We start from the raw sequence: 57671 nt of genomic DNA, 5'->3' as shown, positions 1-57671 counted from the left end.
TCCGGTGGCTCCTGGCCGGGCCACGGCACGGGCCCGCACGAGGCGGCGTCCGTCCCGTCGCCCCGCTCCGACGCGGTGATGCTCGCCAGCACCTGGGTGTAGAGGTGGTCCCGCCCAGGCATCGCGCGGTGGGCCTGCTCCGCTGCCGGGAAGTCGCCCTGGAGGAGGGACAGCGCCCAGCGGTGGTGGCCGGTGAAGTACTGGTAGTAATTGTCGTGCGGCCCGCTGAGGGCCAGCGTCCGGGCGAGCAGGGCCTCGGCCTCGGCGAAGCGGCCCATGAAGGCGTGTACGACGCTGCGGTCGATGACCGAGATCATGCTGGTACGCGGCAGCCCGCACGCGTCCGCGCCGGCCACCATGGCGTAGAACTGCCGCAGGAAACCCGGGTCGTCCAGTTCGAGCAGGGCGACCCAGCGCATGGACGCCGCCAGGTGCTCCATCCACACATCGGCCCGGCGGCGTGACACCTCCATCAACTCGCCGGCCACGCCGACCCGCTGCGCCGCCGTCCGCGGCTCCCAGACCGCGTGCAGCCGGGCCCACAGCCCCAGGTGCAGGGCGTCGTCGTCACCGGCGGCGCGGGCGGTCGCCACGACCCGCCGGGCCACCTCCTCCACCGGGCCCGTCTCGGGAGCGCCGGGCTCGTCGTCCACGGGGCGAGGTCCCGGCACCAGCACGCGGTGTGCCTCACGCAGCGCCCGGGACCTGAGCCCGGTCCCGTCGCCCCGGCCGTCCGCGCTGTGCAGCGTGAGCGCCACGCGGCCCATGAGCGCGGCGTCGCCCGTACCGGACGCCAGCGTGGCGGCGTCCTCGTACACCAGCCAGGAGCGTTCGTGTTCGCCGAGGAGCTGGAGTTCGGCGCCGAGATCGAGGGCGAGCAGCACCTGGCGGTACGGATCGCCGGTCCCGAGACGCTCCAGCGCGTGCCGGTAGTGCCCTACGGCCTCTTCGCCGGCCAGTCTGCCCACCGCGTGCCGGGCCGCGGCCACCAGAATCTCCACCGCCTCGCCGGCATCGAGGTCGGCCCCGGCGAAGTAGGCGTGCCGAGCGAGGTCGGTCGGCCGCGCCCGGTCCCCGGTGGCGGTCGTGTCGCGCAGGGCACGTACGGCTGCGGCGTGCAGGTGGCGGCGCCGGTCCTCGGTCAGCCCGTCGTACAGGGACTCCCGTACGAGGTCGTGGGTGAAGACGTACGCGTCGGCCGCCGACGGCACCGGGAGCCCGGCCGCGGCCGTCGGCGGCACCGGCAACTCGGCCGCGTCCGGTGCGGGCCGCAGCAAGCCGGCCGCGGCCGCCTCCGCGAGCAGTTCGGCGGCGGGCGTTTCCGGTGTTCCGGCCGTACGGGCCAGTGTCCCGCGTGTGAAGCGGTGGCCCAGCACGGCGGCGGCGCCGAGCAGCCGTACGGCGGGCTCGCCGAGCAGCGACAGCCGCCGGTGCACCACCGCGCGGACTCCGGGAGCGACGGCGGTCACGGACTGCCCGGCGGACCACAGGCGGGCCGTCTCCTCCACGAAGTAAGGATTGCCGCCGGTGCGTTCGCACACATCGGCGGCCGTGGCCGCGTCCGGCCGGGTGCCGACCGTACGGGCCATCAGCTCCCCGACCTGCGGCGGTGCCAGGCCCGTCAGCGCGACGGCAGTGGCCTTCGCCGCCAGTCGCGGCAGCAACGGCCGCAGGGGGTGGCCGGGCCGCTGCACCTCCACGTCCCGGTACGTGCCGATCACCAGCAGCCGCTCGAACCAGGCGTGCTGCGCCGTGAACTCCAGCAGACTCAGCGACGCCGCGTCCGCCCGGTGCAGGTCCTCCAGCACCACGGTCACCGGGCGATGGCGTGACATGACGGTCAGCAGCGTGGTCACCGCGTCGAACAGCTCGAAGCGCACCGCCTCCCCGGCGCCCGCGCCCTCGCCCAGCAGAACGGACAACGCCCCTCCGGCGGCCGTCGCCGCCTCCGTCCACTCCCCGGCGGTCGCGCCGCGCCGCAGGCTCCGTACGGCCTGCGTCCACGGCCAGAAACCGGGCGTGCCGTCGGCGTCCCAGCAGGTGCCGTGCACCACCAGCATGTCGCCGAGTTCCCGCGCCTCGTCGACCGCGCTGCGTACCAGGGACGTCTTACCGATCCCGGCCTCGCCCGTGACCAGCACCAGCCCGCCGTGACTGGCGCGGGCCCGCTCCAGACGGGACCGCAGCGTCCGTACGCTGTGCTCCCGCCCGATCAGCGCGGTCTCCATGCGTCCGTCCTTCCGGGCGTGGGGCGTGTAAGGCGTGGGGTTCGCGGCGTGGCGCGTGAGGCGTGGGCGGCACGTCGACGCGTGCGCTGTCGCTGCCTTGATAGCCGCAGGCCGGGGGAGCGCGGGGCGTTACGCGGGGAAGTCACCTTCCCGAGTGCACGGGGCGGGGGCTCTTGGAGTTCGAGGCCGGCGAGAGCGGGCCGGCGCAGGCGGACCAGGGGGCGAGTGTTCCGTTGTCCGAGGTCGGTGAGGTGAGGGTGCCGTTGCCCGAGGTCGGTGAGGCGAGTGCCTCATGTGCCCTCGCCTCGGCGGGCAGTCAGCGCAGCGGCAGGCTCTGGGGGCGGGCACCGGGCTGGTCTGCGGAGCGCCGTACAGGAACGTTTCGAGCGGGGAGTTGGTCACCACCAGTTGGCCCCGGCTCACGGGGAGGCCGACGAGCAGGCGCGTTCAGGCGGCAGTCCGGAGATCCGGCCGCAGGAGCTGTCGGATCTCGCGTACGGCTGTGCGGCCGGCGCGGTTGGCGCCGATGGTGCTGGCGGAGGGGCCGTAGCCGATGAGGTGGACGCGGGGGTCGCGGACGGCGCGGGTGCCGTCCAGGCGGATGCCGCCGCCGGGTTCGCGCAGTTTGAGCGGCGCCAGGTGGTCGATGGCGGCGCGGAAGCCGGTGGCGTACAGGATGGTGTCCGCCTCGACGGTGCTGCCGTCGGACCAGGTCGCGCCGGTCTCGGTGAGGCGGTCGAACAGCGGCAGCCGCTCCAGCACCCCGCGTGCGCGTGCCTGCCGCATCGCCTCGGTCATCGGCAGCCCCGTCACGGACACCACGCTCTGCGGCGGCAGCCCCGCCCGAACCCGTTCCTCGACCCGTGCGACGGCCGCCCGTCCCTGCTGTTCGTCGAACGGGCCCTCGCGGAAGAGCGGCGGGCGGCGGGTCACCCAGGTGGTCGCGGCAGCGGTCCCGGCGATCTCCATGAGCTGCTGGACGGCCGAGGTGCCGCCACCGACGACGATCACGCGCTGTCCCGCGAAGTCCTGCGGCCCGCGGTAGGCGGAGCTGTGCAGCTGTCGGCCGCGGAACACTTCCTGACCCGGGAAGCGCGGCCAGAAGGGCCGGTCCCAGGTGCCGGTCGCGTTGATCAGGGCCCGGGTGGCGTACGTACCCTCCGAGGTCTCCACCAGGAGCCGCTCGTCCGCGCCGGCGCGCACCGCCCGGACGTCCACCGGCCGGTGCACCCGCAGCCCGAAGGTGCGCTCGTACGTGTCGAAGTACGCGCCGATCACCTCGGAGGACGGCCGGTCAGGGTCGGCACCGGTCAGCTCCATACCGGGCAGCGCGTGCATGCCGTGGACCGTGCCGTACGTCAGGGTGGGCCAGCGGAACTGCCACGCGCCGCCCGGCCGCGGCGCGTGGTCCAGCACGACGAAGTCCCGGTCCGGCTCGTACCCCACCCGTCGCAGGTGGAAGGCGGCGGCCAGGCCCGCCTGCCCGGCACCGGCCACCACGACCTCGGTCTCGCGCACCCCGCTGTAGTTCATGTTTCTACCAACCTGGGAGGGGGCGGAAAACTTCCGCGTCCCGGGCGGTTCTCCCGTCCCGCCTCGTCCTGCCCCGTCCCGCCTCGTCCTGCCCCGCCTCGCCCCGTACGGGCCTCTCAGCGGCCCCCCGCGACGAGCAGCGGCGCCCCGCCAGGCGCGGAGGCCGGACGGCGTCCGTCGGCCGCCGGGGTGCCGGTCAGCGGAGCGGGCCCGACGGGCAGCAGTCCTCGCGCGGCCAGCTCGGGCCGTACGCCCTCGCCGAACCAGTACGCCTCCTCCAGATGCGGATAGCCGGACAGCACGAAGTGCTCGATGCCGAGGGAGTGGTACTCCTCGATGCGGTCGGCCACCTCCGTATGGCTGCCGACCAGCGCCGTTCCCGCCCCGCCGCGTACGAGCCCGACCCCGGCCCAGAGATTCGGCGCGATCTCCAGCTGGTCGCGGGAGCCGCCGTGCAGGGCCAGCATCCGCTGCTGGCCCACCGACTCGCTCCTGCCCAGCGCCTGCTGCGCGGCGGCCACGGTGTCCGCGTCCAGATCGCCCAGCAGCCGGTCCGCCGTGATCCACGCTTCCTTCGCCGAGTCGCGCGAGATGGTGTGCAGCCGGATGCCGAACCGGACCGTACGGCCTTCCCGCGCGGCGAGTCCCGCAATCCAGTCGATCTTCTGCTTGACCTGCTCGGGCGGCTCGCCCCAGGTGAGGTACACATCGACGTTACGGGCGGCGACCGGCCCGGCGGCCGCCGACGAACCGCCGAAGAAGATCTCCGGCAGCGGATCCGGCGGCAGGGCGGTCAGCCCGCCCTCCACCTGGTAGTGCTCCCCGTGGAAGTCGAACGGGACGCCGCCCCACACACCCCGTACGACCTGCAGGAACTCGTCCGTACGGGCATAGCGCCGGTCATGGTCCAGCGCGTCACCGAACCGCCGCTGCTCGGTGGAATCCCCGCCCGTGACCACGTTCAGCAGCAGCCGGCCGCCGGAGATCCGCTGGTACGTGGCGGCCATCTGCGCCGCCAGCACCGGCGAGATCACCCCGGGCCGGAAGGCCACCAGGAACTTCAGCCGGTCGGTGACCTGGGTGAGCGCCGTCGTGGTCAGCCAGGCGTCCTCGCACCACGTCCCGGTCGGCGTGAGGACCGCCTCGAAGCCCAGCTGCTCGGCGGCCTTGGCGATCTGCGCCAGATAGTCGATGTCGGGCGCCCGCACACCGCTGACCGGGGTGATGCGGTCGCGTCGTACACCGCCGTCGGTGTACGCGTGCCGGTCGACGAGGGTGCGTCCGTCGCCGCCGGTCGGCAGGAACCAGTGAAGATGCACGGTCACGGTGTTCAGCCGGCCTTTCCTTGGGGGCTGTGGGGGCTGTGGGAGCTGTGGGAGCTGTGGGAGCTACGGGAGCTTTCGGGGCCGTACGTACGTGGCGCCGCGTCGGGGCCGTACGTATGCGGCGCCGTGCTCGAAGGCGGCAGGTTGCCGTTGAAGCGGGTGTCGACGAAGGAAGAGAAGTCGAACCGGCCGGGGATCAGCTTGAGCGCCGCGAACGTGTCGGCGATCCGCTGCTCGGAAGCGACGGCCGGCCGGTCCAGGGCCACCGTCACGGCCGTACCCCGCGTACGTGTGACCGCCGCCAGTGCCACGTCCCGTGGCAGGCCGGTCTCCTCGGCCCACCCCCGTGCGAAGGCGTCCGGATGCCGGTGCACCCAGTCCTGCGCGCGCCGCAGCCGGCCGACGTAGTCCTTGAGTGCCGCCGACTTCTTCCCGTCCTCCAGGGCGGCAGGCGCGGCGACCTGGAAGCTGAGGCCGTTGACGACACCCTCGCCGGTGGTCAGGACCCGGGCATCCGTCCGGTGGAGCGCCTGCGAGGTGTACGGATCCCACACCGCCCAGGCGTCCACCCTGCCCCGGGTGAACGCGGCCAGCGCGTCGGCCGGCTGGAGATAGGTCAGCGTCACGTCCTTCGGTGACAGGCCGGCCTTCCGCAGCGAGGCCACGAGCTGGTAGTGCGCGGAACTGCCCTGCGCCACCGCGACCGACTTCCCCTTCAACTGCGCCGGCCGCGTGATCGGCGAGTCCTTCTTCACGAGGACCGTCTCACCCGCGGACGAGCCGTGCGTCGCCGCGACCACCTTGAACTTCGAGTTCGCCGCCGCGGCGAAGACGGGCGGTGTGTTGCCGACCCCGCCGATGTCCACGGCCCCGGCGTTGACCGCTTCCAGCAGCGGCGGCCCGGAAGTGAAGGTCGACCACTGGATCCGGTAGGGGAGGCCCTTCAGCTCCCCGGCTGCCCGCAGCACCGCCTCCGATCCGCCCTTCTGGTCACCGACGTTGAGCGTCACCGCCCCCTTGCCGTCCGTCCCGCCACGCTTCCCGCCGCCGCTCCCCGAACCGTCGGCACGGGACGCCCCACCGCACGCGGCGAGCGACAGGAGGAGAGGGAGCAGGAGGGCGGGGAACAGCAGGGCGGGGGACAGCAGGGCGGTCGGGGAGCGGCGCCGTGGACTGGGCGGAAGCGACCGGTGACGCGAATCCATGCGGGGTCCGTTTCGTAGCTTCTTGATGTGTGTGGGGTGTGTGGGGTGGGGGGTGTGCGCGCTGTATGGGGTGCGCGCGGTATGTGCGGTGTTCACGGTATGTACGGTGCGTGCGGGATCAGGGTGCATGGAGGGGCTCAGCTCTCCGCCACCTCCGGCCCCTCCACCCCCAACCGGTCCAGCAACCGGCCCCGCAGGGCGGCGAACCGGGGGTCGGTGACCTCGCGCGGGCGCGGCAGGCCGACCTCGCTCTCGTACGCGATCACACCGCCGTCCATCACCAGGACGCGGTCGGCGAGCAGCAGCGCCTCCTCCACGTCATGGGTGACGAGCAGCACCGCGCAGCCACGCTCCTGCCACAGTTCGGCCACCAGCTTCTGCGCCTTGCTGCGCGTCAGCGCGTCCAGCGCGCCGAACGGCTCGTCCAGCAGCAGCAGATCGGGTTCGCGTACCAGCGCGCGGGCCAGTGACGCCCGCTGCGCCTCGCCGCCGGACAGCGTCTTGGGCCAGGCGTCGGCCCGGTGCCCGAGGCCGACTTCCTCCAAGGCCCGTTTAGCCGTCGCGCGTTCAGGACTGCCCGGCAGCCCGAGCAACACATTGCGCCACACCCGCTTCCACGGCATCAACCGAGGCGCCTGGAAGGCGACGGCCTTGCGCCGCGGCACCAGCACCTGCCCCTCGATCTCCCGGTCCAGCCCGGCGAGCACCCGCAACAACGTCGACTTGCCGCAGCCACTGCGCCCGAGCAACGCCACGAACTCGCCCGGCGCCACATCCAGCCGCAGCCCGTCGATGACGGCCCGCCCCCCGAAGGCACGTCCGAGCCCCCGCACCCGTACGGCAGAGCCCCTTCCACCCCGGTCGACCCCGTCTCCCCTTCCGTCCCTTCCGACCCGCTCCACTGTCTCTTCCATCACTGCCCGGTGAACGTCGGTCGCCACTGCAGCAACACCCTCTCCAATGTGCGGACGATGAAATCGGCGAGCAGTCCGAGGACCGCGTACACCACCAGGCAGACCACGATCACGTCGGTACGGAAGAACTCCCGGGCCTGGTTCATCAGGAAGCCCAGCCCGTCGTCGGCGTTGACCTGCTCGCCGAACACGAGCGCCAGCCAGGCGGTGGCCAGCGAATAGCGCAGCCCCGTCATGGCACCGGGCAACGCCCCAGGCAGTACGACGTGCCGGACCAGCCCCCGGCGACCGAGCCCCAGCGAAGTGCCGGCCTCCACCAACTGTGCGTCCACGCCGCGAATTCCGGCGTACACATTCAGATACAGATGAAAGGCCACACCGAGCGAAATCAGCGCGACTTTCGGTGCCTCACCGATGCCCAGCCAGATGATGAACAGCGGAATGACACCCACCCACGGAACGGACCGCAGCATCTGCACCACAGGATCGACGAGGTCCTCACCCACCCGGGACAGCCCGGACGCCAGCGCCAGCACCACCCCGGCGACCGCGCCCACCGCCAGCCCGGCGGCGACCCGTTGCAGCGACACGAACATCGCCGAGGGCAGCGTGCCGTCGCTCACCAGCGTCCCCGCCGTACGGGCGATGGTCCCCGGCGAGGCGAGGATGTCACTCTCCAGTACCCCGCTCGCACTCAGCACCTGCCACAACACGAGCAGCAACACCGGCACGACGGCTCGCCGCAGCCACCGCGGCACACTCCGGCGACGCGCCGACACGGGTACGACGGGAACCAGCTCCGGCCCGGTACGAGACGTCCCGATCGCATCCCGCCCCGCTCCCGACGGCGGTGCACCGGACCGCACAGGGGCGGCCGCCACCTGCTCAACACTCATGAAAGCTCCAAAGTCAGTCGGAAGACGGCGTACCGCCCCCTAGAACCCGGCAACGGGCGAGGACAACCGCGCGCTGGGGAGGAGAACAGGCCGGAAACACACTCGACCCGGCGGCCAAGGGCACGCCGACCCCAGCACGAGAGAACCGAGCACGAGAGAACCGAGCACGAAGGAACCGAGTACGAAAGAACCCAGCTCAAAAGAACCCCGGCACGAGAGGCACAGAAAAAGACGTCGAACTCGACACAAGGTCAGCGACGCGAAACCCTCAGCCGGACAGGTACCCCGATCCCGGCCGTACCGGCAACCTCAGCACCCGCGCCCGCGGCGACACGCGGAGGACGCCACCCGCAGCAGGTCGATGTGACCGCGCGTGGTGAGCCGGGCTGACGTAGACATGTCGCCGAACGTAGCGGCGCGGCTGAAGACCGGTCAAACACCGTCTCGCCTGCCGGACCATTGTTGCGCGGGCATTGCGCGCGAGACGGATGAGCCGTACGGGTACGGCTGCGGTCCCGCCCGCCGGCGCGTCGGGCTCAGCGGGCGGCGTCTGAGAGGATCGGGACATGGCTGCTAGTTTCACGACGCGCGAGATCGACGTCAGGACCGGCTCACAGGAAGTGGTCTACGACCTGACCCGTGAGTGCACGTCCTTCCTGCGAGAGGTCGCCCACGGCCAGGACGGACTCCTCAATGTGTTCGCGCCCCACGCAACCATGGGCGTGGCCTTGATCGAAACCGGAGCCGGCAGCGACGACGACCTGCTGGCCGCTCTCCAGGATCTCCTCCCGCCCGACAACCGCTGGCGGCACCAACACGGATCCCCCGGCCACGGCCGCGACCACGTCCTGCCCGCCCTGGTACCGCCACATGCCACGCTGCCCGTCGTGGGCGGGGAGTTGGCGCTGGGCACGTGGCAGTCGGTCTGCTTGGTGGACACGAACGGCGACAACCCCAGCCGTCAGGTGCGGCTCAGCTTCCTGGGCTGACCCGGGGGCGTCCTGAGTGTGGCCGTCTCCCGTGAGGAGACGGCCGACGGCTCGGTGGTGTGGCGGTGCGTGGTGTGTGCTGTTCGGGGGTATGGCGGGAAGCAGCGGTGACGGGGGAGAGGGACTCTTCCGGGGGTGCGAGGGGCCTTAGGGGTGCTTCGTGCGTCTGTTTGTCACGCAGCTGACGGGGGCGCGTCTGTGGGGCGCGTCGAAGAGAGAGGCGCCGTACACCATGCAGAGGACCCTTTTTCGTGGCTTTTTCCGTGTTGGTCTTGCGTTGCCGGCTGCCGTGATGGCGTCGGTCATGGTGGGCACCGCGGCGAGTGCGGCCGTGCCGGTGGAGGTGTCGCACGGCGTTCCGGCTGGGGTGCGGACAGCTTCGGTGCGCGGGTGTGCCACCGTCTACTTCGATCTGGGCGAGACTCTGGTGCACACGGCCGCGGACTCCAGCATCAGCTACCTGCCGGGCGCAGCCGCGTATCTGCGTGCGTTGCGGGAGCGGCACATCAAGGTGGGGCTGATCACCAACGTGCCGTCCTCGTGGGGCAAGACGGACGCCGAGCGTGCTGCTGCCCTGAAGAAGGAGGTCGACGGCGCGTGGAAGGGGTCCGTCCCGTTCGCCTGGGGGGACTTCGGCGACCGGATCCTCACTCCGCGTACCGAGGCGGAGCGTAAGCCGGCGCCCGTCCTCTGGAAGCGTGCCAGGGCCGCGGCGCACGGCTGTCGCCTCGTCTACGAGGGGGAGACCGCCAAGGAGACGTATGTGGCGGCTTCGCTCGGTTACGTGGCTTATCGGGTCGGAGGGCCCTTCCGTCCTGCTTATCTCCCGGTGCGGGTGATCGAGGGCTTGGCGTACGGCTCCAGTCGGCGCGTCTGAGCAGGTGCGTGTATGTGCGTGCCCGTACGGCCGTACGCCCCGACGCCCGTACGCCCGCGCCCCGAGGTGGGCGCGGGCGTACGGACGTCCTACACGGCGGCTTTGGGATGGGAGTCCGGTGCGGAGGGCTTCGCTTCCTCCGTCGGCCCGTCCGCACCGCTCCGCACCCTCGCGCTGCGCAGCACCAGTTGGAAGGCGCCGAGCAGCACCGCGGTCGCCAGGGCGCTGTGCCAGAGCAGGGCGTCCAGGTGGCCTGCGGAGAGGTAGGCGCCGACGGCGACGGCCGCCAGTGCGCACACCGCGCGGTCCACGATCGACTCGACCGACAGCAGTGTGGCCCGCGGGGCACCGGCGGGCACGGCGTCGTTGACCAGTTTGCGCTGGATCGGGTAGGCGAAGCCGGCCGCGGCGGCGAACACGCAGAGCAGGGCGACGACCGTCCAGGGGCCGCCGAGGGTGATGCCCGCCAGGGTGCCCGCGAGGACGAGGCTGAGGAGGGAGACCCAGGCCACCGGTGACAGGCGGCGGCCCAACCACTGGGGGCGTGCCGAACCCACGGCCTCCGCCACCGTCATGGCGGCCAGTACCCCGCCGTGTGCGGACTCGCCGATGCCGTGATCGAGCAGGATCGGCTGGAAGAGGTTGACCTGGCAGATCCTGGACAGGGTGAACACGGCCACGCCCTGGACCATGACCAGCGCCAGCCACGGTGAGGAGACGACGCAGCGCAGTGCGGCCTTCGCGTCGCCCAGTGAGGTACCGCGTCCGTCCCTCGGTGCCCGGGACTTTTCGGTCCGGTCCGGCGAGGCCGTATCGCGAGCCCTGGCGGGTGTTGCTGTCCGGGGCAGGGCGATGACGCAGGCCAGGGAACCCGCCGCGCTCAGGGCGCTCAGGAGGTACGGGGCCGGGTGCACGAGGACCATCAGCGGCCCGACCAGGGGCCAGCACAGGATCTTCGCGGCGAGTCCGAGTGCCCGGGCGGTCCCCTCCGCCTTGAGGTAGTGCTCCTCGCAGCCCTCGGCGCGCAGTCCGTCGTACAGGTAGGCGCTGGCCGCGCCCGAGGTGAGCGAGCGGCCGGCGGCGATGGCGAGGAAGTGGACGAGGAAGCCGGAGTACGAGGAGCTGACGACCGGGGCGAGATTCGCGGCCGTCATGACGACGGCGCCGGCCCGCAGGCAGTTGCGGGTACCGATCCGGTCGGCGATCAGCCCGGTCGGTATCTCGAAGAGGCAGAAGGCCACGTAGTAGATGCTCTGGATACCGAAGATCTGCCCGTCGGAGAGCCCGGCGTCCTTCTGGTAGGCGTAGAACACCGGCATCCACCACAGCAGGTTGAACAGCAGCTGGAAGCCGTAGTTGAGCCGGATGATACGCCGGGCGGTGCCGGTCAGGGGCGTGGCCGCGGGCCGCGCCGCGGAGCGCGGGAGGCGGCGGCTCACAGCGCGTAGGGGCGGATCTGGACCAGGCGGAAGTCGCCCTGGTCGGTCAGCAGCCACTCGATGTCCAGCGGGTCGTCCACGTCGGGGGCGCTGAAGTGGGACTGCAGCAGCCGGCCGGTCAGGGACAGGTCCGCGAGCCGGGCCCGGGTGGCGGCGGGCAGTCCCTCGCTCCAGGAGCCGAGGGCGACGGTGCGCCCGCCGCCCTCGACGGTGTTGTAGAGGTACTGCTGCGGCAGCACCTCTCCCTCGACGACCTGCTCGGGCGAGCCCGGCGAACAGTTGAGGTAGACGTTGCGGAAGTCCTCGCGCCGGGTGGGGTCGCAGGTCACCAGGACGCCGCCGAGCGCGGCGGGGACGTACTCCTGGATGATCACACCCATGTAGGTGTCGTCCAGGGATATGCCCACCTGGTGGCGCAGCCGCACACTGCGCGGCGAGAGCAGGGAGGCCCACACCTGCCGCACCGCGTCGAGGAGTTCGCCGGTGCCGTGGACGGTGGTGACGGAGTCGTAGACCCCTGCCGCGGAGAAGCCCGGCAGGTCCTCGGCGTTGGAGGAGGAACGCACCACGAGGCGGCCGCCCGCGGCGAGCGGGGCGGGGAAGGCCCGGGTGATCTCCCTGGTGACGGAGTCGGGCATCGCGGCGTGCCGGATCAGGTGCTGGAGCTGCAGGCAGAGCGGGTCGAGGACGTCCATGGCGTCGAGTTCGAGCGCCATCTTCAGCTTGCCGATGCCCTGCTGGAGCGCGGGGGAGGAGGTGAGGAAGCGGTCCAGGAGGGAGAACGGCAGGGCCACCCCCTCGGGGGCCGCGACGGTGCCGGCCACGAAGGAGGAAGCGGCCGCGCGGAGTTCGGTGGCGGAGGGCGCCTCCAGGCCGAGCCGGGCCGCGAGGTGCCCGTACAGGTTCTTACGGGGCGGGCGGGGGCGGCCGTAGAACGCGGTGAGGTCGGCCGTGCGGCTGTCGAGTACGTGGTGCAGCTCTCCGAGGTTGGCCGCCTTGGTGCCGTAGCGGTCCCGGTCGGCGCTGCGCAGCCGGTGCAGGGAGAGCACGGGGGCGTCCTCCAGGAGCGGCGGCTCCAGACGGATGCGCTGCTGGTGCCAGGCCGGGGCCCGCAGTTCGGGGGTCTGCTCCAGCCGCTCCAGGGTGATCTCGTCCTCGCGGACCCGGTAGTGGACCCAGGCCCCGTCCAAACCGTCCTGCTCGACGAGCTGGTCCAGGTCGCGGACGATCGCGTTGGGGATGCCCCATCCGGAGGCGAGGACGTTGGTGTGGGACAGCGGGGTGATGGGCTCGGTGTTGATGAAGCCGGCCACCCGCTGCACGCCGTCCGGCAGGCAGGGCATGGCGACGATGTCCGACCAGCCGAGTTCGCCGGCCGCCGCCTCGTACTCCGCCACGGTCGTGAAGCAGCGCAGCCGGCCGGTGGCCTCCCCGGCGTTGAGCGGCACGCGGACCCGGGAGCCGAAGAGTTCGTGACCGAGGATGCGCGGCACCCGCTGCTCACTGACCGCGGCCAGTGCCTCCTCCTGCCCGTGGTTGGCGGGCTTGAGCAGGAGCGGCAGCCTGCCGTCGACGCGCTGCCTGACGAAGGTGTAGAAGAACTCCAGCAGTTCCCCGTGCATGGTGTCGGCCTCGGTCGTCTCCAGCACGAGGAAGGTGCGCTCGCGGCCCTCCCGGTCCTCGTCGGTGTGCAGGGACAGCACCCCGAGGAGGAAGCGGCGCTCGGGGTCCATGTAGACGGACGCGTTGAACTCGTCCAGCTGGGCGTCGAGTTCGGTCAGGTCCATGCCGAGGACACGGGTGGCGATGTAGTTCACGTGGAAGGGGTGGGCGGCCGTGTCGAGCAGGTGCCAGGTGGCCTCGGCGCGGTCGACGACGACCTTGAGGTACGGGTGGCCTGCCAGGACTCCGGACAGCGTACGGAACAGCGGCAGCGAGAGGTTCTCCCCGACGACCGTGCGGTCGGTCGCGGGATCGGCGACGCTGACGGGAGGCTGAGTGGTGGTCATACGGCGACTCCCTCGGACGGTGCGGCCGGCCGGACGCGCGGGCGGGCGGGGGACACGGACGCTGACGGTGCGGTCATGGTCCGGGGGCGGCCGGCCGGGGGCCCGGACCGCGGCGCGGCGGGTACGGCGGGCGGCAGTACGTCCGGCAGCGCGTCCACCAGTGTCGTGAAATCACGGAGCACGGTGCGCGCGTCGGCGGCGGAGAGCAGGCACAGGGCCGCCATCGTGTTGGCCCCGCCGGCGGGGTCGTAGACCGGCACGGTGCTGCCGTCGGGCAGCGAACTCTCCGGTACGACCGAGAGGGTGCTGCCCTCGCTCAGCGCGACGGCGTCCCGTACCACGGGGAAGTCCCACAGCCTGCGGTCCCGCCAGGCCGCGCCGTGGCCGTCCACCGCGAGGACGACGAGGGAACCCGCGGCGCCCCGTGCCTGCTCCGGGCCGAGGACCCGCTCGGGCCAGGCGACCGGACGGCCCAGGAGATGGTCCACGAGCATGCCGACGACGTCGAGCCCGAACACCTCCTCGATCTGCGGGACGGTCATCGCGCCGCCGAACCGGGCGGCCGTCTCGATCAGCCACATGCGCCCGTCGGCGCCGAGCTTGATCTCGGTGTGGGTGCCGCAGTCGCGCAGGCCGAGGGCGTCGACGGCCTTCCGGGCCAGGTCGACGACGCGGTCCTGGAGGTCCGTGGGAAGCGACGCGGGGGTGATGCCGGCGCGCTCGGTGAACGGCTGCACCGTCGGCATCCGGCCGCTGACGCAGACCGGCCGGAAGACGCCGCCGGTCACCACGCCCTCGACGCTGACGTAGTCACCCCAGCCGGGCTCGTCGAACCAGCCGGCGGTGTCGCCGGTCACGATCTCCTCGACCACGAAGTGTCCCGCCGCCTCGGCCACATGGAGTTCGGCGAAGCCCAGCCGGGCGGACTGGTCCATGGTTGCGCGCGAGCGCTGCCAGGCGGCGTCGGCCTCCTGCGGGGAGGCGATGATCTGGTGGGCGGTGGAGCCCGCGCTCCAGGCCGCCTTCAGCAGCAGGGGAGCGGTCAGGGTGGCGACGGCCTCGTGCAGGTCCGCCTGGGTGGCGACGGGGCGGAACGCGGGCTGCGGCAGGCCGTGAAGATGCCAGGTGTGCCGCATCATCCGCTTGTCGCGGGCGAGCGCGGCGGCGTCTCCCGCACCGGCGAGACCGAGCGCCTCACACGCCTCGGCGACGGCCACGACCGCGTACTCGGAGAAGGTGAGAACCGCGTCCGCGCCGACGGCTCCGGCCCGCGAGACGATCAACGAGACCAGGTCGGACCGCTCCGCGTCGGTGGGCAGCACGACCGAGGCGCACAGCCGCTCCGCGGACGCGGCGACCGACGGCGGAAGCGCGCTGAGCGCCAGCAGGTGCACGTCCGCCCTCGCGGCTGTCCGGGACAGGACATGGCCGAGCGGCGGACCGCCCTTGGCGTGCACCAACAGCACCGTGCTCACGGAAATTCGTCTCCCATCACTTGTGTGTTCGCTTGCCCGTCCGGGGCGTCGGGCCGTGGGCGGGCCCCGCTGCCCGGCCTGGTACCGCTCGCCGGTCGGGAACCGGATACGGTGACGCAACCCGCGTAGAACACGGCGGGTGACCGGCGACATACACAAGGGAACCAGAAGGCGGGTGCCGGAAGTGCCGCCGGAGGCGGGTGCCAATCAGGCAAATGCCAAAGTCGTGGACATCGTTGGAGTGCGCGCGAAGGTAGTGGATCACCTATGGCAAGCTGCGCCGGGGACGCGCTCACGTACCGCAGTCGGCCGATAACCGAGCATGGCCGGGCTGCGCACGGGATAGGCATCGCCCTGTCACTTCCCGTCGCCCGGCGGGAACATGGACGGAAAGGCCGTCGTGGACGATCCCGGTCTCAAAGCACTGCTGGAGCACCTCCCCGTGTCCTGGTGGGAGGCCGACGAGCAGGGGCGCGTCAAGGAGCGGGGCGGCGGGGCCTTCACCGACCTGCCCACCACACAGCGCTTCCTGGACCGCGCGCGCCAAGAGCTGTCCGCTCCGGGGCACTCCCTCGAAGACGGCCACCCCTCGGTCCAGTTCGACGGCCGGACCTACCACGTGAGATGGCCCCAGGACGGGGAACGGGGCTGGACGCGCGGGCTCGCGATGGAGGCCGGTGCGCAGCCCGCCGGCGGCCGGCCGTACGCCGCTTTCGCGGACTTCGCCGACTTCGCGCCGGCCGCGGCCTTCCTCCGCGACCGCGACGGCCGCTACTTATGGGCCAATCACGCCTACGCGCACCTCTACGGCACCACGCCGGAGCGGGTCGTCGGCAGCCGTATCGAGGACCTGGACACCCCCTCCGACGCCGCCCAGTTCCGCGCGCTGGACCAGGAGATCCTCCGCCGCGGCAAGCCGGTCCGCCACCACCTGCGCTATCACCGCTCGGACGGCAGTGAGGGGCAGGCGGCCGGCCACCGCTTCCCGGTCCAGGAGAACGGCCGGACCTGCGTGGCCGGTATCTATGTCGACATCACCGACCACGTCCGCGCGACGAGCCAGCGCCAGGAGGCCGAGGAGAATCTGCGCGCGCTGCGGGACTACAGCGGTCTGCCCTGCGCGCTGCTCTCGGTCGGCGGCCGTATCGAGCAGGCGGGTACGGCCGCCGCCGAACTGTTCCGGACACGGCTGTCCGACCTCGTCGGCCGCCGTGCGCACACCCTGCTCGCCGCCACGCCCGACCTCCGCCCCCTGCGCCGCGCCTGGGAGGGGCTGATCACCCGTCGCATCAGGCGGGCGGAGACCTCCGCCGTACTCCTGGACACCGAGGGGCGCCAGCGCCGCGCGCAGCTCCACCTGTCCACGGTGAGCGGACCGGTCGGCCGCGTCACGCACGTGTGGGCCGTCGTCACCGACCAGAGCATCGCCCACGAGGCGCACCCGTCGCTCACCGCCGCGCAGGTGCGCATACTGTCCCTCCTCGCGGGCGGCAGCACCAACGGCGAGATCGCCACCTCGCTGAAGCTCTCCCGGCAGGCGGTCGATTACCACCTCAGCCGGCTCCGGGACCTGCTGGGCGCCGAGACCAGGCCGGCCCTCGTCGCCCGTGCCTACGTCCTCGGCATCCTCGCCCCCCGCGCCTGGCCCCCGCGCCCGGCCGCGACCCGCGACCCGCTCGGTGCGCGCTGAGACGTACGGCCGCGCCCGTGCCGGGGCGCGGCCGCCGGGAAGTGGCGAAGCCGGCGGCCTGCCGGCATCGCGTCAGGCCCGTGCCGGCTCCGCTCCACGCCGTTCCCCGCTCCTGCCCTTGCCCTCCGGCCGCCCCGCCACCGGCACCCCAAGCGGCCGGGCCAGGCCGGAGACGCCCTCGTCCAGGCGCTGGAGGTGGCGGAGGACGCGGTAGGTGACCGTGCCGGGGTTCGGCGCGCCGGAGCCGTCGGATTCGAGCAGGGAGATGATGGTGGCGCCGGAGGTGACCTCGGCGTCGGTCTGGGTGCCGCGTACGTGGGCGGTGATGGTCTCGATGTTGTGGGCGATGCGGCGGCCGACGCGTTCGAGGCGGGGGTCGGCGGCGATGGTCTTGCTGTAGGGGAGCAGTTCGGCGGTGGCTGCCAGGGAGCGGGCGTGGTAGGCGCTGGTCTCCAGGAGGGCGACCAGGTAGCGGACGGTCTGGCGGCGTACGCGCAGCGGGCTGATCGGGTGGGTCAGCGGACGGGTGGAGGCGCGCAGTTCGTCCAGGGCGGTGTCCAGGTCGCGGGAGAGGCCCAGCAGGTCGGCTGCGGGGGCACCGCTGAGCTGGTCGATGGAGGCGGAGACGACCTCGTCGAGCTTGGTCAGGACCGTACCGAGGAGGTCGTCGGTGCGCCGGTCGGTGTGGACGGGCAGGACGACGGCGGCGGCGATGATGCCGCAGGCGGCGCCGAGGGCGGTCTCTTCTATGCGCAGGATGAGGACGTCGAGGCTGTAGGTGTTCAGGAGGGTGTAGAGCAGGCCCAGCATCGCCGTGACGAAGAAGGACATCAGGGCGTAGGAGAGGGGGGCCGTGAAGAACATGGCGAAGACGAAGAGGAGGATCAGCGCGAACGCCGTCCAGGTGTGGTTGCCGACCACGCCCGCGAGCCCGACCCCGGCGACCACGCCGAGGACCGTACCGAGCAGCCGCCGGTAGCCCTTGATGATGATCTCGCCCGTCGAGGCGGTGTTCAGGAAGACGACCCAGCAGGTCAGGACGGCCCAGTACCAGCGCTGGGCGGACAGGAACTCGCCGCCGACGATGGCGAGCGTGGAGCCCACCGCGATCTGGAACGCGGCCCGGGTGGTGGGGCGCTGGAGGCCCTTGCGGTCGTCCTCCTCGGGCTCCTCCGCGCCGCCGGCCAGTGCGACGTCCTCGGCGTCGAACTCCTCACGGGAGCGGGTCGTCGCGGGGGTGTCGTCGGACTCGTCCTGCGGCCCGTCCAGCGCGAGCCGCAGGCCCAGTACGGAGCGGGCGGCCTCACCGATACCGCGGAAGACGTCCTGGACGGCGATCGAGGCGCGCGGCAGGTTGTCCTCGTCGCGGTAGCCGAGCAGCCGGTTGCGTACGTGTGCGACGGCCGTGCCGGGCTGGTCGGACGCCCCCCGGGACACCAGCATGTGCAGGGCGTTGAGGTCGCGGCGCAGGGTGACGGTGGCGGCGTCCTCGGCCGGCATTTCGTTCTTCGCGGTGGGCAGCGGCGCCTGTGGCAGGTGGAGGGTGAGGGTGTCCGCGCGCTCGGCGGTGCGGGCGTTGAGCAGCAGGACGCCCAGCCGCTCGGTGGCGATCTCGGCGTCCGCGATACGGCGTTGCAGCAGCGCGGCGCCGGCCGCGTCGCGGGTGCCGTCCTCCAGCCGGCCCTGGATCATCAGCGCCGACTCGTGCAGCCGCGCGGTGTGCCGCCGCAGGTCGTCGAGGACCTTGTCGAGCTGGTCGGGACGGGCGTCCAGCAGCTCGATGTGGGTGGCGACGAGCTGGGCGACCCGGGCCCGGAAGGCGCCGCGCAGCCACCGCAGGATGCGCTGCGGGGTCTCCGGTACGACGGTGAAGCGGACGACGGCGCTGCACGCGAAGGCGATGCCCAGGGTCAGCGCGAGGACGGGGAGGGCGGCGAGGGTGGCGCCGACGAAGAGGGAGACGAAGTAGGTCTGGAAGCCGATCAGGCCCAGGGCGGTGCCGCGGTCGCCGAAGCGGCGGCAGTAGACGGCGCCGAAGATGAGGGCGACGAAGAAGACGTCGCCCGCGACGACCTGGCTGTGCAGCAGCGCGCCGAGGGAGATCGCGGCGAGTGCCACGGGCAGGCCGAGCGCGAGGGTGACCGCCTGGCCGCGTACCTGCTTCTCCTTGATCGCGAAGGTGGCGACCATCGCCGTCATGGCGCCCGCGACCAGGTGCGTGACATCGGTGCCGACCGCGGCCAGGACGACGAGGGTGAGCGCGATCGCCGCCACCGTCCGCAGTCCCGCCATCAGCCGCAGCAGTCCGGGGTCGGACGCCGCGAATCGGTCCCACACGCCGGTCAGGCTCCGTCGTATCACTGCCCCCACGCTGTCGTACTCTCCCGTCTCTGCCGTGAACTGCCAACGCTTCAGCATCCCATGGCCGGAAATTGTCCGGCGGCGGTCACGGGGGGCTGCCGGGTGTTTGTGGCGGGGTTGTGACGATCCCGTGGAAAAGGGCCGGCGGCGGGCCGGGATACGGTGAAGGCCCCTGCGAAGGTAAGAGGAGAGGCTGATGAGCTGGTCCCCGGTCGCCGCTGAGGCGTATTCGTGTTTTCGCGCGCATGTGGAAGCCGGCGGGGCCGGTGGGACCGGCGGGGCCGACGGCACCGGTGCGGGCGGTGACGGGCCGGGCGCGGACGGGACGGACGCGCCGGCGTGGCTGGTGCAGACGGCCGCTGCGCTGTTCGACGGGCAGGGCGCCGAGGCGGCCGAGAGCTGGGCGCGGCGGGTGTTTGAGCAGGTGGCGCGCCTGGAGGGGCGAATTCCGCTGAGTGTGGTGCACGACTGGCAGGTGCGTACGGTGCTGCCGGTGCTGGAGGCGGCGAGCGTCCGGCGCGGTGGTACGGGGGCGGAACTGGAGGCCGTACGCGGGCTGCACGAGCGGGCGCTGGCGGGGGGCCGGGCCACGGAAGGCGAGTGGGCCGCGGCGCTCGAACCGGCGTTGCGGGAGGTTTACCGGCTCGCTTATGCCTACGCCGACGCCTTCGCCACGGCGGCGGCGAATGCCCGTGCTTATGCGGCGGCCAATGATTACGGCGAGCAGAAGACCGCGGAGTTCGCGGAGTATTACGCGAAGCTCAACACCGGTGCCAATGCACGGTCGTTCGCCGACGCCCACGCGCTGGCGAATTCCCGGGCGCTGGCGGCCGCGTACGCCGGGGCGGACGCGCGGGCGTACACCGAGGCGTATCCGGGCGCGTATGTGCACGCCTACGCCCTGGCCGAGGCCAATCGGGAGGTGGCCGACGGGCAGGAGGACGAGCGGCGGCGGGCGGCTTACGGGCGGCTCGCGGAAGGGCTGGCGGACAGCCTGGCGAGGGCCGCCGTGGCCTGAGCCACCGGAGCCGTACCCGAGCGGTGACGGTTCTCCGCCCCGGGGCCCCGGGCCCCGGGGCGGACGCCGCATGCGTCACGCCTGCGGGCGGTGCCCCTTGATCGCGACCCGCCGCCCGTAGCGCGTCTGCGGGTAGTAGTCCCACGTCGCGTGGTGCTGCAGGCAGCGGTTGTCCCAGAAGACCAGCGTCCCGGGCGCCCAGCGCACCCGGCAGTTCAGCAGCGGCGTCCTGGCGATGTGGTCGAAGAGCATGTCGAGCACCGCCCGGCTCTCGCCGCGGGTGAGCTGCGGGATGTGCGAGGTGTAGGCACCGTTGACGAACAGCAGCTTGCGGCCGGTCTCGGGGTGGCGGACCACGACGGGGTGCTCGGTGACGGGGACGACGTAATCGGCCGGCGGGGTCTGGCCCTGCCAGGGGAGGATGCCGTCGTGGACGGCGGTCAGGCCGCCGAGGAACTCCTTCATGGCCGGGGACAGCAGCTCGTACGCCAGATACATGTTGGCGAAGAGGGTGTCGCCGCCGCTGCCGCCCTCCGGGACGCGCAGGATGTGCAGCATCGAGCCGAGCGAGGGCTCCTCGTCGGCGGTGCCGTCGGCGTGCCAGCCGTTGCCGGCCACGGCGCGCGACTCCTTGGTGGTGCTGATCTCCAGCACGTACGGGTCGGCGCCCTCGGCCGGGGCCGCCACCGGGTGCAGCTCACCGAAGTGGCCGGCCAGCCGCTTGTGGTCCTCGGGCGTCATCGTCTGGTCGCGGAAGACCAGCACGTGGTGGGCGAGGAAGGCGCGCCGGAGTTCGTCCACCTGGCCGGGGGTGAGCTCCTGCGACAGGTCGATGCCGGAAATCTCGGCGCCCGTGAGCGGGGTGATCGGGTCCACCGAGATCGTGTCGTAGACCTCCGGCTTCCTGGTCGTGACGGCCTCGATGGCATCGAGTGCGTACTGCTCCATTGCGCCCCTCCTGGGGTGGTACGGGTCTACGGGATGGTTCGGGGGACGGGGGTCACAGGCCCCGGGCCAGCAGGTCGGCCAGGATGAGCCGGCCGAAGGCCAGGTTGCCGTGGATCATGTCGTTGGCCTCGCAGAGTTCGGGGCGCTGCCGTCCGGACGCGTCGGTGACGCGGTCGCGCAGGTCCACGGCCTCCACGCCGAGTGCGGTGACGGCGCGCCGTACGACGTCCTGCGCCGCCATGAAGACGTCCGGGTCGGACAGGCCCGGCACCCGTTGCGGCGGCAGCACGGCCAGGACGCGCAGGCCCAGGCCGCGGGCGTGCTCGTAGAAGGCGAGCGCGTCGCGGACCGTCGCGCGCACCAGGTCGCCGAAGAGCCGGCTCTCCAGGAAGCCGGGGGCGAAGCCGCCGCCGCGCACCCGGTAGATCCGCCAGTTCTCTGTGGTCGCGACGAAGTGGGCGCTGAAGCCGAAGGTGCACACCAGCGGGACGGCCAGCTCTCCGAGGCCCGCGATGCCCAGGTCGTCCAGGAAGCGGCGGTAGTACGCGTCCGCCTCGGGCTTGCGGAAGGTGACGTCGGTGCCGCGCAGGTCGAAGAAGTCCGCGTTGAAGTCGCGTCCGGCGCCGATCGGTCCGCCGCTGAACGGGATGCCGGCCGCCTTCGCCGCCCGGCCGACGGGCCCGGCGTGCGAGTCGCCGAGCAGCAGGAACCTGGCGGGGGCGGCGGGCGCCGGCGCCGTCCCGGGCGTGTCAGCCCTGGTTGTAGTAGTCGAGTACGGCGTCGTCACACCAGAAGTCCTCTCCGGTCGTGGGCTGGGCGGGGGCGGCGGCAGCGGTGTCCGTCGTAGGGCGTGGCCGCTCGGCCGGGATCTGTGCGAGCGCGTCGAAGAACTGGCGCATGACGAAGGCGACGCCGTCCGGCGCGACGGTGCGCAGGTTCGGCTCGAAGAACCGCGCCTTGAAGGGGAAGCCGGTGACGATCTCGTACGCGGGGAAGTAATCGACGTACGCGTGCTCCTGGGCCAGCTGCCCGGCCACGGCACGCAGCACCGACTTCGAGTAGGTGGTGGCGGTCAGGGCGTGGCCGCCGGTGGCGGTCGCGGTCAGCGGGACCGGCGAGACGGTCAGCAGCACGCGCAGGCCCGGGTTGGCGGCGCGGGCCAGCGCGATGGCGTGCGACAGGTCGCGGTACACCTCGGCGAAGGTGAAGTTGTGGAACGCGTACCGCCCGTCGTCGAAGGTGCCGCGCACCGTGCCGGGGCAGACCGGCTGCACGGTGCCGTCCTCGCGGTCCACCCACGCCTCGGTCAGTCCCAGCGTGAACACGAAGCAGTCCGCCTCGGCCACGGCGCCGCGCAGCGCCGCCAGGGTCGCCTCGCGCGCGGCCCGCACCGCGTCGGCCGAGGGGTGCCCCTCCGGGTCGACCGACGGGCGGTACGGGTCGTACCAGCGGCCGTCCTCGGTCCACACCTCGTCGGGCGGCGCGGTCTCGCCGTACGCCCAGGACAGCCACTGCCGCAGCATCGCGGCGGTGTAGATGTTGCCGGTACGGAAGGAGAACACGCCGTAGTGGCGGGCCCGCCGCTCCTCCTCGGTCAGCCCGGGCGGCGCGGGTTCGGCGTCCCGCCAGTTCATGCCGCGGTCGAGCAGGGCGCGGCCGATGTGCCGGGCGAAGCAGGAGCCCGCGGTCAGCACGACGTCGTCCTGGCCGACGGGGAACTTCGGGGCCCACAGGCCGCCGATGTCCGCGGGGTCCGGTTCGGCCACGGCGGTGCGCCAGAAGGAGCGCGGCGGGAGGGAACGGTACGGGTTCATGGTGGTGGCCTCGGGGCGGTGGGCGAACGGTTGCGGGTCGGCGTGCGGTACGGGGGCGTCCGGGGCGCCGCCTCGTCCCGTGTACGGGATCAACGGCGCTCCCCGCCGGCCGGGGCGGCCGCGTCCACCGCGTTCACCGCGTCCGCCACGGCCTGGACGTACGGGGGCCGGACGATGCCGTAGTGCGTGGTGTCCAGGCTCTGCCAGTCACGCAGTTCCGGCAGGTGCGCACGCCACTTGAGCTGGTGCGACTCCGGGGAGCCCAGGTCGGGCAGCCCGTCGACCGGCTGATGCGCCAGCCACAGGCGGCTGGGCGTGCCGGCCAGCCGGGGCACTTCGTGCCGCGCCATGGCCGCCACGTTGGCCCGGCAGCAGCGCGCCAGCCGCTCGGCGTACGCCTGCGCCTCCCGGCTCGCCGGCGCGCCCGTGCCGCCCTGCCCCAGCTCGTGCGTGAAGACCGCTTCGAGCTGGGTCTCGTCGTACGCCCTGAAGTGCGGCGCGGCGTCCGGCGGTGGCGGGTCGAGCAGGTGGAGCGCGGCGGCCGGGTGACCGGCGGCTTCCGCCTCGGCCGCCATCGCCTGCGCCACCCACGCGCCGAAGGACCAGCCGGCCAGCTGCCGGCGCCACGCGGTGTGCGGGAAACGCGCCTGGAGGGCGGCGTGGTAGTGCCGGGCCCGCTCGGTCAGGGTCCAGGCCGGCAGGTCGGGCCGGCGCAGCGCGGGGTCGGCGATCAGGCAGACGGTGAAGCGCGGGTCGAGGGCCGACACCAGCGCGCGGTACGCCTGGATGTCGCCGCCGACCGGGTGGACCAGGCACAGGAGGTCGCGCCCGGTGCCTTGCTGCCAGACCTCCAGCACCACCGCGTCGTCGCCGGCTTCGGTGGCGGCCGGGGCCGTGCCGGACGGCTCCGGCCCGGGACGCGCGCCCGCCTTCTCCAGGACCTCGTTCAGGCTGACCTGGTGGCTGAGCTGGGACAGCTCCAGACCGACGCCGAAGTACTCCTCGACCTTGCCGATCAGATCGAGCATGGTCAGCGAGTCGGCACCCTGGTCGTAGAGGGAGGCGTCCGGGTCCAGCTCGTCCAGGCCCAGCCAGCGGCCGAGCCAGTCGGCGAGTTCGGTGCTTGCCGACGCGCCCGCCGACGCGACGGCCGGGGCGGACGCGGTGCCGGGTGTGCCCGGCTCCCCGGACACGTCGGCCGGTGCCGCGTAGAACGCCCGGGCCTCCTCGACGGGGGTCGTGGAGACCAGCAGCTGCGGAAGCTGCAACCGCAGCGCCCGCGCGAAGAGTTCCTGGCCCTCCTTCACCGCCAGGCCGACCGCGAGGTGTGCCTGGTGGCGGGCGTCCGTCCGCAGGGCGTCGCGCGCCATGCCGACCTCGCTCCAGATGTCCCAGTCGATGCCGATGCGCAGGGTCGTCTCGTCCCCGCCGGTCCGGTGCCGGGCGAAGCCGTCCAGCAGGCCGTTGGCGGCGGCGTAGTCGAACTGGCCGATGCCGCCGAACTGCGCGGCCATCGACGAGCAGTACGCGGCGAAGGCCGGCCGGTGCCGCTCGATCAGCCGCTCGACCAGGAGGGCACCGTGCACCTTGGCGGCCATGGCCTGCCGCATCGCCGCGGCGTCCCGCCGGGTGACGAGGCCGCCGGCGGCCGTGCCCGCCGCGTGCACCACACCGTCGATCCGGGGAGCCACGGCGTCGAGGCGTTCCAGGACCGTCTCGGTCGGTGTCCCGGCGAGGTCCGCCTCGACCAGGTCGATACGGTCCGCCCAGAGGGTCAGTTCGGCGGGCACCCGCGGCCGCCGGGACAGCAGGATCACCCGGCAGTCGGACTGGGCCAGCAACCAGGCCGCGATGCTGCTGCCGATGCCGCCGGTACCGCCGAGAATCAGGTACGTACCCGCCTCGGCCGGGAGCGTGGCAGGCGGCGCGGCGGCCGGGGCGGGTACGGGCAGCATCGCCTGCTGCCACCAGTACCCCTGGCGCAGCGCCAGCCGTCGCGGCAGCGTCCCGGAACCGTCGGACCGTCCCGGCATCGCGGCCAACGCCGCCGCCCAGTCGCCGAGTCCGCGTCCCGGCAGGTCCAGCCAGCGGCCGTCGACGGCGCACTCCTGCGGCGCGATCTCGCAGGCGCCCGCCAGCAGCCCCAGCTCCGGGCGCCGTACCGGCCCTTCGACCGGCTGGGCCCCGTACGACAGCCACCAGGGCCGCAGCAGCGCTGCCCACGACGTTCCGGCGACGGCTTGCAGGAGGGCGGCGGGCGTGTCGAGGCACGCCCAGCGGGCGTGCGCCAGCGCGTCTTCGCCCACCGGGCCGTCGACCGCCAGCGGCAGCGCGTGCAGCCAGTCGACGCCGGCCTCGCCCGGGTCGCCCAGCGCGTCGAGCAGGCGCCGCAGTGCGGCCGGGTCGGCCGGGTCCACCTCGTACGCGTCGTCCGTCAGCCGGGCATACGTGTCGGCCGCGCCGACCCGCACCACACGGGACCACGCCGCCTCGAAGGGCCGCAGCGCCTCGGACGGCAACGGCTCGGCCGTCACGACGACCAGCAGGCCGCCGGGCGCCTGCGACGCGGGGGCCGGGACGGCGCGGCTCAGCCGGACCCAGTGCGGCTGGTGCAGCCAGTCGGCCTCCGGCAGCCGTCGGGGGAGCGCTTCCGTGGGCGCCTGGCCCGCAAGACCGTCCGCTTCCGGCGCGGCGCGCTGGAAGTCGTACGTGGCCAGTGCGAACGCCGGGGGCGGGAAGTCCCACGGGGCCTGGGCCGGACCGGCGGGCCAGCGGAGCGTCCACCCGGCCGACCAGGCGGCGGCCAGCTCCTCGGGGGAACGGCCCTCAGCGGACAGCGCGTGGTCGGTGTCCTCGTGCGGGGCCGGTGTCAGCTCGGTGTCCGCGAGCGTCCGCAGCCACGCCACCGCGCTCGCCGCGTCGGCACAGACCGCCGCGGCCCGCCACCGGCGGGAAGGCCGCCCCGCCTGGAGGTGGCGCAGCACCTGGCCGTACGTCTCGGGCTGGGCCTCAAGGTAATCGGCGATGCGGGCCGCGTCGGCGCGCAGGCCGGTCTCGCTGCTGCTGGACAGCAACAGGCAGGGCACCCCCGAAGCGGACTCCGTCGTCCCGCCCGCCTCCAGCACGAGATGGGCGTTGGTGCCCCCGATGCCGAAGCTGCTGACGGCCGCCACCCGGGGCCGCCCGCCGGGCCAGGGCTGCGCCTCGGTCGGGATGAAAAACGGCGTGGGGTCCGGGCCGATCTGTGGATTGAGCTGGTGGAAGTCGACATTGGGCGGAATCACGCCGTGGTGGACCGCCAGGGCCGCCCGTACCAGGCCGACCACGCCCGCGGCGGCGCCGAGGTGCCCGATCTGGCTCTTCACCGAGGCCAGGGCGCAGCGGTCGGACGCGTCCAGGTCGAACGCCTGGCGCAGCGCGCCGACCTCGACCGGGTCACCCAGCGCGGTGCCGGTGCCGTGCGCCTCGACGTACCCGAGGTCGGCGCCGGTACGGCCGCTGCGGCGCAGCGCGGTGCGGATCACCTCGCGCTGCCCGGCCAGCGAGGGCGCGCTGTAACTGAGCTTGGCGGCGCCGTCGTTGTTCAGCGCCGAGCCGGTGACCACCGCGTACACGGTGTCGCCGTCCCGCCGTGCCAGCCGCAGCGGCTTGAGGACGACCACGCCGACGCCGCTGGCGCCGATGGTGCCGCCGGCGTCGTCGCTGAACGGGCGGCAGTGGCCGTCCTTGGAGAAGATGTGCTGCGGTCGGTAGCGGTAGCCGCCGGTGAGCAGGGTGTCGACGAGGACGCCGCCGGCCAGCATCACGTCGGCGTCGCCCTGCCGCAGCAGCCCGGCGGCGACGTGCACCGCCACCAGCGAACTGGCGCAGGCCGCCTGCACGGTGAACGCCGGGCCCGACAGGTCGAGGTGATAGGCGACCTTGGTGGCGAGGAAGTCCTTGTCGTGGTGGAGCGCCATCTGGAAGCCGTCGGGCAGGTACTCCGGGTCGGCCTTGCGCAGGAGGGACTGGTAGTACGTGTTCTCGCCGCAGCCCGCGACCAGGCCGACGCGCTGTCCGGCCGGGTCGGTGACGCCCGCGTGGGCGAGGGCCTGTACCGAACTCATCAGCAGGTGGCGCTGTTGCGGATCCATCAGCCGGGCCTCCTGGCGGCTGATGCCGAAGTGGTCCGGGTCGAAGTCCAGCAGGCCCGCCAGCTGGCTGCGGGCGCCGACCAGGCCGTCGGCGGCGTCGAAGTGCTCGATGCCGCGTGCGCCGGTGCGTACCAGGTCCCAGAAGGCGCCGAGGTCGTCGGCGCCGGGCAGCCGGACGGCCATGCCGACGACGGCGACGGGCTCGTCCGCCGTGCCGGGCCTCGCCGTGTCCTGCCGTGCCCCGGCGTCCGGCCCTCCCTCCAGGAAGCGCGCCAGCCGCCGCACGGTCACGTGCTCGAACAGGTCCGGGATGCCGAACGGCAGGTCCGGCTCGGCGGTGCAGCGCAGATGGAAGCGCATCAGGTCCAGGCTGGTGGCGCCCGCGTCGAAGAACCGCTCGTCGGGGCCGACCGGCGTGCCGACCACCGCCTCGAACAGTTCGGTGAGCCGGGCCTCGACCGGTGACAGGGCCGCTGCCGCGGCGGCGGTACGCGGGCGCAGCTCCTCGCCCGGCGCGGTGAGCGCCCGGCGCCGGTCCAGCTTGCCGCTCGGGGTGAGCGGGAGGGCCGGGAGCCGCCGGAAGCGGTCGATCCGTACGTACGGAGGCAGCAGCGGCGCCAGGTGCGCGGCCAGGTCCTCCGGTGCCGGGCTCGCGCCCCGGCACTCCAGGCAGGCCGTCAGCCGGCCGTCGTCGCGCACCACGACCGCGTTGACCACGCCCGGGTGCTGGAGCAGCGCCGCCTCGACCTGTCCCAGCTCCAGCCGGTGGCCGCTCAGCTTGACCTGCTGGTCGTCGCGGCCCAGGTAGTGCAGCAGCCCGTCCCGGTCGAAGCGGGCCAGGTCGCCGCTGCGGTAGAAGGTGCCGAGGCCGGGCAGCTCGACGAAGCGGGACGCGTCGAGGGCCGGGTCGCCGAGGTAGCAGGGCGCGGCCATCGGGCCGCCGATCAGCAGCCGTCCGGGGCAGCCCGGCGGTACGGGCGCGTCGGCCTCGTCCACGACCCGCAGCCAGGCGTTGGCGACGGGCCTGCCGATGGCCGGGCGCTCCGGCCACTGCGCCGGGTCGCCCTCCAGGCAGAGGCTGCTGACCACATGGGTCTCGGTCGGGCCGTAGTGGTTGAACAGGCGCGCGCCGGGCAGCCCGGCGAACCAGCGGCGGATCGCGTCCGTGCACAGCAACTGCTCACCCGCGGTGACCACGTCGCGCAGCCGGGACGGGAAGCGGCCCAGCCGTACGCCGTGCTCGGCCAGCAGGTGCAGCGCCACGTACGGCATGAAGATGCGCTCGACGCCGGCCTTTTCGAGCTGTTCCAGCAGGGCCGGCGCGTCCTGCCGCCAGCCGGGCCGTACGAGGTGCAGGCAGCCGCCGCCGCACAGCGTGCCGAAGATCTCCTGGAAGGAGACGTCGAAGGACAGCATGGAGAACTGCTGGGTCACCGCGCCGCCCGGCAGGCCCCCGGCGCCGGCCTGCCACTGCAACAGGTTGCACAGTGTGTGGTCGGGCACCTGCACGCCCTTGGGGGTGCCGGTGGAGCCGGAGGTGAAGAGGGTGTAGAGCGGCCGCCGTCCGTCGTGGGCGGGCTCGTCGTCCGCGGGCCCGTCCGGGGCGGTGTCCGGCAGGGCGACCGGGTGGCGCGGCAGGTCTGACGGGGCGATCGCGTCGATCGCGGCCGTGCCGTCCGGCGGCACCAGGACGCACAGCGGGCGCACCTGGTCCAGGATCTGCCGCAGCAGCTTCGGCGGGTAGGACGGGTCGAGCGGCACGATGGTGAGGTTGAGCCGGGCCAGCGCGAGCAGCGCCACCACGTGCTCGGCGGAGGGCTCGAAGTGCAGCGCGACGCAGTGCGGCCGGCCGTCGTCCTCCGGGGGCAGCGGGAGGGCAGCACGGAGATCGGCGGCCAAGGCGGCGGCGTGCGCGTCGAGTTCGGCGTACGTCAGGCTGCGGCCGTCGGCGACCACAGCGTGGGCGTCGGGCGTGAGCCGGGCCTGGCGGGCGAAGCCCTCGGCCACGGTGGTGAAGGCCGGGGGAGTGGAATCGCCGCGGCCGGGCTCGGGCAGCGCGCTGCGGTACGGGCCCACCAGCTCGGCAAGTGTGGCCGTACCGCCGTCGGCCAGACCGTCCAGCCCCTGCCGGAACAGGGCGGACATGGCCTCCACCTCGGCGGCGTCGAAGTGGCCGTCGGCGTACTCCCACAGACAGTCGAAGCCCGCCTCGTGCTCGACCACGGACAGTGTCAGCGGGCATTTCGACTCGGCGGGCACCGGCCACTCGGGGCGGGTGGCGCAACCGGGCAGCGCCAGCGCGCCGAAGTCGGTGTTCTCCAGGACGAAGAGGAAGTCGAACGGCGAGCCGTCGGTACGGTGCGCCTGGTCGGCCAGCACATTGGCCAGGGCCACGTCCTGCCGGTCCAGTACTTCCTGTACCGCGGCGCCGTGCCGCAGCAACTGCTCGCGCAACTGCTCACCCGGCGCCAGGTCCAGCGGCAGCAGCACGGTGTTGGCGAACATGCCGACGCTGTCCTCGAAGGCCTGCACCGGCCGGTTGGCCACCGGCCCGGCGATCCGGGGCCGCGCGCGCCCGGTCACGCCGTACAGGCTCCAGGCGAACACGCCCAGCAGCAGCTGGAAGCGGGTCAGCCCCAGCTCGGCGCAGAGGCGGTCGAGCGCGGCCCGGCGGCCCGGGTCGAGCGAGGCGCGCAGCAGCCGGCCGTCCGTACGGGTCCGCGGGCGGACCGGCTCCAGTGGGGCCGCATCACCGTCCGCACCGCTCAGGCGGGCGTGGAGCGCGGCACGCTGCTCCTGGTATGCGGCCGTCGCGAACCACTCGGCCTGCCAGCCCGCGTAGTCCAGCGGCGTCGGCGCCACCGCGGGCTCCGCCGTCGCCGTGCCGCTCAGCGCGGCCGCGTAATCGGCCGAGAGCTCGCGGAAGAGGACGTTGAGCGACCAGCCGTCGACCGCGATGTGGTGCAGGTGCAGCAGCAGGACGCCACCGCCCGGCCGCGTCAGGAACGTCGCTTGCAGCAGACGTGGGCGGGCCAGGTCGAAGGGGACGGCGAAGAGGCGGTGGGCGGCGGGGCGCCAGTCGGGCTCGTCAGCCGTCGGGGCACCGGACCCGGTAGGCGCGGCGTCGGTCTCCGTCAGCGACTCCGGTGCCACCCACGGGTCGTACGCCTCGCCGACCACCTGACGCAGCCCCTCCGGCGTGGCCTCGAAGGCCGTACGCAGCGCGGGGTGACGGGCCACCAGCCGGCGCAGCGCCTCCCGCAGCGCGGCGGTGTCCACCGCGCCGTCCAGCCGGAACGCCATCGGGACGTTGTACGCGCAGGACCGCGGGTCGCGCTGTTGCAGGAGCCAGAGCCGCTGCTGCTCCGAGGTGGCGGGCGCTGAGCGGGCGCCGGAGGGCGCGGCCGGCTCCGGGTACGGGGAGTCCGCGCCGGAACGGGCCTCCGCGACGGCGGCGGCGAGCTGCGCGACGTCACCCTGGAACACGGCTGCCTGGGGCAGTTCGCAGCCCCAGCGCCGCCGGACCTCGAAGCGCAGCCGCAGGGCCTTGAGCGAGTCGCCGCCGTTGGCGATCCAGCGGTCGCCCAGCCGTAGGCCCGGTACGCCCAGCACCTCGCCCGCCAGTTCCAGCACCTCGCGCTGCCAGGGCGTGGCCGCCGCGTCCTGCGCCGTCTCCGGGCGTTGCCAGGGACGGTCGTCGCGACGCGACAGTGCCGTCGCGTCGACCTTGCCGTTGGCGTTGAGCGGCAGCTCCTCCACCAGGTACACGTGGTGCGGGCGCATGTACGCCGGGAGGCCGTCCGCCAGGTGCCGGTCGAAGGCGTCGAACGACAGCTCGTCGCCGAGCACCAGGTACGCCAGCAGTTCGTTGACGCCGTGCGCGTCGCGGCGGGTGCACACATACGCCTGGCGCACCGCCGGATGGGCCTCGATCTGCCGCTCCAGCTCGCCCGGCTCGATGCGGAAGCCCCGCACCTTGACCTGCCGGTCGGCGCGCCCGACGTAGCTGATCAGGCCGTCGTCGCCACGGCGTACGAGGTCGCCGGTGCGGTAGAAGCGGCGCTCGCCGCCGTCGTGCCGGGGCAGCCGTACGAAGCGGCGCGCGGTCTCCTCGGGCAGGTTGCGGTAGCCCGCCGCCAGCGCCTCGCCCGCCAGGTACAGCTCGGCGGTCTCGCCGGGCTCGGCGATCCTGGCGCCGTCGTCGGCCACCACCAGGGCCTCGGTGCCCGGCAGCGCCTGCCCGATGGGCACCACGTCCGCGTCGAAGTCGCGGGGGACGGGGTGGCAGAGGGCGAAGGTGGTGGCCTCCGTGGGGCCGTAGATGTTGTGGAGCCGGGTGGTGCTGGTGGGGTTGTCGCGGTACCAGCGGCGCAGCAGCGGCGCGTTCAGCTGCTCGCCGCCGATCAGTACCCGGCCGACGCCGGAGAAGCCGTCGGGCACCTTGTCGGCCACCGCGTTGAACAGCGCCGTGGTGATGAACAGCGTGTCGATACGCTCGCGCCGCAGCGCCTCGGTGAGCAGGTGCGGCGTCTGCACCTCCTCGTCACCGAAGATCACGCAGCAGCCGCCGGTGAGCAGCGGCACCCACACCTCGAAACTCAGCGCGTCGAAGGCGGGGTTGGCCAGGCAGGCGTAGCGTGCGCCCGCGTCCAGGCTGATCCACCCCGGGCGTGCGAGCCGCAGGATTCCGGCGTCCCGCACCTCGACGCCCTTGGGGCGGCCGGTGGTGCCCGACGTGTAGAAGACGAAGGAGGCGGGCGGGGCGGCGGGCAGCGGCAGCGGGGCGTCGTCGCCGTCGGCCGGGCCGGCGGCGAGCAGGTCGGCCACCGGCAGGGCCCGTACGCCGTCCGGCAGCCCGTCGGGCGCCGTACCGCCGTGGAGCACCGTGCCGCTCGCGGAGTCGGTCAGGATGTGGCGCCGCCGCTCGGCCGGGCTCAGCCGGTCCAGCGGGACCACCACGGCGCCCAGCCGGAGGATGCCCAGCATCGCGCATATCAGCTGCCACGAGCGCGGCAGACAGACCGCCACCGCCTGGCCGGGCCGTACACCGTGCCGGTGCAGGGCCCGGGCGACGGTGGCACTGGCGGTGTCGAGTTCCGTGTAGTCCAGGCGCCGGTCGCCGTCCACGACCGCGAGGGCGGCGGGGGTGCGGCGGGCCTGGAGGAGAACGCTCTCGGCCAGGCAGGGGGCGGCCGGGAGCCCGGCCGGAACGGTCGATTCGGGTTCCATCATCACTCCTGCGCCTGCGCTGACTCGGCTTGCGGACCGGTGGGCGACGACGGGCTGCCGGGCGGTGACGGCGCGGCCGGGAAGCGGGCCAGCTCGGCCTCGATCAGGGCGGCCACCCGCAGCACCTCGGCGCTCTCCAGCATCTCCCAGTGGTCGCAGTACGCCGGTTCCACCACGAATTCGCCCTTCGCGCGGCGCTGCCAGAAGTCCCGTACGCCCTGGAGGCGGGGCGTGTCGGTGCCGTCCTCGACGGCCTGGACGAGGACCGTGCGGGCCGGCGTCGGGGGCGCCGGGTAGGCGCCCGCGGTCTGCCGGTTGTGGTTGTAGATGCGGAAGTACTGGCCGATCTGCTCGTCGTCGATGCCGGGGTACATCCCGTTGAACTTGACCAGCTTGTCGCGGAACTCGGCCATCTCCACCGGCGCCGTCGCGGCGGGGTCGACCGGTTCGTCCGAGCCCTGGGTGTCGAGCAGGACCACGCTGACATCGCGGTGGCCGCGCTCGGCCAGCAGGCGCCCCATCTCGTGCGCGACCAGGCCGCCGTACGAGAGGCCGGTGAGCACCAGCGGGCCGTCGAGCAGCGGCCCGACGAGCTCCAGGTACGCCTGCGCCATCGCCTCGACCGTCGGCAGGAACGTCTCGCCGGGGTTCACGCCGGGCGACTGGATGCCGTGGATCCCGCACGTCCCGGGCAGGGCCTTGGCCAGCGACAGGTAGCAGAAGGCGGTGCCGCCCGCCGGGTGGACGCAGATCACCCGCTGCCGGCCGTCGCCCGCGCGGAACTCGATCAGGTTGCTGTCCGGCCGGTCCGGCGCGCCCCGGCGCAGCCGCCCGCCCAGCGCCTCGATGGTCGGGTGCAGCATGATCTCGCGCACCGGCAGCGTCTGGCCGAACTCCTCGCGGACGGCGTGCGTCAGCTTGATCGCGGAGATCGACGTACCGCCGATGTCGAAGAAGCTGTCCCGGACCCCGATCTCGGACCGGACCAGCACCCGCTGCCATATCCGGTACAGCGCCAGCTCGATGTGGTCCCGGGGGCTGGCCACATTGACCTGGACGGGGCCGCCGGACCGGGCCCGTTCCAGCAGGGCAGCGCGGTCCGGCTTGCCGTTGGGGGTGCGCGGCAGGTGCGGCAGCTCGACGAAGAGCGCCGGGATCATGTAACCGGGCAGGCGCCGTGCCAGGGTGGCGCGCCAGGTGTCGGGCTGCTCGGGCGCGGCGTCACCGCGGCCCACGAAGGCGACCAGGCGTGCCTCACCGGCCGCGTCCCGGTCGGCCAGCACGACCGTCTCGCGCACGCCGGGAGCCTCCAGCAGCGCCGCCTCGACCTCCCCCAGCTCGATACGGAAGCCGCGCAGCTTGACCTGGTGGTCGCGGCGGCCGACGAACTCGGCGTTGCCGTCGGGCAGCCGCCGGGCCAGGTCCCCGGTGCGGTACATCCGCTCACCCGGCGCGAAGGGGTCCGGTACGAAGCGCTCGGCGGTCAGGTCCGGGCGGCCCACGTACCCGCGGGCCAGGCCCGCGCCGCCGATGTAGACCTCGCCGGTCACTCCGGTGGGCACCGGCTCCAGGCGCTCGTCGAGCAGCCGGATGCGGGTGCCGTCCAGGGGGCGGCCGACCGGGCACGTCCGGGAGAGTGGCAGCGGGTCGGTGTAGCCGGTGCTGAAGACCGTGGTCTCGGAGGGGCCGTAACCGTTCAGCAGGCGCAGCTCCGGCAGGACCGTCCGCATCCGGTGCAGGGCCTGCTCCGGTACGGGCTCCACACCCGTCAGCAGCCGGCGCAGCGACAGGCCCGCCAGCCGCTCACCGGGCGCCTCGTCGATCCACTTGACGAAGGCGGGCGGCAGGAACGCCTGCGCGACGCGGTGGGTGCGCAGCCACTCCATCAACGCCTCGGGGTCGGCGCGGAGTTCCCCGGGCACCGGGTGCAGGACACCGCCGGTGGTCAGCGGCAGCAGGATCTCGAACGCCGAGCAGTCGAAGCCGATGCTGGACCACCATGACGCGGCCTCGCCCGCCCCGGCGTCGAACCGTCCGAGCCAGTGGTCGAAGAGGCTGCCGACGTTGCCATGCGTGACGGCGACGCCCTTGGGCCGCCCGGTGGAACCCGACGTGAAGATCACGTAGGCGAGGCGGGCGGGGTGGCAGGCGAGGCCGGGCGCGTCGTCCCGCCGGCCCTCCGCCTCGACGGCGGCCAGCGGCTGCCACCCCTCCTGCGGTACGGCCGGGTCGCTCAGCACCAGCGCGGGCGCGGCGTCCTCCACCATGCGGGCAAGGCGCTCGGCGGGCAGGTCCGGGTCGAGCGGCAGGTAGGCCGCACCGGCCTTGAGGACGCCGAGGATGCCCACCACCAGCGCCACGGAACGCCCGGCGTGCAGCCCGACCACCTGGTCCGGGCACACCCCACGGGCGATGAGGGCGTGCGCGAGCCGGTTGGCACGCCGTTCCAGCGTCGCGTAGTCGAGCTGCTCACCGTCGCACACCACGGCCGTCCGGTCAGGGTGTGCGCGTACGCCGCTCTCGAAGCGTTCGACCAGGCCGGGCCCGGCCTCGGCGTCGCCGGCCGCGTCCCAGTCGGCCACCAGCTGCCGCCGCTCCGGGGCGTCGAGCAGCGACAGGGCGCCGGCGTCCCTGGCGGGGTCGGCGGCCATCTGCGTCAGGACCCGGTGGAGACAGCGGCCGTACCGTTCCACGGTTTCCGCGTCGAACAGCGCACGGGCGTAATCCAGGCTGCCGACGATCCGGCCGTCCTCTTCCGCCAAGGACAGCGTCAGGTCGAACTTCGCGACGTCGTACGGCGAATCGAGCGGCGTCACCTCGATATCCGGCAGCGACAATTCACCTTCCTCGCTGTTCTGCCACGCGAACATGGACTGGAACAGCGGGGTATGGGCCGGGCTGCGGGACGGATTGACCAGCTCGACCACCTGCTCCCACGGCAGGTCCTGGTTTTCCAGTGCTTTCAGGGCGACGCCGCGTACGCGCTTGAGCAGTTCGGCCACGGTCGGCCCGCCGGAAAGATCGATACGCAGCGCCAGGGTGTTGACGAAAAACCCGATCAGGCCTTCCAGTTCGGTCCTGCGCCGATTGGCCACCGGCGTGCCGATCACCACATCGGTCTGGCCCGACAGCCGGGAGAGAACCAGGGACCAGCCGGCCAGCACCGTCATGAACAAGGTGCTGCCGGTGCGCCGGCTCGCGTCCTTGAGAGCCGCGGTCAATTCCGCGTCGAATTCCAGGCGCAGCTTTCCGCCGCGGTAGTCCTGTTCGGCCGGCCGTGGCCGGTCGGTCGGCAGCTCCAGCAGCGCGGGAGCGCCGGCCAGCGTCTTCTTCCAGTGATCGGCCTGCTGGGCCGGTATGCCCTCGGAGAGCCACTTCCGCTGCCAGGCGGCGTAATCGGCGTACTGCACCGGAAGCGGCGGCAGCGGATTCTGTCCGCCGTCGCGGAAAGCGGTGTAGAGCGCGGTGATCTCCCGCGTCAGCACCGTCATCGACCAGCCGTCGGACGCGATGTGATGCGCGGTCAGCAGCAGTACGTGGTGATCGGCGGCCAGCACCACCAGGCGCCCGCGGACCAACGGCCCCTCGGCCAGGTCGAACGGTGCCGTGGCCTCCTCCCGCTGGAGGGCTTCGAGCCGCGCTTCGGCCTCGGACGCGTCGTCGGCCCCGGTCAGATCGTGCACGTGCAGGGCAAATCCCGCGTCCGCCGGGTCGATCTGCTGGAAGGGCTCACCCGCCACGGTGACCAGGCGCGTGCGCAGCACTTCGTGCCGGGCCACCAAGGTGTCCAGCGCGCGGGTCAGCGCCGCCCGGTCCAGCGGCCCGCGCAGACGGAACGCCTGGGGCATGTGGTACGCCTCGCCGGCGCCCCGCAGCTGCGCCAGGAACCACAGCCGCTGCTGTGCGAAAGACAGCTCCAGCGGTCCGGTACGGCTGGTCAGCGGCTCAACAGCGGTCTGTTTCCGCGTCGTCCGGGGATGTACGGAAGTCGATGCGCAAAACGTTTGGTTCGCCGGCAAAACTGGCTCATCTTCTCTGCGAGGAGGGCTTTTCGTACGACGGCCGAATGCCTGCCGCCGGCCCGCCCGAATACCGATCGGTAACGGGGTGCAAGGGGGTGGCCGGCGGTATCGGTTCGGGCGCCGCGCAGGCCGCTGCGGACGGCACGGCCGAACTCGCGGGCCGGGCCCGTGACAAGGGCGGCCCGAAGTCCGCTCTGCGCGCCGGAACGGCTCGACGTGGGCGGAAACCCGGGGTGAGGGGGTGGTGCGGATGCTTTTCTCGTCGCGGCGGTGAGGAGCGGGGCGGAGCCGTCGGACTTCCGTCGGGAAGTGCGGACCATCCGGCCGGCCGGTACGGGCCGTTTCACCACCTCAAGTGGCCATGGTGCGCACTCGCTTTCCGGGCCGCAGGTCGTACGGCCCCGTGCACACGGCGCCTCCGATTCGGGCACCGTGCTGGACGCTGTGTAACCCGCAGATGATCGAACAGCGTTGCGGAGCGTGTCAATGGTCGTTTCTTCCCCGTTTGGCCGTGGTGACGGTCCGCTCCGCGAGGGCGCGGGAGCCTGAACGGCCCGGTGACAAGGCCCGGATGGAGTGCATCGGGACCGGCTGCGGCGCCTGGGCAAACTGCGCGGAAATCTTGCGGGAAGCGTCGAAGTCCGAGCAGAAAGTTGCATATCCCAGTCGGTGTGAGGCAGATTGAGAGCGCTTCCAACGGCGGGGGTCGCCCTCGGCCGCAGTGCTGAAGAAAGCTGTCCGATGTCCGACGCCGCAGCAAGCCCGCACCCGGTCCAGGCCCGCCCGGAGCCCCGCCCCGCCTCGGCGGCACAGAGCGGGATCTGGTTCAACGAACAGCTCGGCGACTGCGGCGCCGTGCACCACGTGCCCTTCACCCTGCACTTCGACGGCGCGCTCGACACCGCCGCGCTGCGCCGCGCGTGCGAGGCCGTCCTGCGCCGGCACCCCGCCCTGACCAGCGCCGTCGAGAACCGCGACGGCATACCCTGCCTCGTCCCGGCCCCGGCGTGGCCCGAGTTGGTCATCGAGCGCGCGGACGAGGACGCCACCCGGCAGCACATCGTCGCGCCGTTCGACCTCACCGAGGGCCCGCTGTGCCGCCTGGTCCTGCAGATCATCGGCCCGCGCGCCCACCGGCTGCTGGTGGTCGCCCACCACCTGGTCTTCGACGGGCACTCCATGGAGGTGTTCGCCGCCGACCTCGCCGCGCACTACGGGGCGGAGGCCGGGCACGGCACCCCCGTACCCCCGGAGCCCGCACCCGCCGAACCGGCGTCCGCCGAGGAAGCGCGGATCGCCGCCGTCCTGCCCGCGGCCCGCGACTATTGGGCCCGGCACCCGCTCGGCGACGACGACCTGGCGCTCCCCGGCCTGGACCGCCCCGCCCACGGGGCGGGCCCCGGCGACTCGGTGGAGTTCCGCCTCCCCGAAGACCTGCGGGCGCAGCTCGGCCCGCTCGCCGAACGCATCGGGGTGACCCGCTTCGAGCTGGTCGTGGCCTCCCTGCACGCCCTGCTCCACCGCTACGGCAACAGCGCACCGGTCACCGCCCTCGACCTCGGCACCCGCACCCCGGAGCAGCGCGGACACATCGGCGTCCACGTCAACGAACTCCCCTTCACCTCCGCGCCGGAACCCGGCCTCGCCTTCACCGACTTCGCCCGCGCGACCCGGGCCGGCCTGCGCGAGCTGTACCGCGTACGCGACGTGCCGCTCGGCCGCGCCGGCACCGGCGTCAAGCCGGCCGTCGCCCTCGCGCCCGTCTCCCTGACGTACCGGCGCCCGGGGCCCGCCCCGGAGTTCCCCGGACTCACCGTCACGGCGGACTGGACCCCCTCCAACCACACCGCCCGCAACGCCCTGCGCATCGAACTGGTCGACGGCCCCGACGGCTTCGACGTCCTGCTCCAGTACCCGCCGCGGTCCCTGTCGCGCGAGCACGCCGAGAGCGTGGCGCGGCACTGGCTGACCCTCCTCGGCCACACGGCCGCCCACCCGGACACACCGCTGGCCCGGCTGCCGCTCCTCGACGAGGACGCGCGCGGCCGGCTGCTGACCGGCGTCAACGACACGGCCGTGGCGTACCCGGCCCGTACCGTTCCCGAGCTGGTCGCGGAACAGGCGGCCCGTACCCCCGACGCCGTCGCCGTCGTCCACGCGGACCGCAGCCTCACGTACGCGCAACTGGACGCCGCGGCGGAACGTCTCGCCGCCCGCCTGCGGGACAAGGGCATCGGCGCGGGCGCGCTCGTCGCCGTACGGGCGAGCCGTTCCGAACGGCTCCTGGCCGGCCTGCTCGGCGTCCTCAAGGCCGGCGCGGCCTACATCCCCCTGGACGCGGAATATCCGGCGGAGCGCACCGAGTTCGTCCTCCGGGACGCCGACGCCGCACACGAACTGGGCGACGCCGACCTGCTCGCCGACGACCTCGTGCCCGAGGGCGGCCACCCGGCCCCCGGCGCACCGGGCCACCACCCGGCCCCCGCCCCCGGCGACCTCGCCTACGTGATCTACACCTCCGGCTCCACCGGCCGCCCCAAGGGCGTGCAGATCGAGCACCGCTCCCTGACGAACCTGCTGCTGTCCCTGCGCGACCTGCTCGGCTCCGGCCCCGGCCACCGCTGGCTGGCCCTGACCTCCGTCTCGTTCGACATCTCCGGCCTGGAACTCTTCCTGCCGCTGGTCACCGGCGGCACGGTGGTGGTGGCGGGCGCGAGCGAGACCCGCGACGGCGCGGCGCTGACGGAGCTGATCACCCGCCGGGCGGTCACCCACGTCCAGGCCACTCCGACCGGCTGGGCGATGCTCCTCGACCACGGCTTCGACGCGCCCGCCGTCACCGCACTCGCCGGCGGCGAGGCCCTGCCGCCGGCGCTCGCGCAGCGGCTGCGCCCGCGCGTCGGCCGGCTCCTGAACGTCTACGGTCCGACCGAGACCACGATCTGGTCGACATACGACGAGATCGGACCGGAAGCCGACCAGGTGACGATCGGCCGGCCGCTGGCCAACACCCGGGTGTACGTGCTCGACGAGCACCTGGCGCCCGTACCGGCAGGCCTGCCCGGTGACCTCTACATCGCCGGGGACGGCCTCGCCCGCGGCTACGTCGGCCGGCCGGAGCTGGACAGCGAGCGCTTCCCGCCCGATCCGTACGGTCCGCCGGGCAGCCGGATGTACCGCACCGGCGACCGGGCGCGCCACCGCGGCGACGGCCGCCTGGACTTCCTGGGCCGCACCGACGACCAGATCAAACTGCGCGGCTACCGCATCGAACTCGGCGAGATCGAGTCCCGGCTGCTCGCGCTGGACGGCGTGCACCGGGCCGCCGCCGCGGTGCGGGACGGGCGGCTCGTCGGCTATCACGTCGGGACCGCGGACGCCGGGCAGCTGCGGCGCGAACTGGCGACGGCGCTGCCCCCGTACATGGTGCCGGAGTCCTTCGTCGCCCTGGACGCGCTGCCCACCACACCGAACGGCAAGCTCGACCGGTCCGCGCTGCCCGCGCCGCCCGAGGACGTCACCGCGCAGCCGTCAGCGGCGGACAGCCCCCTGGAGGCGGTCCGGGAGATCTGGCGCGAGGTCTTCGGCCTGCCGGAACTCACCGACACCGACGACCTCTTCGACCTCGGCGGTCACTCCATCACCATGACCCAGATCTCGACCCGGATACTCGACCGGCTCGGCGTCGAGGTGCCGCTCTCCGCGTACTTCGACACGCCGACCGTCCAGGGCATCGCGGCCGTGGTCGCCGGACTCCAGGAGGAGTCCGGCTGAGGGCGTCACGCCCCGAGCACCTTCGACAGGTCGTAACGGACCGGCTCCTCCAACTGCGCGTACGTGCACGACGTGGGCTCGCGGTCGGGGCGCCAGCGCCGGAACTGGGCGGTGTGCCGGAACCGGTCGCCCTGCATGTGGTCGTACGCGACCTCCACCACCCGTTCCGGGCGCAGCGGTACCCAGGACAGGTCCTTCTTGCCCGTCCACCGGCTCGGCCCGCCGGGCAGCCGGCCCGCCGCCTGCGCCTCCTCACTGGTCCACTCCTCCCACGGGTGGCCCGCGACGGACTCCATCCGCAGCGGCGCCAGCTCCTCCATCAGCTCCTGGCGCCGGCGCATCGGGAAGGACGCGCAGACGCCGACGTGCTGGAGCCGGCCCCCGTCGTCGTACAGCCCCAGCAGCAGCGACCCCACGACCGGGCCGCTCTTGTGCGGACGCAGGCCCGCCACGACACAGTCGGCGGTCCGCTCGTGCTTCGTCTTCACCATCACCCGCCGGCCCGGCCGGTACGGCATCCCGGGCGGCTTGGCGACGATCCCGTCCAGCCCGGCCCCCTCGAACTGCGCGAACCACTCCCGGGCCACGTCCAGGTCCTCGGTGACCGGCGCGGTGAACACCGGGTCGGCCGCGTCCCGCAGCGCCGTCGTCAGGCTGTCCCTGCGGTCCCGCTGCGGTACGGACATCAGCGACTCGTCCCCCAGCGCCAGCAGGTCGAACGCGACGAAGGACGCCGGTGTCACCTCCGCCAGGTGGCGTACCCGGGAATCGGCGGGGTGAATGCGCTCCAGCAGGGCGTCGAAGTCCAGCCGCCCCTCCCGCGCGATGACGATCTCACCGTCCAGCACACACCGCGGCGGCAGCTCCGTACGCAGCCCCTCCACCAGCTCGGGGAAGTAGCGGGTGAGCGGCTTGCCCGAACGGCTGCCCAGCTCGGTCTCGTCCCCGTCACGGAAGACGATGGCCCGGAAGCCGTCCCACTTGGCCTCGTACTGTATGCCGGACGGAATCTCCGGGGCGGCCTTGGCCAGCATCGGCTCCACCGGGGGCATCACGGGAAGATCCATGAGGGCGATTGTGCGGCGGGCCGCGCGGACGGGCGGGGGTACGCGCCGCTGACGGGCGGGGCCCGACCGTACGGCCTAGCGTGATGGCATGGCAGAGTCGCTCGAGCTGGCAGTGGGTGGGCGGACGGTCCGGGTCTCCCACCCGGACAAGGTCTACTTCCCGCAGCGCGGCTTCACCAAGGCCGATGTCGTCCGCTACTACCAGAGCGTCGGCGACGGCGTGCTGCGTGCCCTCAAGGACCGGCCCACCACGTTGGAGCGCTACCCCGACGGGGTGGAAGGTGAATCGTTCTTCCAGAAGCGGGCGCCGAAGAACCTGCCCGACTGGATCCCCACCGCCCGCATCACCTTCCCCAGTGGCCGCTACGCCGACGAGGTCTGCCCCACCGAGCCCGCCGCCGTCCTGTGGGCGGCCAACCTCGGCTGTCTGACCTTCCACCCCTGGCCGGTCCGCCGGGGCGACACCGACCACCCGGACGAGCTGCGCATCGACCTCGACCCGCAGCCGGGCACCGGCTACGCGGACGCGGTACGGGCCGCCCTCGCCCTGCGGGACGTGCTGGACGGCCTCGGCCTGACCGGCTGGCCCAAGACCTCCGGCGGCCGCGGCCTGCACGTCTTCGTGCCCATCGCGCCCGACTGGACCTTCACCCAGGTCCGGCGCGCGGCGATCGCGGTGGCCCGGGAGCTGGAGCGGCGCGACCCCGAGCGGATCACCACCTCCTGGTGGAAGGAGGAGCGCGGCGCCAAGATCTTCGTGGACTACAACCAGACCGCCCGGGACCGCACCATCGCCGGCGCCTACTCCGTACGGCCCTTTCCGCACGCGCCGGTCTCCGCACCGCTGCGCTGGGCGGAGCTGACCGACGCCGTACCGGAGGACTTCGACATCGGCACCATGCCGGCCCGTTTCGCCGAACTGGGCGACCTGCACGCCACCATGGACCAGCACCCGTGCCGCCTGGAGGCCGCGCTCGAACTCGCCGACCGCGACGAGCGCGAGCACGGGCTCGGAGACCTCCCGTACCCGCCGGAGCACCCGAAGGTGAAGGGCGAACCGAAACGGGTGCAGCCGAGCCGCGCGAAGAAGTGACGCACGCCCAGGGGGCGCGCCGGGCATCGTGAGGCCGCGGAGAGCCGGGAGACCTCGGCGAGCCGGGAGCCAGGCCCCAGGCTCCGGCGGATCCTTCCCCGTGCGTGTCGGTGGCCTGTCGGAGGCTGCCGGGCACTGTCGGTCCGGCGTCAGCGGCTTGTCGGCGTGGTCCGGCACGCTCGCGGAGATCCTGCCGGCGCCGGTCCGGCAGGCGAGCGACAGGCAAGGAACCACCATGACCCCGCACGTCACGATCATCGGCGCCGGACTCGGAGGGCTGACCCTCGCCCGCGTCCTGCACGTCCACGGCATCCCGGCCACGGTCTACGAGGCGGAGCCTTCCCCGGCAGCCCGCGCGCAGGGCGGGATGCTCGACATCCACGACGACAACGGCCTGCCGGCCCTGGAGGCGGCGGGCCTGGCGGACGCGTTCCGCGCCCTCGTCCTGGAGGGCCGCCAGGCGATACGCATCCTCGACCGGAACGGAACCGTCCTGTTCGACCAGGCCGACGACGGCACCGGCGGGCGCCCCGAGGTCATGCGCGGCGAGCTGCGCCGGATACTGCTCGAAGCGCTTCCGGCCGGCACCGTACGGTGGGGCCACAAGGCCACCGGCGTCCGGGCCCTCGGCGCGGGGCGCCACGAGGTGACGTTCACCGACGGCAGCACCGTCGGCACCGGCCTGCTGGTCGGCGCGGACGGTGCGTGGTCACGCGTACGGCCGCTGCTCTCCGACGCGACACCCGAGTACGTGGGCCGGTCCGTCGTCGAGACGTACCTGTACGACGCCGACGACCGGCACCCGGCCACCGCGAAAATGGCCGGTGGCGGATCGTTCTTCGCCCTCGCGCCGGGCAGGGCGATCCAGGCCCACCGGGAGAGCGGCGGCACCCTGCACACCTACGTGGTGCTCACCGAGCCGCTGGACTGGTTCGCCGCCGTCGACTTCACCGACGCCGCCGCGGCCACCGCGCGGATCGCGCGGGAATTCGACGGTTGGGCACCGGAAGTGACCACACTGATCACCGCCGGCGACACCGCACCCGCCCTGCGCCCCCACCACACCCTGCCGGTCGGACACCGCTGGGACCGGGTGCCGGGGGTGACCCTGCTCGGCGACGCCGCGCACCTCTGCGCGCCGAACGGCGAGGGCGCCAACCTCGCCATGCTCGACGGCGCCGAACTCGGTCTGGCCCTGGCCGCCTACCCGGGCGACACCGAGGCCGCGCTCACCGCGTACGAGCAGGCCATGTTCCCGCGCGGTGCGGCAGCCGCCGCCGAAGGTGACCAGCTCAACGAGCTGCTGTACGGCGACCAGGCACCCCACGGGTTGATCAACGCGTTCGTCGGGGACCGGCAGAGCGCATGACCGGCGGCGGGGGGGGCGGGCTCCGGCCGGCAGTCGATAAGCCCGCCGTCGATAAGCCCGCCGTCGGAAAGCCCGCCATCAATAGGCCAGCCGTCGAAATGCAATCAGAAAGCCCCCCACACCCGCAGTGCCCCGCCCGGCGCCTCGGCCGTCGCCGTGTACGTGTCGTCCTTGGCGTCGCGCCCGCCCTCCGCGTGGTCGTACTGCCCCGCGAAGACGTGCCGCCCGGCGGGCACGGTCCGGCCCGCCTTCAGCGTCCACCGGTAGACAAGTGCGCCGTCGCGGGGCTCCACGGACACCGTGAAGTCGTCCGACGGCAGCGTGCTCCAGTGGCCGGTGTCCGCCACGCCGCCGGACTGGGCGATCCGCAGTTCCAGGGTGAGCGCGGTCAGGGGGCGCCCGGTCTGGAGCGTGACGTTGCTCTGGGCCCAGTACGTGTTGCTGTGCGGGTCCACGGAGCCGTCCGACCACAGCGGACCGTCCTCGGTGCGCGGCGGGCCGCCCGCCGTGCCCCCGGACGGCGGACGTCCACCGGTGGACGCGCCGGGCGTCGGTGACGCGGGCTCACCGCCCGTATCCCTGCCTCCACTGTTCCCGCCGGTCTCACCGGCACCGTCGCCCCCGCCGGTCCCGTCGGTGGCGGAACCCGCCGCGCCGGGCCGCTCCGTCCTCCCGGGCTCACCGGAGGGCGGCTCGGCCGGGGTGGCCGACGCGTGGGGCGGGGGCGTGGGGGAGGCGGGCCGGTCCTCTCCCGGCCCGGCGGGACCGGCCGGGCGCGTCGTCACCTTCTCCGGGCCGGGGGACTGCGCGACCGTCGCCACCGCGTAACCACCGGCGACGAGCGCCCCCACCGTCGCGGCGGCCGCGAAGGCCACCCGCGGCCACGAGCAGCGCGGCGCCGCCCGGCGGCGGTGTGCCGTACCGCGGTCGGTGGAGTCCGCCATGCCGCGCTCCAGCCGCGCGAGCATCCGGGCACGGTCCGGGTGGTGCCTCCGCGCCGCCTCGCGCAGTTGCTCCCGCACGTCGTCGTCCGCCATCACTTCCTCCGTCCCGCGAGGCCGTCCACGGCCCCCGCGCCCAGGTGCCGCTGGAGCTCCGCCATGCCCCGGGAGGTCTGGCTCTTGACCGTACCGACGGATATGCCCAGGGCGAGGGCGGTGTCCCGCTCCGACAGGTCGAACGCGTGCCGCAGCACGACGCACGCGCGCTTACGGAACGGCAGCCGCTCCAGCGCCTGCCGGACGTCCACGACGGCGGCCACGTCGGGGCCGTCCGACCGCTCGGGGCGCTGGGACCAGAACAGGGCGATCCGGCGCCGCTCGCGCACGGTGCTGCGAATCCGGCCGCGGGCCATGTTGGCGACCACACCACGGGCGTACGCCACCGGGTGCTCCGCGGCGCGTACGCGGTCCCACCGGTGCCACAGGGCGAGCAGCGCGTCCGCCGCGAGGTCGTCGGCGGCGTCCGTCTCACCCGTGAGCAGGTGGGCCAGGCGGGCCAGTTCGGCGTGATGGCGCTCGAAGAAGGCGTGGAACTCCACGGCCGCGTCGCCGGTGCCGGAGGACGGGACGGTGCCCGGGGACGGACCGGCCTCCGGGCCGCCGGGGGAAACGTTCATGTCTCTCGGAGGGGCGGCGGACGAGATCATGCCGACCATTCGGGGTGCGGAGGCTGTGGCGGCCGGTGACCGGTGGGGGAGGGGAGGCTGACCACGGGGCGGGCTCTCTCGGTCGGGAACACTCTGTCAGCCCCTCAGTTGCCGCCGGTCAGGGGAAGGTTGCCGCCGGCTGCCGACAATTTTCCGCGGAGTGTCCAGGTGCGGTGTCCAGGTGGACCAAGTGGGGCAGCCAAGTGGGCGAAGGGGGCTGGAGACAGGCTCGCACTTGACCGGCAGCAGCAACCAATGCGCCCGGCGGCGGCAACCAGGAAGCACTGTCCCCGAACCGGAAGGCCGACCCATGTCATCCCCTGGCCGTCACCGCGCCCCCCGCAAGCGCTTGCTCGTCGCGCTGCTCGCCGCCGCCACACTCGGCGGCGGAACCTTCCTCGCTCTCGACACCACCGCCGGCTCCGCACAGGCCGCGGACGGCTGCGCGCCGAACGCTGCCACGCCCATGGGCAAGTACTGGCTCAACAACAACACCTGGGGAGCGAACACCGGTTCCGGGTGGAGCTGCACGTGGGCCACGCACCAGTCCGGCAACACCATCGGCTGGGGCACCCACTACGACTGGACGGGCGCTCCCGAGTCGGTGAAGTCGTACGCGAGCAGCGTGCTCGGCTGGCACTGGGGCTGGAAGTCCGACGCCACCGGCCTGCCCGTGCGGGTCTCCGCGAAGAAGCCGATCCGCGCGAAGTGGTCCTACCAGGTGAAGCCGGCCAGGCCCGGCGCGTACAACGTCGCCTACGACCTGTGGCTGCACGACCGGCCGGACACCGACTGGCAGAGCCGGCCCAAGCACGAGGTCATGGTCTGGCTCGCCAAGGGCGGTGACGCCGCGCCGCTGGGCACCCGGCAGCAGCGGGTGAAGATCGCCGGCGCGTACTGGGACCTGTACGTCGGCCGGACCGGCTGGAACGTGTACTCCTTCGTCCGCGTCGGCAACACCACGACGTCCGACCTCCAGCTCGACGCCTTCCTCCAGGCCCTGGTCCGCCGGGGCCTGGTGGCGCCCACCGATTACGTCAGCGGCGTGGAGGCCGGTACGGAAGCCTTCACCGGCAAGGCCCAGCTGGACACCACCGCGTACTCGGTCGACGTCGGCTGAGGCGGCCGGAGCGGCGGCGGGGCTTCCCACGGGCAGGCCACGTGGGAAGCCCCACACCTACGGAGGTGCGCCGACCCTTGGGCAGCAGGGCTCAACGGCCCTGGTCCGCCCGGCTTTCGTTCCCGCCTTGCGTGACCCACCGGTACGCGGCATCCGCCGTGAAGTCCCGCCGGCCGCCCGGGAAGAACAGCCCGGCGCTGCCGAACGCCGGGTCCGTCGCCGTCTCCGGCACGTACGGGACCGCCACGCACCGCATCCCCGCCCGGCGGGCCGCCTCCGCGCCGGGCGGCGCGTCCTCCAGCACCACGCACGTCCGCGGCTCGACGCCCAGCCTGCGGGCCGCTTCCAGGAAGACGTCGGGCGCGGGCTTGCCCTGCGCGACCTCCTCGGCCGAGACGCGTACGGTCAGCCGCGCGTCCAGGCCGGTGGCCGCGAGCACCGTCTCGATCGCGGACCGGGAGGAGCCGGAGGCCACCGCCAGAGGGTGCCCGGCCGCGTGCAGCAGCTCCACGAACGCCCGCATCTGGGGGAAGACCTCGGTGTGCGCCCGCGCCAGTTCCAGGTAGGCGCGGTTCTTGCCGGCCAGCAGCTCGTCGAGGGGCGCGTCGATGCCGTACTCCCGCTTGAGGATCGCCAGCGTCTCGCGGGTGCCGATGCCGATGAAGCGCGTGTGGTGCTCCCAGGTGAAGCCGGTGACGCCGTACCGGGCGAGCACCCTGCGTCCCGCCTCGTAGTAGTTCGGCTCGCTGTCCACGAGCGTGCCGTCCAGGTCGAAGATGACGGGGGCGGGGGAGGCGCCGGTGGGAATGCTCATGGACTCAGCATGTCAAGGCGCGTCCCGGCGCGGTCCGGCGGTACCTCCCGTACCGCTCTTACCGGCGGCACCACTGACACCGCCCGTACCACCCGTACCGCCTGTAGTACTCGTACCACCCGTACCGCCCACCGCTTCGACCAGCGGCAGCATCCGGTGCGGCACCCGTTCCCGCAGGGCCACCTCCGTCCGCGTACGGACCACGCCGGACATCTTGATCAGCCGCTGGATCACGTCCTCCAGGTGGGCCGCGTCCCGCGCGACCACCCGCGTCAGCAGGTCCCCGCCGCCGGTCGTCGAGAACGCCTCGATGATCTCCGGCACCTCGGCCAGCTCACCGGCGACGTCCTCCAGATGCCCCTGGGTGACCTCGATGTGCACGAAGGCGAGGACGGGGTGGCCGAGCGCGGCGGGCGACAGGCGCGGCCCGTACGCGGTGATCACCCCGTCCCGCTCCAGCCGGTCGAGCCGCGCCTGGACGGTGCCCCGGGCGATGCCGAGGATACGGGCGTACTCCCGCACGCTGGTGCGCGGCTGCTCCAGCAGCAGCCGCAGGATCTTCGCGTCGAGCGTGTCCACGGCCATGGGCCAACGGCCTCCTCGGGGGCGGTGCGGGGCCCGACGACTGTACCAACGGCCCACTTGCCGGGGCGTGCGGTGGCCGCCGGTCTCCGCGAGCGCCCCGCCCGCCCCCACCGTTCGTCAGCAGACCCCGTCGCCGGGCTTCGGGTTGGCCAGCCGGAAGACGGGCCGCAGCTTCAGGCCGGCCCAGGTGCCGAGCAGCGCCGTCGCGCCCCAGATCCAGCCGTGCAGACTGCCGGAGGCGATGCCGGCGAGGTAGGCGCCGATGTTGCAGCCGCCGGCCAGCCGGGCGCCGATGCCCATCAGGACACCACCCGCGACCGCCGCGACCGCGGTACGCCACGGAGTGCCCCGGTGCAGGGCCCAGGTACCGCCGAGGGCGGCGGCGACCCCCGCCCCGATCATGATGCCGATGTCGGTCAGGCTGGTCCTGTCGGCCAGCACCGGGCCGGACAGCGCCTGCGCGTTCGCGGGCTTCTGCCAGTACGACCAGGTCTCCGGATGCCCGCCGAACGCGCTCACCAGCTTCGCGCCCCACAGACTGAACGCGCTGGTCACACCCCACGCCCCGCCGGACACCAGCAGGACGCCGCCGCCCAGCACCGCCAGCACCGCCGCGCCCGCGGCCAGCGGCCACGAACCGCGCAGGACCCGGGCGGCCGCGGTCTTCGCCGACGGCACCGGGCCGGTCGGCGGCGGATTGCGGCGCGCCTGGACCGCGCGGCTGACGGCCACCACGACGGCCAGCGCCAGGATCGTGACGGCCCACGACCGGAACCAGCCGATGTGGTCGGCGAACACCACGGGCCGGTACGCCGGGAGGTCCTTCCACAGGTCGAACTGCCAGGCGGCCAGCGTGGAGCCGGCGATGAAGCCGCCCAGCGTCAGCACGATGGAGGTCTGCCCCGAACCCACCGCGAACAGCGTGCCGGACGCGCACGCGCCACCCAGCTGCATCCCGACGGCGAACACGAACGAGCCGAGGAGCAGCCCCACGCCCAGCGGCCCGTCGGAGGGCTCGGGCGCCGCCCCGAACAGTCCGGTGCCGGTGCCGATGACCAGGGCGAACAGGGTGGCTGTCGTGCCCAGCAGGAGCGCGTGGGCGCGCAGCCCGGTCCCGTTGCCCACGGCGACCAGCTGCCGCCAGGCCGAGGTGAACCCGAACCGCGAGTGGAACAGGGCCACCCCCAGTCCGAGCCCGAGCAGCAGCAGGACGCCGGGCTCGGCGCCGTACGAGGCGAAGACGTAGCCCGCCAGCGCCACGGCGATCAGCAGGCCGACGGCGAGCGGCAGCCGGCGTACGGGCGGGGCCGGGGGAGCGGCGGGCCGGGGCCGGGAGGTGGGGGACGGGGGGAGCAGGGCCGCGGACGGGCGGGGGGCACCGACGAGCGGATCAGGGGGAGCTGTGGTCACAGCGGGCTCCGTGAGGTGAGCGGGCGCACGTCACCCCCGGGAACGCCAGGGCGCGGGGGTGGAGAGGGAAGTGGTGATCAAGGGCGTCGGCGCCGGTGGACGGCGCCGACGGCAGGCTTCAGCGGGGACAGAGCCCGTCGTCGACGCACCAGGCCGAGTTCGCGAAGAGCGCGAGACAGAGGAGGCGTGCGGGTGCGGACATGACGTCGAGGGTAATGCGTGGACGATGCACGCGGTCGCCGCGTTCCGCCATCCGGACAGGGGAATGAGACACAGGATGAGGCGAGGCGTGAGTCGAGAGGAGGTGAGGGTGGGGAAGCGGGCGAATCGAGCAGACGGGCGGCTCTCCGCGCCAATGGCCACCTGCTGGCTCAGTACTCAGCGGCTGTGCTGTACCAATGGCTCAGTGCTCCGCTGCTCTGTTGAGCCAACAGCAGTGTTGATGTTGTCATAGGCGAGTCGATGGCGCTGCGGATTTCCGCGGCGCCTTTTTGGTGCGGAGCCGCAGAGCGGAGGCGCGCAGCGGAAGCGCGGCGCCGATGCACCGGGCCGTATGACAGCTGAACACGAAGGGGTGGAAAAACCGTGTTGAAGAGGGTGTTCGTGGCGCCGGACCCGGGGCGGCTGCGGCTGCGCAGCGCCGCGCGGGCCGTCGTGGGCGTCGGGCTGGCGGTCGCCGTGTGCGCCGTCGCCGGCCACTCGCTGGTCGGTGCCGTGGTGGGCGGGGTCGCCGCGTTGCTCGCCCTCTTCACCGTCGCGGACACCACGGTCCGCGGCCAGCTGGTCTCCACCGCCCTGCTGCCGCTGGCCGGCTTCCCGGTGCTCGCCGCGGCGGCGCTGCTGCACGATCACCCGCTGGTGCGGGACACGGCCTTCCTGGCCACCGTCGGCCTGGGCGTCTACGCCCGCCGGTGGGGCCCGCGCGGCAACGCCCTCGGCATCTTCGCGTTCATGTCCTTCTTCGAGGCGCAGTTCCTGCGCACGGTGCCCGAGCAGCTGCCGGAGCTGTACGCCGCCACCGCGCTCGCGCTCCTCGCCTGCTCGGCCGTCCGCTTCGGACTGTGGTGCTACGAACGCCGTACGCCGCCGCCCGCCGTCCCCGTCCTGCCCGGCGGCAAGGGACTCGCCCGCGCGACGACCCGCCAGGCGCTCCAGGCGACCGTCGGCGGGGCCGTCGCCCTGGTCGCGGGCCAGCTGCTCTCCCACGAACGCTGGTACTGGGCGGTCGGCGCCATGTGGTGGATCTTCGTCAACACCGCCTCGCGCGGCGAGACCGTGGTCCGCGGCTTCCGCCGGATGCTCGGCACGCTCCTCGGCGTCCCGGCCGGCCTGCTGATCGCCGTACCGCTGCACGGTGCCGTCGCGCCCACGGCCGTCCTCATCGCGGTCTGCGTCTTCTCGATCTTCTACGCGTCGCCGGTCTCCTACACCTGGAACATGCTCGCGGTGACCCTGATGGTCGGCCTGCTGTACGGGCTGCTGGGCGTCCTCGACCCGGGGCTGCTCGCGCTGCGCCTGGCGGAGACCGGCGTCGGCGCGCTCAGCGCGGTGCTCGCCGTCCTGCTCGTCCTGCCCGTCACCACGCACGCCACGACGGACGCCTGGATCCAGCGCGCCCTGCGCTGCGTGCACCACTGCACCGCCGAGGCCGCGGCACGCATCGCGGGGACCGAGAGCGCCGACCCGGCCCCGCTCGTCGCCGAGCTGGAGGTGCTGCTGCGCCGGGTACGGCTGTCCCTCGCCCCGCTGGTGCACCCGCTGGCCCCGATGCGGGCCCGCAAGGAACGGGCCCGGCAGGTGCTGGCGCTGCTGGACGACTGTGCCCGCGAGGTCCGCGGACTGGCGTCCATCGCCGCCGACCCGGTGGCGTCGCACGACGCCCGGCTGACCGCCGCCTGCCAGCGGGTGGAGGCCGCCGTCGAGGCGCTCACCACACCGCAGCAGGCCCGCGAGGCCGCGGCCGCCGCGGCCACCGCCTCGCACGCGCCCCTGGAACCCGCGCTCGCCCACCTCCACGGCCTGGAGCGCGCCCTGGTGGAACTGGCCGCGCCGCTGCGCAGCTCCCCGCGCTCAGAGCCGGTGTCATGACACCGGTCTCACCGCCGGCCGACGCCTGACGGCCCCTTCGGCGCTCCGCCGCCGACCTCCTTCGCCGAGACCGGCAGCCACCCTGGCTGCCGGTCTCACTCATCGGGACTGCCGTCTCACATGAGCCGTCACCGCGGCCGCCACCGCGAGCAGCGCGGTGGTGCCGCCGGCCACCAGGACGGCCGAGGGGGACGTACGGTCCACGACGGCGCCGCCGGTCAGCGCGCCGGCGGAGAGGGTCGCCTGGAACGAGGCGGTGAAGAGCACCGACGCCGCCTCGGGGGCGTGCGGGGCGGCCCGGACGAACCAGGTCTGCGAAGCGACCGGCACGGCCCCGTACGCGACACCCCAGACGATCAGCAGGACGACCGCCCCGGCCGCCGGCCGGCCCAGCACCGGCAGGAGCAGCGTCGCGGCCGCCAGCAGAGCCGCTGCGGTCCCGAACGTGGCACGCGGATGCCGTACGACCTGTGCGCCGGCCAGGAAATTCCCGGCGATACCGGCAGCGCCGTACACGAGCAGGAAGACCGTGACGGTTTCCGGCCCCACCCCCGTGACCCGTTCGAGGAACGGCGTCACATAGGTGTACGCCCCGAAGTGCGCCGGCACCACGAGAAACGTCATGAGCAACGCGAAACGAGTGGTGGCGCTCCGGAACATTCCGGCCAGCACGGCCGGGCCGGTGACCTGCACGACGGGCAGCGGCGGCGCCGCCAGCGCCAGGGCGACCGACACCCCGAGTGACAGGGCGGCCATCACGAAGAATGCCGTGCGCCAGCCCGCGAGATTCCCGAGGAACGTACCGGCGGGCACACCGAACACGGAGCCGAGCGGAACCGCGGCGAAAATGACCGCCGTCGCCCTGGCGGCGGACTCCTTCCTCACCAGACGTTCCGCCAGGCCCGCCCCGACCGACCAGAATCCGCCGATCGTGACACCGACCAGCACCCGCGACACGAGTACGAGCCCGTAGGCCGTAGCGGTGGCGGCCAGCACGTTCGCCAAGGTCAGCAGGGCCATGAAGGCACAGAGCAGCAGACGGCGGTCGATCCGCGCGCTCGCCACGGTGACGACCGGCGCGGCCACCGCGGCGAGCAGACCCGGCGCGGTCAGCATCAACCCCGCCTGCCCGTCGGAAACGCCGAATTCCGCGCCGATCGTCGTGAGCAGTCCGATCGGCAGGATCTCGGTCGTGACGATCGAGAAGATACCCAGCATGACCGCCAGAACGGCGAGCCGGCCCGCCGCGGGAGATCGGGACGGGGTGGCCGCGGCGGGCGCGGTCGTGGCGGGAACGTCCGCCGGTGTGGTGGACGCCGGGAATTCCGCGTCGGTGGATGGGGACATGTATTCCGCCCTGGGTCGCTCGGTGGGCTGCGCTCGGCGCGCATCAGTGCATTCGGTGCGCATGAGTCCAGCAGCCGCCGTCGAAGAGGGCTGGCGGCATTCCGACACGGAAGCGGCGGCCGACGGAGCTGTCGCATTTCTGCGACCCACGCCCGGCGGCGGGCTCCCGGCAGCCTGTTAGCGTCAGCGCGTACGACGACTCCGTACGGCGACTCCGTACGGCACACAGGGCGGACGAAGGGCAGGCGGGACGCCGATGAGGACGACAGGCAGCGGACGGCGGGCGTACATCGGATCGTTCACGTCGGCCGGCGGGCCCGGCATCGTCACGGCGGCGGTCGATCCGGAGACGGGCGCCCTGACCCCGCTGCACGCCACGGCCGAGGTAGCCGACCCGAGTTACCTCGCCCCCACGCCCGACGGACGCCACCTGTACGCGGTGAGCGAGACGTCCGAGGGCGCGGCTGCCGCCTTCGCCCTCACGGAGCGCGGCCCGGTGCTGCTCGGCGCCCCCGTACCGGTGCGGGGCGCGGCCCCCACCCACCTCACCCTCTGGGCCGGGCACCTGTTCACCGCGAACTACACCTCCGGCAGCGTCAGCGCGCTGTGCGTACGGGCCGACGGCACCCTCGCGGAACCGGCCGCCGTGCTCCAGCACGAGGGCCGCGGCCCGAACCCGGACCGCCAGGAGGGCCCGCACGCGCACGGCGTGCTGCCCGACCCCTCCGGCAGCCGGCTGCTCAGCGTCGACCTGGGCACCGATTCCGTACGCAGCTGCGAACTCGACCCGGCGAGCGGGGCCCCCGTCGTACGGCAGGAAGTACGCCTGCGTCCCGGCAGCGGGCCCCGGCACCTCGCCTTCCACCCGCGCGGCAGCCATGCGTACGTCGTCAACGAGCTGTCCTCCACGGTCACACCGTGCCGCTGGGACGCCACCACCGGCACCCTCGCACCGCTGACCGAGACGGCGATCCTGCCTCCGGACGCGGGCGAGAACCACCCCTCCGAACTGGTCGTCTCGCCCGACGGCCGCTTCGCCTGGGCGGCGAACCGGGGCCACGACAGCATCTCGGTCCTGGCCCTCGACCCGTCGGGGGAGAGCCTTTCCCTGGTCACCACCGTGCCGTGCGGCGGGCACTGGCCGCGCGACCTGGCCCTGCACCCGGACGGGCGGCACCTCTACGCCGCCAACGAACGCTCCGGGGACGTCACCTGGTTCTCCGTCGACACCACGACCGGGGTGCCGGAAGCCGGCGGCTCGCTCGCGGTCGCGGCCGCTTCCTGCGTGGTGTTCGTCTGACCGGCCCGGCACCGGAAAGCCGAAGGGCCGCTCCCGGCGCGGGGAGCGGCCCTTTCACGAAGGTGACGGCGACGGCGGCGCCGTCGTGGGCACGGGCAGGGTCACCGCACCGGCGCGTGCTGTCCCGCCGACTGCAGCGTGATGCCGAGCGCCGACGCGTAGTTCGACAGGACCAGGCGGCCGACCGTCCCGTACGCGCCCAGCGGCTCCGCCGCGGAGCAGCCCGCTTCCGCCGCGGCCGCCCCCACCAGGCCGTCGGCGATCTCGGGACCGATCAGGTACGGGGCCAGGGCCAGCTGCCGCGAGCCCGAGGAACGCAGCTCGTCGGCCGTACGGGCGATGGCGCCCTCCTCGTCCAGCGCGGCGGCCATCACCGGCACGGCCAGGCGGGCGGAGAGCAGCATGCCGGTGATCCCGGCGGCCTGCACCGCCTCCTCGCCGCCGACGGTGGCCAGGACGATGCCGTCGGCGGCCGTCGCGACCGTGAACAGCCGCGCCCGGTCGGCGCGGGCCAAACCGGCTTCGGAGAGGCGTACGTGCAGGGCCTCGGCGAGCAGCGGGTGCGGGCCGAGGACATCGGTCAGCTCGGCGGCCGAACCGCTGTTCATGACGGCCTGGCGTATCCGGCGGAGCAGCGCGCTGTCCGGCCCGGCCAGCAGCGGCACGACCACCGCGGGCGGACCCTGCTGCTCGGGCTGCGAACCGTCGCCCGTACGCGCCTTGTGCTCACGGGCGGCCTGGGCGAGCACGGCCTCCAGCGCCGGGTACTCCGTGTCGTCGCCGTCCACGTAGCCGATCCGGGCGTCGAGGCCGGGCAGCTCGGAACGGGCGATGCTGGTCACCTCGGCCGCCAGACCGCGCGCGGCGTCGGAAGGGGTGCCGGGCACGGCGAGGACCAGGGCGGGCGCGCCCTCGGGCGCGGCGACGGGCTCCGGTCGGCGGTGCCGACCGGACTGCCGGGGTCGCGGCATTCGTACAGGCAGGCCGGATGCGGCGCCCGGGCTCGAAGAAACTTCGTCAAAACGGGGCGAGCCGGGTGCGGGCCCAGTGGGGGAACTCATGGCGTCGCATGTTAACGCCTCAAGGGTGCTCCGCGCGGCGGGAGGGTTCGGCCGGGAGGTATCCGTCCCGAATTGTCCCGTGCGCCGTATCAGCAGGTCAGAGCCCGAATCGAGCATCGGTGCGAGCCTGCGGAGGCCTCGCGGCGGGCTGCCGGGCGCTCCGGTGCCGCGGGGCACCGGAGGGTCTCGCTCCGCGGCCGCCCGAAGCGCCGCGGAAGGGGCGCCGGGGCGATGCGTCGGACCTCCGCGACGACTTACGGAATTTACGGCTTTACGGCCATGCGGTCACCGAGGCTCTCGCCGGGTGCCGGGTGCCGGGTGCCGGGTGCCGGGTGCCGGGTGCCGGGTGCCGCGCCGCGCCGTACCGCGGCCTACCGCGTGACCCGCAGCAGCTTCTCGTCCGTGGGCAGCAGCAGCCGGTCGTTGGCCAGCGCGGCGGCGACACGCAGCGCCCCGCCCAGGGGATCGCCCTCCGCCTCGACCCGGCGGGCGCGCGGCAGCAGTTCGTCGAACGCGGTGCGGAGCGGCGTCAGCAGGGGCTCACCGAGACGCAGGAGACCGCCGGTGAAGGCCACCACGCTGCCCGCCGCCGAGGGGCACACGGCCGCTGCCGCCTCCGCCAGGTGCCGTGCCGCCCCGGTCAGGATCGCCGCCGCCACCGGGTCGTGCCCGGCGCTCGCGGCGACCTCGGGTGCGAACGACGCCAGTACGGCAGTCCGGTCGGCGCGTGGGTACAGCATGCCGGGCAGCTCACCCGCCGGGCCGAACAGCGCCTCCATACGGGACAGCAGCACGGCCGATCCGCCCGCCCGGCCGTCGTGCGCGCGCAGCGCCGCCTCCAGCCCCGCCCTGCCGATCCAGGCCCCGCTGCCGCAGTCACCCAGCAGGTGCCCCCAGCCGTCGGCGCGCCGCCAGCCGCCGGTGGCGGTGAGATCCGTACCCATCGCTATGACGCCGGTACCGGCGGCGACGACGGCGCCCGGCTGCTGGCCGAGCGCCCCGGCGTACGCGGTCACGGCGTCGGCGGCCAGCGCGAGCCGCCGTACGCCGAACGTCTCCGCCAGCGCCCCGGGCAGCTCGGCGCGCAGCTCCGTGCCGAGCGTCGCCATGCCCGCGGCGCCGACGCACACGGCGTCGAACCGCCCGGCGCCGGTGTCCCGCATCAGGTCCTGCGCCGCCGGCACCAGCTGTTTGAGCAGCTGGTGGGCGTCCATACCGTTCGGTCCGGTGCCGATCGGCTCCTGAGAGGTGTACGAGGCGAGCGGCCGCGCGTCCCTCTCGTCCGCGCGGGCCACCGCGATCCGCAGGCCGGAGCCGCCGGAGTCCACGCCGAGGACATGGCCGGACACCGGGCCCGCCGCACCGCCTCCGGTCTCAGCCAAACCCGCGCGCGTCCTGCTTGAGGGCGGTGTCCACGGTGAGTGCGGTGGCGACGACCAGGGTCCGCAGCGGCTCGGGGAGCTGGAGGTGGATCTGCAGGACGTAGTTGTCCGCGGTGGTGAACATCGTCTTGGCCAGGCCCTCCCAGGTCTTGGTGATCCGGGCGACCTCGGTGTCGGTGTGGTCGACGATGGCGAAGTTCCAGGCGCGCCAGTTCTCCGCCTTGATGGCGCCGATCTGCTGCCCGCCCGCCATCATCGCGAAATTGATCTTCCCGATGGCGTTCTGCTGCACGATCTCGCCGACCGGCTGCCCGTCGGGCCGCTCCACCAGCACCTTCGACTTGATGAACTTCGCGGGGCGGGTCAGCACCAGCTGCGGCTGACCGTAGGCGTCCCGGATCTCCAGCCGGTGGGTCATGTACTGATCGAGGCTGGAGACGATCCGCAGCACCTTCTTCGCGGTGCTCTGGCCGACCTGGACGACCGTGCCGAGCGTGTTGCCGTGCTGGTCGAAGACGCTGTACTCGTTCGTCACCTCGATCAGCTTGGCCTTCTGGTTCACCACCAGGACCGGTTCGGTGAACAGCGTCCCGCCGCCCTGCGCGGTGGGCGCGACACCGGCCTGCTGCTGCACCTGGTACTGCACCTGTCCCGGGTTGCCGCCCGGTTGGCCGTAACCGGCCTGCTGCCCGGCCGGTACCGGCTGCCCGGCCTGCGGGGCGTACTGCTGCGGCATCGGCTGCCCGGCGCCCTGCTGGGGCGCGTACCCCTGCCCGGTGGCCTGCTGGCCGTTCCCCGGCCGGCCGTACGGCTGCCCGGCCTGCTGCTGGGGGCCGCTCTGCTGCCCGGCCTTCACGTACGACAGCGGCTGCTGCGCCTGCTGCGGTGCTTGCTGCTGCTGGGCCTGCTGCGGCGCCTGCTGCTGGGCCGGTGTCTGCGCCTGGGCCTGCCGGCCCGCGTGCGTGTGCTCGGTCCACCGGGTTCCGTCCCACCAGCGCAGCTGGTCGGGCGTGCCCTGCGGGTCGGCGTACCAGCCCGCAGGGATGTTCGCGTTCGTCATGCGGGCACACTATCCCGCAGGGTCAGGGCAGTCTCCAGTCCACCGGCTGCGCGCCCTGGCGCGCCAGCAGGTCGTTGGTCCGGCTGAACGGGCGCGAGCCGAAGAAGCCCCGGTCGGCCGACATGGGGGAGGGGTGCGCGGACTCCACCGAGGGCAGATCGCCGAGGAGCGGCCGCAGGTTGCGCGCGTCGCGGCCCCACAGCACCGACACCATCGGCCGGCCCCGCGCGACCAGCGCCCGGATGGCCTGCTCCGTGACCTCCTCCCAGCCCTTGCCCCGGTGCGCCGCCGGCTTGCGCGGCGCGGTGGTCAGCGCCCTGTTGAGCAGCAGGACGCCCTGCCGCGTCCACGGCGTCAGATCACCGTTGGACGGCCGCGGCAGGCCCAGGTCCGAGGCCATCTCCCGGTAGATGTTCTCCAGACTTCCGGGCAGCGGGCGGACGTCCGG

35 protein-coding genes and 1 pseudogene (2 of these 36 only partly in view) are annotated in these 57671 nt (G+C 73.4%); 10 read left to right on the top strand and 26 right to left on the bottom strand.

The window, feature by feature from the left end:
* The 6 genes from AB0L45_RS17145 to AB0L45_RS17120 form a co-directional block, all read right to left on the bottom strand.
* Positions 1-2228: the 5' portion of an AAA family ATPase gene (locus tag AB0L45_RS17145; RefSeq protein ID WP_365840580.1), read on the bottom strand. Its footprint begins 1012 nt before the window's first position; 2228 of the gene's 3240 nt are visible here — the first part of the coding sequence; its start codon is at positions 2226-2228; its stop codon lies beyond the left edge, outside the window.
* Between the two features lie 447 nt (positions 2229-2675).
* Positions 2676-3761: an NAD(P)-binding domain-containing protein gene (locus AB0L45_RS17140; RefSeq protein ID WP_365840578.1), complete on the bottom strand. Its 1086-nt coding sequence runs from the start codon at positions 3759-3761 to the stop codon at positions 2676-2678.
* Positions 3762-3877: 116 nt separating this feature from the next.
* Entirely contained in the window at positions 3878-5086 is a 1209-nt protein-coding gene (locus AB0L45_RS17135) for an LLM class flavin-dependent oxidoreductase (RefSeq protein WP_365840576.1), read from the bottom strand.
* Between the two features lie 5 nt (positions 5087-5091).
* A complete protein-coding gene (locus AB0L45_RS17130; RefSeq protein ID WP_365840574.1) occupies positions 5092-6291 on the bottom strand; it encodes an ABC transporter substrate-binding protein in 1200 nt (399 codons plus the stop codon).
* A gap of 137 nt (positions 6292-6428) precedes the next feature.
* On the bottom strand, positions 6429-7232 hold the full coding sequence (locus tag AB0L45_RS17125) for an ABC transporter ATP-binding protein (protein WP_365840572.1): 804 nt from the start codon (positions 7230-7232) through the stop codon (positions 6429-6431).
* Positions 7205-8101 carry an ABC transporter permease gene (locus AB0L45_RS17120; protein ID WP_365840570.1) on the bottom strand — a complete coding sequence of 299 codons (897 nt, stop codon included), beginning with the start codon at positions 8099-8101 and terminating at the stop codon, positions 7205-7207. The genes AB0L45_RS17125 and AB0L45_RS17120 overlap by 28 nt, the downstream gene beginning before the upstream one ends.
* A gap of 566 nt (positions 8102-8667) precedes the next feature.
* On the opposite strand from AB0L45_RS17120, the gene AB0L45_RS17115 reads away from it, so the two are divergent.
* Both AB0L45_RS17115 and AB0L45_RS17110 read left to right on the top strand, forming a co-directional pair.
* Entirely contained in the window at positions 8668-9090 is a 423-nt protein-coding gene (locus AB0L45_RS17115; protein ID WP_365840568.1) for a YjbQ family protein, read from the top strand.
* 160 nt (positions 9091-9250) lie between these two features.
* Positions 9251-9967 (top strand): hypothetical protein, encoded by a 717-nt coding sequence (locus AB0L45_RS17110; RefSeq protein ID WP_365840566.1) that lies wholly within the window; start codon positions 9251-9253, stop codon positions 9965-9967.
* A gap of 89 nt (positions 9968-10056) precedes the next feature.
* On the opposite strand, the gene AB0L45_RS17105 is transcribed toward AB0L45_RS17110, so the two are convergent.
* Genes AB0L45_RS17105 through AB0L45_RS17095 form a run of 3 tightly spaced genes read right to left on the bottom strand, consistent with a single transcriptional unit; the run spans position 10057 to position 14890 of the window.
* The gene (locus AB0L45_RS17105; RefSeq protein WP_365840564.1) at positions 10057-11406 is read right to left on the bottom strand and encodes an MFS transporter; all 1350 of its coding nucleotides are present in this window, start codon (positions 11404-11406) and stop codon (positions 10057-10059) included.
* The gene (locus AB0L45_RS17100) at positions 11403-13415 is read right to left on the bottom strand and encodes a PEP/pyruvate-binding domain-containing protein (protein ID WP_365840562.1); all 2013 of its coding nucleotides are present in this window, start codon (positions 13413-13415) and stop codon (positions 11403-11405) included. The genes AB0L45_RS17105 and AB0L45_RS17100 overlap by 4 nt, the downstream gene beginning before the upstream one ends.
* Complete coding sequence (locus tag AB0L45_RS17095; RefSeq protein ID WP_365840560.1) at positions 13412-14890, bottom strand: ATP-grasp domain-containing protein; 1479 nt, start codon at positions 14888-14890, stop codon at positions 13412-13414. Before AB0L45_RS17095 ends, AB0L45_RS17100 begins: the two co-directional genes overlap by 4 nt.
* 400 nt (positions 14891-15290) lie before the next feature.
* Between AB0L45_RS17095 and AB0L45_RS17090 the strand changes: the two genes are divergently transcribed.
* The gene (locus AB0L45_RS17090) at positions 15291-16580 is read left to right on the top strand and encodes a PAS domain S-box protein (RefSeq protein ID WP_365840557.1); all 1290 of its coding nucleotides are present in this window, start codon (positions 15291-15293) and stop codon (positions 16578-16580) included.
* Positions 16581-16652: 72 nt separating this feature from the next.
* On the opposite strand, the gene AB0L45_RS17085 is transcribed toward AB0L45_RS17090, so the two are convergent.
* Positions 16653-18872, bottom strand: a complete 2220-nt coding sequence (locus tag AB0L45_RS17085) for an FUSC family protein (RefSeq protein WP_365840605.1) — start codon at positions 18870-18872, stop codon at positions 16653-16655.
* 265 nt (positions 18873-19137) lie between these two features.
* On the opposite strand from AB0L45_RS17085, the gene AB0L45_RS17080 reads away from it, so the two are divergent.
* Positions 19138-19959, top strand: a complete 822-nt coding sequence (locus AB0L45_RS17080) for a SpcZ (RefSeq protein WP_365840555.1) — start codon at positions 19138-19140, stop codon at positions 19957-19959.
* Between the two features lie 75 nt (positions 19960-20034).
* On the opposite strand, the gene AB0L45_RS17075 is transcribed toward AB0L45_RS17080, so the two are convergent.
* The 5 genes from AB0L45_RS17075 to AB0L45_RS17055 form a co-directional block, all read right to left on the bottom strand.
* Positions 20035-20907 (bottom strand): TauD/TfdA family dioxygenase, encoded by an 873-nt coding sequence (locus tag AB0L45_RS17075; RefSeq protein WP_365840554.1) that lies wholly within the window; start codon positions 20905-20907, stop codon positions 20035-20037.
* A 52-nt stretch (positions 20908-20959) separates the two neighbouring features.
* Positions 20960-21694: a hypothetical protein gene (locus AB0L45_RS17070; protein WP_365840552.1), complete on the bottom strand. Its 735-nt coding sequence runs from the start codon at positions 21692-21694 to the stop codon at positions 20960-20962.
* Positions 21657-22721 (bottom strand): GSCFA domain-containing protein, encoded by a 1065-nt coding sequence (locus AB0L45_RS17065; RefSeq protein ID WP_365840603.1) that lies wholly within the window; start codon positions 22719-22721, stop codon positions 21657-21659. The genes AB0L45_RS17070 and AB0L45_RS17065 overlap by 38 nt, the downstream gene beginning before the upstream one ends.
* Before the next feature lie 89 nt (positions 22722-22810).
* Positions 22811-32086: an amino acid adenylation domain-containing protein gene (locus tag AB0L45_RS17060; protein WP_365840550.1), complete on the bottom strand. Its 9276-nt coding sequence runs from the start codon at positions 32084-32086 to the stop codon at positions 22811-22813.
* A complete protein-coding gene (locus AB0L45_RS17055) occupies positions 32086-35997 on the bottom strand; it encodes an amino acid adenylation domain-containing protein (protein WP_365840601.1) in 3912 nt (1303 codons plus the stop codon). The genes AB0L45_RS17060 and AB0L45_RS17055 overlap by 1 nt, the downstream gene beginning before the upstream one ends.
* Before the next feature lie 849 nt (positions 35998-36846).
* Here AB0L45_RS17055 and AB0L45_RS17050 point away from each other — a divergent pair.
* The gene (locus AB0L45_RS17050) at positions 36847-39879 is read left to right on the top strand and encodes an amino acid adenylation domain-containing protein (protein ID WP_365840548.1); all 3033 of its coding nucleotides are present in this window, start codon (positions 36847-36849) and stop codon (positions 39877-39879) included.
* Between the two features lie 5 nt (positions 39880-39884).
* Here AB0L45_RS17050 and AB0L45_RS17045 read toward each other — a convergent pair whose 3' ends face one another.
* On the bottom strand, positions 39885-40946 hold the full coding sequence (locus AB0L45_RS17045; protein ID WP_365840546.1) for an ATP-dependent DNA ligase: 1062 nt from the start codon (positions 40944-40946) through the stop codon (positions 39885-39887).
* Between the two features lie 88 nt (positions 40947-41034).
* On the opposite strand from AB0L45_RS17045, the gene ligD reads away from it, so the two are divergent.
* Both ligD and AB0L45_RS17035 read left to right on the top strand, forming a co-directional pair.
* The gene (ligD, locus tag AB0L45_RS17040; RefSeq protein WP_365840544.1) at positions 41035-42039 is read left to right on the top strand and encodes a non-homologous end-joining DNA ligase; all 1005 of its coding nucleotides are present in this window, start codon (positions 41035-41037) and stop codon (positions 42037-42039) included.
* A gap of 235 nt (positions 42040-42274) precedes the next feature.
* Complete coding sequence (locus AB0L45_RS17035; RefSeq protein WP_365840542.1) at positions 42275-43408, top strand: NAD(P)/FAD-dependent oxidoreductase; 1134 nt, start codon at positions 42275-42277, stop codon at positions 43406-43408.
* Between the two features lie 104 nt (positions 43409-43512).
* Here AB0L45_RS17035 and AB0L45_RS17030 read toward each other — a convergent pair whose 3' ends face one another.
* Both AB0L45_RS17030 and AB0L45_RS17025 read right to left on the bottom strand, forming a co-directional pair.
* The gene (locus AB0L45_RS17030; RefSeq protein WP_365840540.1) at positions 43513-44445 is read right to left on the bottom strand and encodes a hypothetical protein; all 933 of its coding nucleotides are present in this window, start codon (positions 44443-44445) and stop codon (positions 43513-43515) included.
* The gene (locus AB0L45_RS17025; RefSeq protein WP_365840538.1) at positions 44445-45026 is read right to left on the bottom strand and encodes a SigE family RNA polymerase sigma factor; all 582 of its coding nucleotides are present in this window, start codon (positions 45024-45026) and stop codon (positions 44445-44447) included. The genes AB0L45_RS17030 and AB0L45_RS17025 overlap by 1 nt, the downstream gene beginning before the upstream one ends.
* Before the next feature lie 340 nt (positions 45027-45366).
* Between AB0L45_RS17025 and AB0L45_RS17020 the strand changes: the two genes are divergently transcribed.
* Positions 45367-46176, top strand: coding sequence for an endo-1,4-beta-glucanase (locus AB0L45_RS17020; protein WP_365840536.1), 810 nt, complete (start codon positions 45367-45369; stop codon positions 46174-46176).
* Positions 46177-46267: 91 nt separating this feature from the next.
* Here the strand turns inward: AB0L45_RS17020 and AB0L45_RS17015 are convergent, their stop codons facing one another.
* From AB0L45_RS17015 to AB0L45_RS17005, 3 genes and pseudogenes are all read right to left on the bottom strand, one after another.
* Positions 46268-46990, bottom strand: a complete 723-nt coding sequence (locus AB0L45_RS17015) for an HAD family phosphatase (protein ID WP_365840534.1) — start codon at positions 46988-46990, stop codon at positions 46268-46270.
* Between the two features lie 123 nt (positions 46991-47113).
* Positions 47114-47575 (bottom strand): annotated as a pseudogene (locus tag AB0L45_RS17010) (Lrp/AsnC family transcriptional regulator); the annotation flags it as partial.
* A 117-nt stretch (positions 47576-47692) separates the two neighbouring features.
* Positions 47693-48985: a YeeE/YedE family protein gene (locus AB0L45_RS17005; RefSeq protein ID WP_365840532.1), complete on the bottom strand. Its 1293-nt coding sequence runs from the start codon at positions 48983-48985 to the stop codon at positions 47693-47695.
* Positions 48986-49570: 585 nt separating this feature from the next.
* Between AB0L45_RS17005 and AB0L45_RS17000 the strand changes: the two genes are divergently transcribed.
* Complete coding sequence (locus tag AB0L45_RS17000; RefSeq protein WP_365840530.1) at positions 49571-51073, top strand: FUSC family protein; 1503 nt, start codon at positions 49571-49573, stop codon at positions 51071-51073.
* 99 nt (positions 51074-51172) lie between these two features.
* Here AB0L45_RS17000 and AB0L45_RS16995 read toward each other — a convergent pair whose 3' ends face one another.
* Positions 51173-52420 (bottom strand): MFS transporter, encoded by a 1248-nt coding sequence (locus AB0L45_RS16995; protein WP_365840528.1) that lies wholly within the window; start codon positions 52418-52420, stop codon positions 51173-51175.
* Positions 52421-52676: 256 nt separating this feature from the next.
* Here AB0L45_RS16995 and AB0L45_RS16990 point away from each other — a divergent pair, with 256 nt between their 5' ends.
* Positions 52677-53720 carry a lactonase family protein gene (locus tag AB0L45_RS16990; RefSeq protein ID WP_365840526.1) on the top strand — a complete coding sequence of 348 codons (1044 nt, stop codon included), beginning with the start codon at positions 52677-52679 and terminating at the stop codon, positions 53718-53720.
* Between the two features lie 101 nt (positions 53721-53821).
* On the opposite strand, the gene AB0L45_RS16985 is transcribed toward AB0L45_RS16990, so the two are convergent.
* From AB0L45_RS16985 to AB0L45_RS16970, 4 genes are all read right to left on the bottom strand, one after another.
* Positions 53822-54691: a hypothetical protein gene (locus AB0L45_RS16985; RefSeq protein WP_365840524.1), complete on the bottom strand. Its 870-nt coding sequence runs from the start codon at positions 54689-54691 to the stop codon at positions 53822-53824.
* A gap of 461 nt (positions 54692-55152) precedes the next feature.
* The gene (locus AB0L45_RS16980; RefSeq protein ID WP_365840522.1) at positions 55153-56163 is read right to left on the bottom strand and encodes a BadF/BadG/BcrA/BcrD ATPase family protein; all 1011 of its coding nucleotides are present in this window, start codon (positions 56161-56163) and stop codon (positions 55153-55155) included.
* The gene (locus AB0L45_RS16975; RefSeq protein WP_365840520.1) at positions 56156-57223 is read right to left on the bottom strand and encodes a phospholipid scramblase-related protein; all 1068 of its coding nucleotides are present in this window, start codon (positions 57221-57223) and stop codon (positions 56156-56158) included. Before AB0L45_RS16975 ends, AB0L45_RS16980 begins: the two co-directional genes overlap by 8 nt.
* Positions 57224-57245: 22 nt before the next feature.
* On the bottom strand, positions 57246-57671 hold the 3' portion of the coding sequence (locus AB0L45_RS16970) for a uracil-DNA glycosylase (protein WP_365840518.1). 252 nt of this gene lie beyond the right edge of the window; only the last 426 of its 678 coding nucleotides appear in the window; its start codon lies beyond the right edge, outside the window; the stop codon is at positions 57246-57248.

Source organism: Streptomyces sp. NPDC052496 (assembly GCF_040679095.1).
In the GTDB taxonomy this organism is placed as follows: Bacteria; Actinomycetota; Actinomycetes; order Streptomycetales; family Streptomycetaceae; genus Streptomyces.
The sequence above is the reverse complement of the archived record's forward strand: the minus strand, read 5'-3'. Positions and strand labels throughout refer to the sequence as shown.

Coding starts and splice junctions, on each gene's coding strand:
- AB0L45_RS17140 (WP_365840578.1), bottom strand. CDS start 3,761: ATGAACTACAGCGGGGTGCGCGAGACCGAGGTCGTGGTGGCCGGTGCC.
- AB0L45_RS17130 (WP_365840574.1), bottom strand. CDS start 6,291: ATGGATTCGCGTCACCGGTCGCTTCCGCCCAGTCCACGGCGCCGCTCC.
- AB0L45_RS17120 (WP_365840570.1), bottom strand. CDS start 8,101: ATGAGTGTTGAGCAGGTGGCGGCCGCCCCTGTGCGGTCCGGTGCACCG.
- AB0L45_RS17115 (WP_365840568.1), top strand. CDS start 8,668: ATGGCTGCTAGTTTCACGACGCGCGAGATCGACGTCAGGACCGGCTCA.
- AB0L45_RS17100 (WP_365840562.1), bottom strand. CDS start 13,415: ATGACCACCACTCAGCCTCCCGTCAGCGTCGCCGATCCCGCGACCGAC.
- AB0L45_RS17085 (WP_365840605.1), bottom strand. CDS start 18,872: ATGGCGGGACTGCGGACGGTGGCGGCGATCGCGCTCACCCTCGTCGTC.
- AB0L45_RS17080 (WP_365840555.1), top strand. CDS start 19,138: ATGAGCTGGTCCCCGGTCGCCGCTGAGGCGTATTCGTGTTTTCGCGCG.
- AB0L45_RS17075 (WP_365840554.1), bottom strand. CDS start 20,907: ATGGAGCAGTACGCACTCGATGCCATCGAGGCCGTCACGACCAGGAAG.
- AB0L45_RS17065 (WP_365840603.1), bottom strand. CDS start 22,721: ATGAACCCGTACCGTTCCCTCCCGCCGCGCTCCTTCTGGCGCACCGCC.
- AB0L45_RS17060 (WP_365840550.1), bottom strand. CDS start 32,086: ATGATGGAACCCGAATCGACCGTTCCGGCCGGGCTCCCGGCCGCCCCC.
- AB0L45_RS17050 (WP_365840548.1), top strand. CDS start 36,847: ATGTCCGACGCCGCAGCAAGCCCGCACCCGGTCCAGGCCCGCCCGGAG.
- AB0L45_RS17045 (WP_365840546.1), bottom strand. CDS start 40,946: ATGGATCTTCCCGTGATGCCCCCGGTGGAGCCGATGCTGGCCAAGGCC.
- ligD (WP_365840544.1), top strand. CDS start 41,035: ATGGCAGAGTCGCTCGAGCTGGCAGTGGGTGGGCGGACGGTCCGGGTC.
- AB0L45_RS17035 (WP_365840542.1), top strand. CDS start 42,275: ATGACCCCGCACGTCACGATCATCGGCGCCGGACTCGGAGGGCTGACC.
- AB0L45_RS17030 (WP_365840540.1), bottom strand. CDS start 44,445: ATGGCGGACGACGACGTGCGGGAGCAACTGCGCGAGGCGGCGCGGAGG.
- AB0L45_RS17025 (WP_365840538.1), bottom strand. CDS start 45,026: ATGAACGTTTCCCCCGGCGGCCCGGAGGCCGGTCCGTCCCCGGGCACC.
- AB0L45_RS17020 (WP_365840536.1), top strand. CDS start 45,367: ATGTCATCCCCTGGCCGTCACCGCGCCCCCCGCAAGCGCTTGCTCGTC.
- AB0L45_RS17015 (WP_365840534.1), bottom strand. CDS start 46,990: ATGAGCATTCCCACCGGCGCCTCCCCCGCCCCCGTCATCTTCGACCTG.
- AB0L45_RS16995 (WP_365840528.1), bottom strand. CDS start 52,420: ATGTCCCCATCCACCGACGCGGAATTCCCGGCGTCCACCACACCGGCG.
- AB0L45_RS16990 (WP_365840526.1), top strand. CDS start 52,677: ATGAGGACGACAGGCAGCGGACGGCGGGCGTACATCGGATCGTTCACG.
- AB0L45_RS16985 (WP_365840524.1), bottom strand. CDS start 54,691: ATGCCGCGACCCCGGCAGTCCGGTCGGCACCGCCGACCGGAGCCCGTC.
- AB0L45_RS16975 (WP_365840520.1), bottom strand. CDS start 57,223: ATGACGAACGCGAACATCCCTGCGGGCTGGTACGCCGACCCGCAGGGC.